The 57,671-nt window shown below is 45.3% G+C and carries 49 protein-coding genes and 5 tRNA genes (1 of these 54 running past the window's edge); 16 read left to right on the top strand and 38 right to left on the bottom strand.

Going from position 1 to position 57,671, the window contains the following annotated elements; genetic code table 11:
- Both argB and argC read right to left on the bottom strand, forming a co-directional pair.
- Positions 1 to 260, bottom strand: the 5' portion of a protein-coding gene (gene argB, locus ACK8OT_RS15650) for an acetylglutamate kinase (RefSeq protein WP_410197450.1). 514 nt of this gene lie to the left of the window's left edge; only the first 260 of its 774 coding nucleotides appear in the window; it begins with the start codon at positions 258 to 260; the stop codon falls past the left edge of the window.
- 104 nt (positions 261 to 364) lie between these two features.
- Positions 365 to 1,375, bottom strand: coding sequence for an N-acetyl-gamma-glutamyl-phosphate reductase (gene argC, locus ACK8OT_RS15645; RefSeq protein WP_410197449.1), 1,011 nt, complete (start codon positions 1,373 to 1,375; stop codon positions 365 to 367).
- Positions 1,376 to 1,601: 226 nt separating this feature from the next.
- Here argC and argE point away from each other — a divergent pair, with 226 nt between their 5' ends.
- The 3 genes from argE to ACK8OT_RS15630 all read left to right on the top strand — a co-directional run bounded on the left by argE (position 1,602) and on the right by ACK8OT_RS15630 (position 6,780).
- Positions 1,602 to 2,765, top strand: a complete 1,164-nt coding sequence (gene argE, locus ACK8OT_RS15640) for an acetylornithine deacetylase (RefSeq protein WP_410197448.1) — start codon at positions 1,602 to 1,604, stop codon at positions 2,763 to 2,765.
- Between the two features lie 416 nt (positions 2,766 to 3,181).
- The gene (gene ppc, locus ACK8OT_RS15635; protein WP_410197447.1) at positions 3,182 to 5,818 is read left to right on the top strand and encodes a phosphoenolpyruvate carboxylase; all 2,637 of its coding nucleotides are present in this window, start codon (positions 3,182 to 3,184) and stop codon (positions 5,816 to 5,818) included.
- Positions 5,819 to 5,991: 173 nt separating this feature from the next.
- On the top strand, positions 5,992 to 6,780 hold the full coding sequence (locus ACK8OT_RS15630) for a hypothetical protein (protein ID WP_410197446.1): 789 nt from the start codon (positions 5,992 to 5,994) through the stop codon (positions 6,778 to 6,780).
- Between the two features lie 36 nt (positions 6,781 to 6,816).
- Here ACK8OT_RS15630 and ACK8OT_RS15625 read toward each other — a convergent pair whose 3' ends face one another.
- The gene (locus tag ACK8OT_RS15625) at positions 6,817 to 8,292 is read right to left on the bottom strand and encodes an alpha/beta hydrolase (protein WP_410197445.1); all 1,476 of its coding nucleotides are present in this window, start codon (positions 8,290 to 8,292) and stop codon (positions 6,817 to 6,819) included.
- Positions 8,293 to 8,460: 168 nt separating this feature from the next.
- Complete coding sequence (locus ACK8OT_RS15620; RefSeq protein WP_410197444.1) at positions 8,461 to 9,000, bottom strand: CYTH domain-containing protein; 540 nt, start codon at positions 8,998 to 9,000, stop codon at positions 8,461 to 8,463.
- Between the two features lie 59 nt (positions 9,001 to 9,059).
- Here ACK8OT_RS15620 and ACK8OT_RS15615 point away from each other — a divergent pair, with 59 nt between their 5' ends.
- Both ACK8OT_RS15615 and ACK8OT_RS15610 read left to right on the top strand, forming a co-directional pair.
- The gene (locus ACK8OT_RS15615; RefSeq protein WP_410197443.1) at positions 9,060 to 9,953 is read left to right on the top strand and encodes an AraC family transcriptional regulator; all 894 of its coding nucleotides are present in this window, start codon (positions 9,060 to 9,062) and stop codon (positions 9,951 to 9,953) included.
- Positions 9,954 to 10,194: 241 nt separating this feature from the next.
- The gene (locus tag ACK8OT_RS15610) at positions 10,195 to 10,989 is read left to right on the top strand and encodes a hypothetical protein (RefSeq protein ID WP_410197442.1); all 795 of its coding nucleotides are present in this window, start codon (positions 10,195 to 10,197) and stop codon (positions 10,987 to 10,989) included.
- 35 nt (positions 10,990 to 11,024) lie between these two features.
- On the opposite strand, the gene metF is transcribed toward ACK8OT_RS15610, so the two are convergent.
- The gene (gene metF, locus ACK8OT_RS15605) at positions 11,025 to 11,909 is read right to left on the bottom strand and encodes a methylenetetrahydrofolate reductase (RefSeq protein ID WP_410197441.1); all 885 of its coding nucleotides are present in this window, start codon (positions 11,907 to 11,909) and stop codon (positions 11,025 to 11,027) included.
- 244 nt (positions 11,910 to 12,153) lie between these two features.
- On the opposite strand from metF, the gene ACK8OT_RS15600 reads away from it, so the two are divergent.
- Positions 12,154 to 13,665 carry a GNAT family N-acetyltransferase gene (locus ACK8OT_RS15600; RefSeq protein ID WP_410197440.1) on the top strand — a complete coding sequence of 504 codons (1,512 nt, stop codon included), beginning with the start codon at positions 12,154 to 12,156 and terminating at the stop codon, positions 13,663 to 13,665.
- A 111-nt stretch (positions 13,666 to 13,776) separates the two neighbouring features.
- On the opposite strand, the gene ACK8OT_RS15595 is transcribed toward ACK8OT_RS15600, so the two are convergent.
- Both ACK8OT_RS15595 and ACK8OT_RS15590 read right to left on the bottom strand, forming a co-directional pair.
- Complete coding sequence (locus ACK8OT_RS15595) at positions 13,777 to 14,535, bottom strand: hypothetical protein (RefSeq protein WP_410197439.1); 759 nt, start codon at positions 14,533 to 14,535, stop codon at positions 13,777 to 13,779.
- A 162-nt stretch (positions 14,536 to 14,697) separates the two neighbouring features.
- Complete coding sequence (locus ACK8OT_RS15590; protein ID WP_410197438.1) at positions 14,698 to 15,600, bottom strand: DMT family transporter; 903 nt, start codon at positions 15,598 to 15,600, stop codon at positions 14,698 to 14,700.
- Between the two features lie 177 nt (positions 15,601 to 15,777).
- Between ACK8OT_RS15590 and ACK8OT_RS15585 the strand changes: the two genes are divergently transcribed.
- Positions 15,778 to 16,623 (top strand): helix-turn-helix domain-containing protein, encoded by an 846-nt coding sequence (locus ACK8OT_RS15585; protein WP_410197437.1) that lies wholly within the window; start codon positions 15,778 to 15,780, stop codon positions 16,621 to 16,623.
- A 123-nt stretch (positions 16,624 to 16,746) separates the two neighbouring features.
- On the opposite strand, the gene ACK8OT_RS15580 is transcribed toward ACK8OT_RS15585, so the two are convergent.
- The 5 genes from ACK8OT_RS15580 to metB all read right to left on the bottom strand — a co-directional run bounded on the left by ACK8OT_RS15580 (position 16,747) and on the right by metB (position 22,363).
- Entirely contained in the window at positions 16,747 to 16,962 is a 216-nt protein-coding gene (locus ACK8OT_RS15580) for a helix-turn-helix domain-containing protein (RefSeq protein ID WP_410197436.1), read from the bottom strand.
- Positions 16,962 to 17,528, bottom strand: coding sequence for a hypothetical protein (locus ACK8OT_RS15575; protein WP_410197435.1), 567 nt, complete (start codon positions 17,526 to 17,528; stop codon positions 16,962 to 16,964). The genes ACK8OT_RS15580 and ACK8OT_RS15575 overlap by 1 nt, the downstream gene beginning before the upstream one ends.
- Positions 17,529 to 17,699: 171 nt before the next feature.
- Entirely contained in the window at positions 17,700 to 18,647 is a 948-nt protein-coding gene (locus ACK8OT_RS15570; RefSeq protein ID WP_410197434.1) for a ChbG/HpnK family deacetylase, read from the bottom strand.
- Between the two features lie 129 nt (positions 18,648 to 18,776).
- On the bottom strand, positions 18,777 to 21,197 hold the full coding sequence (locus ACK8OT_RS15565) for a bifunctional aspartate kinase/homoserine dehydrogenase II (RefSeq protein ID WP_410197433.1): 2,421 nt from the start codon (positions 21,195 to 21,197) through the stop codon (positions 18,777 to 18,779).
- Positions 21,198 to 21,199: 2 nt separating this feature from the next.
- Positions 21,200 to 22,363, bottom strand: a complete 1,164-nt coding sequence (metB, locus tag ACK8OT_RS15560) for a cystathionine gamma-synthase (protein ID WP_410197432.1) — start codon at positions 22,361 to 22,363, stop codon at positions 21,200 to 21,202.
- Positions 22,364 to 22,666: 303 nt separating this feature from the next.
- On the opposite strand from metB, the gene metJ reads away from it, so the two are divergent.
- Positions 22,667 to 22,990 carry a met regulon transcriptional regulator MetJ gene (gene metJ / locus ACK8OT_RS15555; RefSeq protein ID WP_410197431.1) on the top strand — a complete coding sequence of 108 codons (324 nt, stop codon included), beginning with the start codon at positions 22,667 to 22,669 and terminating at the stop codon, positions 22,988 to 22,990.
- Positions 22,991 to 23,178: 188 nt separating this feature from the next.
- Entirely contained in the window at positions 23,179 to 23,595 is a 417-nt protein-coding gene (locus ACK8OT_RS15550) for a hypothetical protein (RefSeq protein WP_410197430.1), read from the top strand.
- A gap of 170 nt (positions 23,596 to 23,765) precedes the next feature.
- Here the strand turns inward: ACK8OT_RS15550 and tuf (ACK8OT_RS15545) are convergent, their stop codons facing one another.
- The 25 genes from tuf (ACK8OT_RS15545) to murB form a co-directional block, all read right to left on the bottom strand.
- Positions 23,766 to 24,950, bottom strand: coding sequence for an elongation factor Tu (gene tuf, locus ACK8OT_RS15545; protein WP_410197413.1), 1,185 nt, complete (start codon positions 24,948 to 24,950; stop codon positions 23,766 to 23,768).
- A 90-nt stretch (positions 24,951 to 25,040) separates the two neighbouring features.
- Positions 25,041 to 27,134 carry an elongation factor G gene (fusA, locus tag ACK8OT_RS15540; RefSeq protein WP_410197429.1) on the bottom strand — a complete coding sequence of 698 codons (2,094 nt, stop codon included), beginning with the start codon at positions 27,132 to 27,134 and terminating at the stop codon, positions 25,041 to 25,043.
- Positions 27,135 to 27,224: 90 nt separating this feature from the next.
- The gene (gene rpsG / locus ACK8OT_RS15535) at positions 27,225 to 27,695 is read right to left on the bottom strand and encodes a 30S ribosomal protein S7 (protein WP_410197428.1); all 471 of its coding nucleotides are present in this window, start codon (positions 27,693 to 27,695) and stop codon (positions 27,225 to 27,227) included.
- Positions 27,696 to 27,802: 107 nt separating this feature from the next.
- Positions 27,803 to 28,177 carry a 30S ribosomal protein S12 gene (rpsL, locus tag ACK8OT_RS15530; RefSeq protein ID WP_410197427.1) on the bottom strand — a complete coding sequence of 125 codons (375 nt, stop codon included), beginning with the start codon at positions 28,175 to 28,177 and terminating at the stop codon, positions 27,803 to 27,805.
- 209 nt (positions 28,178 to 28,386) lie between these two features.
- Positions 28,387 to 28,677, bottom strand: a complete 291-nt coding sequence (tusB, locus tag ACK8OT_RS15525; protein ID WP_410197426.1) for a sulfurtransferase complex subunit TusB — start codon at positions 28,675 to 28,677, stop codon at positions 28,387 to 28,389.
- A gap of 8 nt (positions 28,678 to 28,685) precedes the next feature.
- Positions 28,686 to 29,039 (bottom strand): sulfurtransferase complex subunit TusC, encoded by a 354-nt coding sequence (gene tusC, locus ACK8OT_RS15520; RefSeq protein ID WP_410197425.1) that lies wholly within the window; start codon positions 29,037 to 29,039, stop codon positions 28,686 to 28,688.
- Positions 29,040 to 29,109: 70 nt separating this feature from the next.
- Positions 29,110 to 29,496, bottom strand: coding sequence for a sulfurtransferase complex subunit TusD (gene tusD, locus ACK8OT_RS15515; RefSeq protein ID WP_410197424.1), 387 nt, complete (start codon positions 29,494 to 29,496; stop codon positions 29,110 to 29,112).
- A gap of 67 nt (positions 29,497 to 29,563) precedes the next feature.
- Complete coding sequence (locus ACK8OT_RS15510; protein WP_410197423.1) at positions 29,564 to 29,947, bottom strand: RidA family protein; 384 nt, start codon at positions 29,945 to 29,947, stop codon at positions 29,564 to 29,566.
- A gap of 62 nt (positions 29,948 to 30,009) precedes the next feature.
- The gene (locus tag ACK8OT_RS15505) at positions 30,010 to 30,804 is read right to left on the bottom strand and encodes a UDP-2,3-diacylglucosamine diphosphatase (protein ID WP_410197422.1); all 795 of its coding nucleotides are present in this window, start codon (positions 30,802 to 30,804) and stop codon (positions 30,010 to 30,012) included.
- 176 nt (positions 30,805 to 30,980) lie between these two features.
- Entirely contained in the window at positions 30,981 to 35,198 is a 4,218-nt protein-coding gene (gene rpoC, locus ACK8OT_RS15500; protein ID WP_410197421.1) for a DNA-directed RNA polymerase subunit beta', read from the bottom strand.
- Positions 35,199 to 35,276: 78 nt separating this feature from the next.
- The gene (rpoB, locus tag ACK8OT_RS15495) at positions 35,277 to 39,308 is read right to left on the bottom strand and encodes a DNA-directed RNA polymerase subunit beta (RefSeq protein ID WP_410197420.1); all 4,032 of its coding nucleotides are present in this window, start codon (positions 39,306 to 39,308) and stop codon (positions 35,277 to 35,279) included.
- A 218-nt stretch (positions 39,309 to 39,526) separates the two neighbouring features.
- Complete coding sequence (gene rplL / locus ACK8OT_RS15490; protein ID WP_410197419.1) at positions 39,527 to 39,895, bottom strand: 50S ribosomal protein L7/L12; 369 nt, start codon at positions 39,893 to 39,895, stop codon at positions 39,527 to 39,529.
- A 48-nt stretch (positions 39,896 to 39,943) separates the two neighbouring features.
- On the bottom strand, positions 39,944 to 40,447 hold the full coding sequence (gene rplJ / locus ACK8OT_RS15485; RefSeq protein WP_410197418.1) for a 50S ribosomal protein L10: 504 nt from the start codon (positions 40,445 to 40,447) through the stop codon (positions 39,944 to 39,946).
- A gap of 262 nt (positions 40,448 to 40,709) precedes the next feature.
- Positions 40,710 to 41,414, bottom strand: coding sequence for a 50S ribosomal protein L1 (gene rplA, locus ACK8OT_RS15480; protein WP_410197417.1), 705 nt, complete (start codon positions 41,412 to 41,414; stop codon positions 40,710 to 40,712).
- A gap of 3 nt (positions 41,415 to 41,417) precedes the next feature.
- Entirely contained in the window at positions 41,418 to 41,846 is a 429-nt protein-coding gene (gene rplK / locus ACK8OT_RS15475; protein ID WP_410197416.1) for a 50S ribosomal protein L11, read from the bottom strand.
- A gap of 336 nt (positions 41,847 to 42,182) precedes the next feature.
- Positions 42,183 to 42,734, bottom strand: a complete 552-nt coding sequence (gene nusG, locus ACK8OT_RS15470; RefSeq protein WP_410197415.1) for a transcription termination/antitermination protein NusG — start codon at positions 42,732 to 42,734, stop codon at positions 42,183 to 42,185.
- A 2-nt stretch (positions 42,735 to 42,736) separates the two neighbouring features.
- Positions 42,737 to 43,120 carry a preprotein translocase subunit SecE gene (gene secE, locus ACK8OT_RS15465; RefSeq protein ID WP_410197414.1) on the bottom strand — a complete coding sequence of 128 codons (384 nt, stop codon included), beginning with the start codon at positions 43,118 to 43,120 and terminating at the stop codon, positions 42,737 to 42,739.
- A gap of 112 nt (positions 43,121 to 43,232) precedes the next feature.
- Positions 43,233 to 43,308: transfer RNA gene (locus ACK8OT_RS15460), tRNA-Trp, on the bottom strand.
- A gap of 156 nt (positions 43,309 to 43,464) precedes the next feature.
- Entirely contained in the window at positions 43,465 to 44,649 is a 1,185-nt protein-coding gene (gene tuf, locus ACK8OT_RS15455) for an elongation factor Tu (protein WP_410197413.1), read from the bottom strand.
- Positions 44,650 to 44,724: 75 nt separating this feature from the next.
- A tRNA-Thr gene (locus tag ACK8OT_RS15450) sits at positions 44,725 to 44,800 on the bottom strand.
- Positions 44,801 to 44,809: 9 nt separating this feature from the next.
- A tRNA-Gly gene (locus ACK8OT_RS15445) sits at positions 44,810 to 44,884 on the bottom strand.
- A 44-nt stretch (positions 44,885 to 44,928) separates the two neighbouring features.
- Positions 44,929 to 45,012, bottom strand: a tRNA-Tyr gene (locus tag ACK8OT_RS15440).
- Positions 45,013 to 45,030: 18 nt separating this feature from the next.
- A tRNA-Thr gene (locus tag ACK8OT_RS15435) sits at positions 45,031 to 45,106 on the bottom strand.
- A 179-nt stretch (positions 45,107 to 45,285) separates the two neighbouring features.
- Positions 45,286 to 46,248, bottom strand: a complete 963-nt coding sequence (birA, locus tag ACK8OT_RS15430) for a bifunctional biotin--[acetyl-CoA-carboxylase] ligase/biotin operon repressor BirA (protein WP_410197412.1) — start codon at positions 46,246 to 46,248, stop codon at positions 45,286 to 45,288.
- Between the two features lie 42 nt (positions 46,249 to 46,290).
- Complete coding sequence (murB, locus tag ACK8OT_RS15425) at positions 46,291 to 47,355, bottom strand: UDP-N-acetylmuramate dehydrogenase (RefSeq protein ID WP_410197411.1); 1,065 nt, start codon at positions 47,353 to 47,355, stop codon at positions 46,291 to 46,293.
- 485 nt (positions 47,356 to 47,840) lie between these two features.
- On the opposite strand from murB, the gene ACK8OT_RS15420 reads away from it, so the two are divergent.
- The 7 genes from ACK8OT_RS15420 (at position 47,841) to ACK8OT_RS15390 (ending at position 56,986) form a co-directional block, all read left to right on the top strand.
- Positions 47,841 to 49,049, top strand: coding sequence for an ammonium transporter (locus tag ACK8OT_RS15420; protein ID WP_410197410.1), 1,209 nt, complete (start codon positions 47,841 to 47,843; stop codon positions 49,047 to 49,049).
- Positions 49,050 to 49,436: 387 nt separating this feature from the next.
- Positions 49,437 to 50,171, top strand: coding sequence for a TetR/AcrR family transcriptional regulator (locus tag ACK8OT_RS15415; RefSeq protein WP_410197409.1), 735 nt, complete (start codon positions 49,437 to 49,439; stop codon positions 50,169 to 50,171).
- Positions 50,172 to 50,286: 115 nt separating this feature from the next.
- Positions 50,287 to 52,650: an efflux RND transporter permease subunit gene (locus tag ACK8OT_RS15410; RefSeq protein WP_410197408.1), complete on the top strand. Its 2,364-nt coding sequence runs from the start codon at positions 50,287 to 50,289 to the stop codon at positions 52,648 to 52,650.
- Positions 52,651 to 52,670: 20 nt separating this feature from the next.
- On the top strand, positions 52,671 to 53,516 hold the full coding sequence (locus ACK8OT_RS15405; protein WP_410197407.1) for an outer membrane lipoprotein-sorting protein: 846 nt from the start codon (positions 52,671 to 52,673) through the stop codon (positions 53,514 to 53,516).
- Positions 53,517 to 53,593: 77 nt separating this feature from the next.
- Positions 53,594 to 54,769 carry a hypothetical protein gene (locus ACK8OT_RS15400; RefSeq protein ID WP_410197406.1) on the top strand — a complete coding sequence of 392 codons (1,176 nt, stop codon included), beginning with the start codon at positions 53,594 to 53,596 and terminating at the stop codon, positions 54,767 to 54,769.
- Between the two features lie 164 nt (positions 54,770 to 54,933).
- The gene (locus tag ACK8OT_RS15395) at positions 54,934 to 55,080 is read left to right on the top strand and encodes a hypothetical protein (protein ID WP_410197405.1); all 147 of its coding nucleotides are present in this window, start codon (positions 54,934 to 54,936) and stop codon (positions 55,078 to 55,080) included.
- A gap of 214 nt (positions 55,081 to 55,294) precedes the next feature.
- Positions 55,295 to 56,986, top strand: a complete 1,692-nt coding sequence (locus tag ACK8OT_RS15390) for an ExeA family protein (protein ID WP_410197404.1) — start codon at positions 55,295 to 55,297, stop codon at positions 56,984 to 56,986.
- Positions 56,987 to 57,454: 468 nt separating this feature from the next.
- On the opposite strand, the gene ACK8OT_RS15385 is transcribed toward ACK8OT_RS15390, so the two are convergent.
- Positions 57,455 to 57,671, bottom strand: a 217-nt coding sequence (locus tag ACK8OT_RS15385; RefSeq protein WP_410197403.1) for an SGNH hydrolase domain-containing protein, incomplete at its 5' end; no start/stop codon positions are given.

The following is a 57,671-nucleotide window of genomic DNA, read 5'->3' as shown; positions in this document are numbered from 1 at the left end:
AACTTGTTTGAAGTCCCCGCTAACGCACCCGCAACGTAAGGTATTTGATCAAATGGGGTAATACGCAAGCCATTTTTCTTCTCGCTTTTGATGCCCATTTTGCTTAGCACATCTTCAACCACCACACCGCCACCGTGAACTAAGATCAAGGGACGCTGATTAGTGGCTAAATATTGCGTCAGAGCGGTAAACAAATTGGCTAATGCCGTGTCATTTTCTAATACCGCACCACCGAGTTTAATTAACAGCGGTTTGTTCATGTTCGATTTACTTCCTTTCGCCAATGGCCAACAAAAACTTAATATTGTATGTATTTTTATGCATCACTGAGCCGTCATGCTTCACATAATCTAAAATGCTTGGTTTACAGCAATGACGTTGTCATCGGGAAGCCAAACTTCAAATTGATACATTGCATCGCTTGCGATGATGCACCTTTTAATAAGTTGTCGGTGGCACTAAATACAATTAAATCTTGGCCATCTTGTGCCCAAGCGATATCACAAAATGGGGTACCTTCAACATTCTTAACCGCTGGATAAGTGCCTTTTAATAAACGAACAATAGGTTGGTCTTGATAGGCTTGTTCAAATACCGCACTTACTTGCTCAGGCGTCACGCCTTGTTTTAACACCACATTGATTGAAGCCAAAATGCCACGTTTATAACTGCCTAAATGCGGAGTAAACACCACAGGCGTGCCTAAGTGGGTATCAATCTCTGGCTTATGTCTATGGGTAAACACACCATAGGGATGCAAGCTAACTTCACAGAAGCTCGAAGTCGTCGATGCCTTGCGCCCTGCGCCACTCACTCCGCTGGTAGCATTAATCGTCGGCTTAACATCTTCACGAATTAAGCCTGCTTCTTGCAATGGTTTAAGAGCCAGTAGTGCAGTGGTGGTATAACAGCCCGGCACCGCAATCAAGTCCGTTGCTTTTACTGCATCGCCGTTCCACTCAGCCAAACCATATACCGCTTTATCTAGTAGTTCAGGGTACTGATGGGTGAAACCATAGAATTTTTCATAGAAGGCTAAATCATTGACACGAAATGCGCCTGATAAATCGAAAACGGTGGTATTGGCAGCCAAAAAATGCGGCGCTAAGTCATGACTCACTTCATGAGCAGTCGCTAGCACGACAATATCAACATCCTGACAAACACTCGGGATATCCGCCACACCGAGCGGTTGTAGTGGCAAGTCAACTACTCCCAATAACTTACCGTACAGATCAGCAATCGACTTGCCTTGGTCTAAGCTGTTTTCTGAAACATACAGACCTGCCAATTCCAACTCAGGATGGCGCTCAATAAACAGAGCTAATTCAGCACCAGTATAACCACTGGCCCCCACAATAATTGTTTTTAACATGTCGAATTTCCGTTTGATTTTAGCTAGTTAATTGCGGTTAAGAGTAACAAAAAGCACGCCCAAAAGCGCCTTTATTAAAGGAGGGAGCGTCGTCGCGAACTGTGGGAAAAAATAGTCTTCATAATCGGGCATAATTTGTTATGTTAAACCAAGCTGAAATGCTAGCTGAATCTAGTTTTTTATGCAATATTTCTGCATTAATATTTAATTTTATTTTTGAGGCTCTATGTCATTACCTGGATTTATTGAAACTTACCGTGAACTGATCGCCACACCTTCTATTAGTTCAACCGACTCAGCCTGGGATCAAAGCAATCAACAGGTAATAACCAAACTTGCGAGCTGGTTCGAAACAGCGGGTTTTAGCGTTGAAGTAAGCGAAATCCCCGGCTTAACGGGCAAATACAACATGGTTGCCACCTTAGGCCAAGGTGAAGGAGGCCTGCTATTAGCGGGGCATACCGATACGGTGCCATTTGATGATGGTCGCTGGAGCAAAGATCCGTTCAAGCTGACCGAAGACGGCAATCGGCTTTATGGCCTTGGCACCATAGATATGAAAGGTTTTTTTGCTTTTATACTTGAGGCGGTAAAAGAACTCGATCTCACTAAGATAGACAAGCCGCTACGTATCTTGGCCACCGCCGATGAAGAGACCACCATGGCAGGTGCCAGAGACATTGCCAGTCGCCAACATATTAAGCCGGATTACGCCGTGATTGGCGAGCCAACGGGCTTAGTGCCCGTGTTTATGCATAAAGGTCATATGTCTGAGGCGATTCGCATTACCGGGCGCAGCGGTCACAGTTCAGATCCAAGTAAAGGTTTAAACGCCATTGAAGTCATGCACAAGGTATTGGCCGAGTTACTTAAGGTGCAGCAAGTATTTAAAGAGAAATACAATAATCCGAACTTTGAGGTCCCCTCACCCACGTTGAACTTTGGCCATATTCACGGCGGCGACAGCCCCAACCGAATTTGCGGCTGTTGTGAGCTACACATCGACATGCGCCCCATTCCTGGCGTAAGCACCGACGAATTATTTATGACATTGAAAGCAGCCTTAGCGGAAATCGACCGAGCTTACCCCGGTGCGGTAGATATTTTCCATCTTCATGAACCTATTCCTGCCTACTCATGTAGTGAAACCTCAGCATTAATCCAAACCGCTGAGCAGTTAAGCGGCAATAAAGCCGAAGCGGTGAACTACTGCACCGAAGCCCCCTTTATCCAACAATTGGGCTGCGACACTATTGTGATGGGACCGGGCCATATAGGTCAGGCGCATCAACCTGATGAGTACTTAGATTTATCCTTTGTTAAACCAACCAGCGATCTACTAAGCTCATTAATTAAGCGTTTTTGTCTAACCCCAGTAGCAACCAAATAGGTCAACTTAAACGTATATACCCCAATCAACTTGAAGATGCATGTTGATTGGGCATAAGTGTTAAGTTCATTTAGATCCTGCAGTGGCTAGTTTTGAACCTCTAACTAGCCACTTTAAACAGCAAGGCCAATAAATGACGACGCCAAGAGAGACAATAAAACGCTGGTTTACAAGTACAAAAGAGAAAAAATGTAAGAAAATTACACAAAACCTCGCGCTTAGAATGGGTAATTTTTTGTACTTATTCACGCTTAGTTTATTTGACCCAGCGCCCATTTTGCGGATAGATTAGGGGTAAGTTAACGCTAAGTTTAGTGTTATCAAATAATAAAATAGGTTTTTATTGCCTAGATTGATCATTCCTTTAGCGCAATAAAAAAGTTGTAAAAACACAACAACTGTAAGGACAACACGCGATGAACGACAAGTATGCAGCACTACGCAGTAATGTAGGCTTGCTAGGGCAGCTGTTAGGACAAACTATCTCCAATCACCTCGGCGAAGAATTTCTAGAAAAGATCGAAACCATTCGTCAGTTATCTAAATCTGCACGCTCAGGCAATCAAGCAGATGGAGATTTACTTGTTGCCATGCTAGCGGGCTTGTCAGATGATGAGTTGCTACCTGTTGCACGTGCATTTACCCACTTTTTAAACCTAGCGAATATCGCCGAACAGTTTCATACCACTTCACGCCATTGTGAAGCCCAAGTTTGCGCACCCGATCCGTTAGATGAGCTGTTTAGCAAACTGAAAGGCTCAGATGCGACGCCTGAGTCGATTAAAAATGCCATTGAAGAAATGAAAATGGATTTGGTGCTGACGGCGCATCCAACGGAAATCACCCGTCGCACCTTGATCCACAAACACGTGGCAATCAACAACTGTCTAGCCGCATTAGAGTTAAGTGACATTTCTGAACGTGAAAAAGAAAAATTACTGTATCGTTTAGAAGAGCTAATCAACCAAGCTTGGCACACCGACGAAATTCGTAAACAGCGTCCAACACCGGTCGATGAAGCGAAATGGGGCTTTGCCGTCGTTGAAAATAGCTTATGGCATGCCGTACCTGAATACATTCGTAATCTAGATGAACGTGTGCAAAAAAGCTTTGGCTTTGCCCTACCGATAGACGCAGCTCCCGTCACCTTTACTTCTTGGATGGGCGGTGACCGTGACGGTAACCCATTTGTGACCAGTAAGGTGACAGAAGAAGTATTACTTTCAAGTCGCTGGGTCGCCGTAAATCTGTTCTTGCAAGACATCAAGCAATTAGCCAGCGAGCTATCTATGATGGACTGTAACGAAGCACTGCGTGAAGCCGCAGGCGAAGACGCTCACGAACCTTATCGTAAGATATTAAAAGACTTACGCGCAGCGTTAAAAGAAACCCTGAATTACCTGTCGGCAACGTTACAAGGTGAGTACACCGAATCGCGCGATTTGATTAACCGCACCGAACAACTGACTCTACCGCTAACCCTATGTTATGAATCATTACATGACTGCGGCATGGGCATTATTGCCGATGGTTTACTACTCGATGTACTTCGCCGAGTCGCTTGTTTTGGCATCAACTTGGTTAAACTGGATATCCGCCAAGACGGTGAGCGTCACGGTGATGTGATCGCCGAGCTAACTCGTTACCTAGGCATAGGGGATTACGCCAGCTGGAATGAAGAAGAAAAACAAAACTTCTTATTACAAGAGCTAAACAGTAAGCGCCCATTGATCCCACAAGATTGGCAACCTCAACCTGATAACCAAGAAGTACTCGATACTTGTCGTGTGGTCGCTAAAACCGATCCACAAGCTTTGGGCATCTACATTATCTCGATGGCGCGCCAAGCATCGGATGTTTTAGCTGTACAATTGCTACTAAAAGAATGTGGCTGTACTTTCCGCATTCCCGTTGCACCCTTGTTTGAAACCTTAGATGACTTAAACAACGCAGAAGATGTTATCAAGCGCCTGTTTGCGGTTGATTGGTACCGAGGTTACATTAACGGCCAACAACACGTGATGATTGGCTACTCAGATTCTGCAAAAGATGCCGGTGTATTGGCTGCCAACTGGGCGCAATACCGCGCGCAAGAAGCTTTGGTCGCCTTGTGTGAAGCAAACAACGTACGCCTTACTTTATTCCACGGCCGTGGCGGTACCATAGGTCGCGGTGGTGCACCTGCGCATGCAGCATTACTATCGCAACCACCGGGCTCACTGAAAGGTGGCCTGCGCGTAACCGAGCAAGGCGAAATGATCCGCTTTAAATTTGGTTTATCAAGCATAGCGCAGCAGTCGTTAAACCTATACACGGCCGCGATCCTTGAAGCTAACTTGCTACCACCACCAGCGCCAAAACAAGAATGGCGCGACATGATGGATCAACTATCGGACGACTCTTGCACCGAATACCGCGGCATGGTGAAAGACGAGCCTGATTTTGTGCCTTACTTCCGTAGCGTCACGCCAGAATTAGAACTAGGTAAATTGCCATTAGGCAGTCGCCCAGCTAAGCGTAAACCAAACGGTGGCGTTGAAAGCTTGCGCGCTATTCCTTGGATCTTCGCTTGGTCACAAAACCGCTTTATGCTCCCAGCTTGGTTGGGGGCAGGCGATGCCATGGGCCGTGCCTTAGAGCAAGGCAAGCAAGAGCTGCTTACCGAAATGTACCAAAGCTGGCCTTTCTTCCATACTCGCTTAGAAATGTTCGAGATGGTATTTATGAAAGCCGATGAGCAACTCGCTGAGTTCTACGAATCTAAACTGGTACCCGAAGAACTACGCGGCTTAGGTAAATCATTGCGTGACAAGCTCAAACAAACTCGCGACTACGTGCTGCAAACGATTCCGAAGCACAAACTGATGGAAGATCAGCCTTGGATCAAAGAGTCGATTAACTTACGTAACCCGTATATCGACCCGCTTAACCTATTACAAGCAGAACTATTAAGCCGTTCACGCGCTAATGGCGAGGAAATTTGTCCTGATATTGACCAAGCCCTAATGGTGACCATTGCCGGTATTGCGGCAGGCCTACGTAATACAGGCTAAGTGATTATTCACCTTTAACAAAGCGGATCTCATGGTCCGCTTTTTTTATGCCTGCGCTAATGACTGCGTTAAAGACGATAGTTTGCCCTCATAACAAATTTTTCTCATCTCTGCTTTTCTCCACCCGATCCAGCACAAAAATAGCCTAATGTTGTAACTAAGGGGGAGTAAAGATGATGGATTACCGTTTCTTGATAATATGGCTGTTTAGCCCTGTATTACTTGCAGGTGAAGCGCTAGAGCTGGTGCTTCCAGCAAGTAAAGACGATAGCCATGAGTACTACCATGAAGTGCTAGTGCGCTCCTTAGCCGCACAAGGAATCGAAGTCACCGTCATCACGCCTTACAGCCATGTCCCTCAGAAACGCTCAGTTCGACTATTAGAAAGTGAAATGTTGTCGATGTTTTGGATGATAGAAACCCCCGAGCGAGATAAACAGTTCACTAAAGTCAATGTAGGCCTAACCAATGGCCTGATTGGCAAGCGCATTTTGCTCGTCCCTAAACAGGATAGGCGTAGGTATAGTAATGTAAAAAACCTAGCTGATTTTAAAGCCCTTGGCACTATTGGTGGATTTGGCGCCAACTGGTTCGACATTCAGGTGTGGCAAGCCAACGACCTTCCTTATGTGGTAAGAGATGGAGAATGGCGAGCGCTATATAGCATGCTATCAACCTCAGGAGGCATCAATTACTTTTCGCGAGGGGTTAACGAAATCATCGCCGAACAAAGACAATATCCATACCTCGCCATTGAGCCGCATTTATTGTTTATTTACCAACGCGATTTTGTATTTTACCTAAATAAACAAACCGCTCACCTAAAACCCATTTTAGAAACCGCATTACAAGAAGCTAAAGCGTCGGGTTTACTCGATCAAATTATTGATGAGTATTGGGGTGAACACTTTCGTCAACTCAATCTAGAGCAACGACTCAAACTACCATTAATTACGCCCTAGTTTGCTAGGGCGTAATTCAGTCAGATAGTTATATAACTAGAGGTATTTATTATGCTGAACTGGGTGTGGTTTAAAGCCGCCACCTTGGCTGCGTTTCATTAAACCACCGTCACACACTAGATTGTCTTGTGCCACTTGTGGATCTAATAAATACGCTGTAGTTGCATCATCGATACAGGCGCTGCCACGATAACTAAAACTATGCTCCACCACATTCTCAACACGAATGAAGCGAGTTAAGCTAGCAAAGCTTTGCGCCATTTCCTCGGCCCAAACGTAAGGGGTGCGAGTGTCATATTGACCACCAATGATCAACACTGGCGTTTGTAACTTAGCCTCTATATCGGCTAACGGGGTAACTGCATCATGTGCACCAGGCCAATCTGCACACATATATGCAACGCCATCGAAGGTATAGCGGCCATAAACAGGTGCGTTAGCACTAAAGTCATCTTGCATTGCGCTTATCTCATTAGCGCTCAAAGGCATCACTTCATCACTACACAGAACAGCTGCAAACATCGCGTTACTGCGCGCGTCATCGGTTGGATTCTGAGACTGATACCAAGGGGTGCTGGCTACTAAGCGATTGAGTAACTGGGTATTGCCGTTATCTAATAATTCAAAAACACCCGCTTTTTGGTGTTCCCAATAGCCATAAAAACCCACCTCACTCAAACCAAATAGAGCCGAGCGGGCTGTGTCTAATGTTAGCTCACCATCATTAAGCTGATATACGCCAGCATCGTAAAGGTATGATGAAGCAGCTTTTAAGGTGTCATAGCGCGCAGGACTGTTAAGACGAAAACGCGCAACTAACTCATACCCTGCGGCTCTATCTATAAATAACTCAGTATTATTATCTAATGCGGGCGACATCGGCGCATCCAACACCAAGGCTCTGACGCGCTCAGGGTAGGTATCAGCATAGACACTGCCAACGCGCGTGCCATAAGAATAGCCAATGAAGCTAATTTGCTCTTCGCCTAAATGAGCGCGAAGGGCATCCATATCTTTGACTAAGGTATTGCTACTGATATTAACGGCATCGTTAGCATAAAACTCATTACATGCGTTAAAGTTACTTGATAACTGCACCGCACATTGGGTCAGCTCTTTAGCATAGGCACTTTGCCCCGAACCTCGTGGATCAAGCGCCACTAAATCAAAACGCTCAACCAATTGAGGATCAAGCTGACCAGAATTGACCATCCAAACCAACGAAGCTTGAGCCTCTGCGCCAGGGCCTCCGAAGTTAAAAAATAACGTACCGATACGGTTAGCGGCATCGGTGGCTTTATGCATGGCGTAGAACACTTCAACTTTACTGCCATCATCATTAAGGTAATTAGTCGGTACGGCTAATTTGTTACATACAAACCCAGTTGCACATTGCGGTGCATCAACAGGGGTTTCTATAGCGGTAGATAGCTCATTACCGCCGCCACCACCGCCGCCACAACCTGCTAATAAAATGGTAGAAACCGCACTTGCTAATACTAACTTTTTCATGATATCCCTTTTCTTAACTGTTACTTCAAAACGATAAAGTCGTTACAGAATACAATCGAGACATAATGTGTCAAGACTTTGTTTTTATATTTTATTGACTTGTATAGTTTATGCACGCAGTGTCACAACAAGATATTCGTTAAGCAAACATCCTGATACTCACGATAGTTATGTAGCCCAGTTACGATAAGGATGCTGCATTAGCTGAGAGTTGTAATAGCGCTTGTCGCCCGTGACCTCTTGACCTAACCAGCTAGGTTTAGTGAATGGTTCATCTGCGTGGTTGAGCTCTATTTCAGCCACCACCAGCCCTGCGTTTTCACCATAAAATTCATCTACCTCAAAGGTGTGCTGGCCCGCGTTGACCAGATAGCGGGTTTTGTCGATAACGCCAGGCTCACATAAGACTAATAAGGCTTGCGCTTCACTGAGGGGAATTTCACGCTCCCATTCAAATCGACTTAGACCGGCTTCATCACTGATGCCCTTAATGGTTAAAAAGCCTTGCTCGCCTTTTATACGCACCCTGACACAACGCTCTGGCGCCGAGTTTAAATAACCTTGGGTAATGCGCTGCGAACTATGGGCATCTTGTTTAAACTCACCCACCAGCAAAAACTTACGCTCTATTTCTTGTAACACCTGTGTTATTTCCTTTTCCGCAACAAAACGATATTGATGGTAGCCTGCAGCGACTAAACTAAGCAAACATTATCAAATCCACCTGATTTAAGCTGGAACCGTCAACAGATGAGTAGGAACGAGTGATGAAGGAACAAACCCAAATCGGCTATCAACAGCGTCTAACCAAAGTGGTGGACTATATCTACCAAAACCTAGATGCGCCGTTAGATGTCAACACCTTAGCCGATGTGGCTTGCATGTCGCCTTATCATTTTCATCGTATCTACCGTTTAATGACAGGCGAGACGATTAACACTTCAATTCGCAGGTTACGATTGTTTGTGTCGGCATCGGATTTGATCCGCACCGACAAACCCATTGCAACCATAGCTAAGCAGTTTAACTACGCCAGTATTGAAGCCTATAGCCGAGCATTTACCCAGCTGTTTCAACAGCCGCCGAGTGCATATCGCCTGCAACATCGCGCCTCGCCAGCCACGATAGAGCAACTTGCACCACAAGCGTGGATGCAGTTTCAACCTTTTTATGATCAGGAGAGTCAGCTTATGTACCCAGTAGAAGTTACCGAAATACCTAGCATTCATCTTATTGGTGTCAAGCACCAAGGCGATTACATGAAAATCGGCCAAGCCTTTGACAAGATTTGCATGTATGCCAGTAGTCACAACTTATTCACCGATCGTAGCCGTAGTTTCGGCATTTATTATGATGACCCTAAAACCGTAGCGACCGATGAGTTGGAGTCGGTTGCGTGTATTAGCGTTGATGATCCAGATCTTGTGATTGACGATGAGAAAATCATCAAGATCACCATTCCTGCAAGTCGCGCTGCCGCGCTGATGTTTAAAGGCCCTTATGCCGAATTAGAGCAGCCCTATGCTTGGCTGTTTGGCCAATGGTTACCGCAGAGCGATTTGACCCTCAAAGATCATCCCGCATTTGAGGAATACCTCAATGCGCCACAAAATACCCCGCCTAGTGAGCTACTCACGCGCATTTATTGCCTGGTTGACTAATTACAACCCGAGCTAGAGCACGCCATGCTTGCAATATGAAATTAACCATAGCATGGCGTGCGCTCACTCAAAAACTCACATTTGTAGCCTTTCGAAATTACCTACTTTTACGCTATGCTCAAAACACGGTTCACCAAAATACATTGCTATGGCACACCTGCTGACTCACTTTTTAGTTCTGCTCCGCTGCGGAATTATTTGGCTCACGATCGGTTTCGCCATACCCGCCAATAGCGCCGCCTTGCAAGTTACCTTAGGCGTTGAGCCAAGCATTTTTGAACGCTATCAGTTATTTTTAGCAGGGCGCGATCCACTGATGATTGAAGATTATCGTGGACAATATGCCAACCGTGGCGTTGTCGAACTAGTTTTGCTGCAAAAAGCATTACACCTCGGAGGCATGGTTGGTAACGTAACCTTTAAAACAGGTCCTAACTACGGCCGATTACTCAAACAACTCCAAGCCGGTGACGTGGATATGCTGGCCAACAGCGCTTGGCTTAGTAATTTAGAGCAGCAAATTGGTGATTATTATATTAGTGACGCGGTGATCCGAGATGGTCAGTTTGAGGCTGGCTTGTATGTGCTAGCATCACGGCCTGAGCTACAAAAAGTTCGAACAAGAGAACAAATTCAAAATCTTACAGCCGTATCCAACAAGCATTGGCACAGTGATTGGCAAACCTTAAGCGCACTTAATTTAAAGCATTTATACAACGTCGCCAAATGGTCATCTATGCTCGATATGATACGCTTGCAGCGAGCTGACTTTTTTCTAGCGCCGTTTCAGGTCACTCCCGATCTCAGCTTTACCAATTCGGGAGATGTTTTTGTTCCCATTAAAGGGATAAAGCTAGGCTTACGCGGCAGCCGCCATTTTGTGGTCAGCCGTCAAAGCAAACACGCCGATAAGCTTTACCTGATATTACAAAAAGGCGTTAAGCAGCTTCATTTACAAGGCGAGTTCGAGAAAGCATATCAACAAGCCGGATTTTATAATCCGGCTGTAGCGGGTTGGGAGAAGATCGCCCCATAATTATAATTTAACCGAAATGAGGCTCAGCTGTGCAACTATGGGCGTAAACCCAGCGCATGACAAATCGCGTAGCTGAGCTCACTGCGGTTTAAGGTATAAAAGTGAAAGTCTTTCACGCCTTCTTGTGCCAACACCTTAACCATATCCATGGCGATACTCGCCCCAATTAAGTTGCGGGTGGTCGGGTCGTTATCTGTGCCTTCATACAATTTGTGCATCCAGCCCGGCACTTTTACATTACATAATTTGGAAAACTTCACTAAGGTTTTGTAGTTAGAAACCGGCAAGATCCCCGGCACAATTTCCTGAGTGATACCAATCGATGCACAGCGATCGCGAAAGCGTAAGTAGCTTTCCACGTCAAAAAAGAATTGGGTAATGGCGCGATCGGCTCCAGCGTCCATTTTATCTTTAAATGCTAACAAATCCGCTTGTGCGTTTTTCGCTTCTGGATGTACTTCTGGGTAGGCCGCGACCGAGATATCAAAGTCGGCTTGCTCTTTCAGCAAACGCACTAAATCAGCGGCGTACATATGCGGTTTATCGCTACCTTCTGGAATATCGCCGCGCAGCGCCACAATATTTTTAATGCCGCTGTTCCAGTAATCTAACGCAATTTGTTTTAATTCTTCTTTGCTGGCATCAATACAAGTTAAATGCGGTGCCGCCACCAGCCCAGTGCGATCTTTTATTTCCTTAATCACACTGTGGGTGCGATCACGGGTACCCGAATTGGCGCCATAAGTTACCGACACAAATTTGGGTTTAAGGGTGCGTAAACGATCAATGGACTGCCACAAGGTGTCTTCCATCTGCTCTGAGGTCGGCGGAAAAAATTCAAATGACACATTCAGATCGCCTTTTAGATCCGCGATGTTTTGGTTCAAAATTTCAATATTGCGTGCCGTTTGACTTCCCATGTTCTTTTCCTCTTTGCCAATAAAAAGACAACCATAAATGGACGTTTAGCCGTCTGAATGGCTTAATTTAATGAATTATGAATTAATGTCAACCACTTTGATTTAACATGAAAATTTCTAATATTCAGCGTGAGATTTGTTCATCTTTAGGCATTATCTTTATACAAGATAGGCCTCTGAACATGATGGAGGTCGTTTGTTATACTGACTAAGATTGCAGCAATAAAACCAAGGATTATCAATAATGGATCATCATGCTACCAAGCTCTCCCTGCGCACCATCGAAGCCACTGACTACGCCCAACTTGCTGAATTAATGGAGTTAGTCTTTCCTGATGTCGGAGGCGCTTGGCCTAAAACTACCATTATGGATCTGATCACTCAATTTCCCGATGGCCAAATATGTATCGTTGATGGCGACAAAATTGTCGGTGCCGCCCTCACCATTAAAGTCAGTTATAACCACTACTCCTTGCCCCACACCTACCATGACATAGTTAACCAGAATGACGTGATACAAAATAACCCCAGCGGCGACGCCATGTATGGCTTAGATGTATTTGTTCACCCCGATTACCGGGGATTACGCTTAGGGCGACGATTGTATGACGCCCGTAAAGAGCTCTGTCGCAAACATAACTTTAAGGCCATTTTAACCGGCGGACGGATCCCCAATTACCATAAACATGCCGACCAATTAAGCGTGCCGGAATACATAGACCAAGTAAAACGACGCAAAATACATGATCCTATTTTGTCGTTTCAATTAGCCAATGGCTTTAGTGTAAAACGTTTGATGCGCAATTACCTACCCGAAGATGATGCCTCCAAAGGTTATGGAACCTTGCTCGAATGGGATAACTTCTACTATGAAGAAGACATATACTCGGTTCACGATATTGAGAAAACGCTGGTTCGCATCGGCGTGATCCAATGGCAAATGCGCACCATGGAAGATCTCGATGATCTGATGGATCAAGCGGAGTTTTTTGTGTCCTCGCTATCTAACTACAAAGCCGATTTTGCGCTTTTTCCAGAATTCTTTAATGCGCCCTTGATGGGTCTTCAGCAAGATCAAAACTCGGTAGAAGCGATCCGTTTTCTGGCAAGCTTTAGTGACGAAATTAAACGTCGTTTTTCGCAAATGGCGGTGACCTACAACATCAATATCATTGCCGGCAGCGTGCCAGTGATCGAGGACGAAAAGCTTTATAACGTGTCATATTTACTGCACCGCGATGGTCAAATTGATCAGCAGCAGAAAATTCATATTACCCCTCATGAAGAAAAAGACTGGGTTATTGATGGAGGAAATAAGGTACAAGCCTTTGAAACCGATGCGGGAAAAGTGGGGATCTTAATCTGTTACGACAGTGAGTTCCCTGAGCTGGGCAGAATGCTGGCGGATCAAGGCGTACAGATCATCTTTGTGCCATTTTGGACCGACACCAAAAATGGCTATCAACGGGTGCGAATTTGCTCACAGGCACGCGCCATTGAAAACGAATGTTATGTGGCCATAGGTGGCAGTGTCGGCAACCTGCCTAAGGTAGATAACGTCGATATACAGTACGCCCAATCAGCGGTGTTTTCGCCATCGGATATTTATTTCCCACACGATGCCACCCTTACCGAAGCCAACGCTAACACCGAAATGATCATCTTTGCCGATGTCGATCTAACTAAACTCAAACTATTAAACACCGAAGGCTCGGTGACCAACCTGAAACACCGCCGTCCAGAAATTTATAATTAGTCAAAGCCAACAAGGTTGTCATTAAAGGGGAATCGCGTTTTTTAGCTAACACAAATTAACAACAGGATGTCGCTTCCCCCTGTAATTTGCTGCGATGAAAACTCCCCCGCTTCATTGCACCGTCTTTCTTCCTTCAACTTTAAAATCTCGATAACCGGGAATAGCTGAACGTTGGATACCAGAAATGTTATTGCCCCGGATCGTCATGTCTAAAATAATTGCTGGCTCATCATTCGAGTAATGGGTATCGGTGCCATAAACACGCATATTAACCTTACCATCATTATGCGTCCAACGTGCTGGGTAACTGGATTGATTATCGAAAGAATAATATGACCCCCTGCCGCCTTCAGACAGCGTTAATGTTGTCTTCTGCTCTCCGACATAAACTAGCCAAGAGCCTAGTAAGGAGAGGGCTTGAGCTTGATTTTTTGTTTGCTCAACAACCATATTTTTCCCCTGACCAGTAGCGGTACAAGTGAAATGGCCACCAGCCGTTGCCGGATGATCTATCCCCTTCGAGCCAAAGCCAATCCCACCAATGCAAGCGGCATAACGAAATGAACCTTGGCTCTTTATTGTTGTAGATGCTTGCTTATTGGCTTCGATATTTACTGAGTGGGTGTAGAATGAGTTTTTGCTTCCCTCCCCGCATTTTTTTTTACTGTATTTTAATTCACCACACCAGACGACAAAAACTTCATGATTACAATGATTTTCAAATACTAAGTTATCCATACTTTGCGCATTGGTTAACACCTTAATGCACTCCATCGCACTTTTACCTGGGTTACCAGCGTGAACAGATGCCACGGGAAAAGCCAAAGTTAGGAGTGAAAACACAACCCAAAAATATCGTTTCAATGTCATTTTTCGCACTCCCTGCTTTTAACTATATGCAATAACAAGACATCCTTAACGGACGATTAACCATATTAGCTATAGGGACTTTAATTAAGTTAATGACTCCAAAAAGTTATCTACCTCTCAAAATCAGGGTTTAATATAAGATTCATAGGCCTTTTCCTCGCTTTAAGTCCTTATTAACTTTCTGTGTCGTCGCCATAATGGTCTTGTCATTCGAGCAATTAAGTTACCTATAATCACCAAGCTCAAGCCTAAGCTGGAATACACAGTCCAGTGATAAGATTCAAACACACTCGACACCACCAAAGCGACGATAGGCGTAATCAGTAGCACATAAGAGGCGCTGTTAGCACCTATCCTATCGACCAATATCAAATACAAGGTAAAGCCCATCACAGTAGCGGGTATGGCAAGATACACTAAACTGCCTAAGTACTGCGTACTAAGGTCAATAGAAAACTCTAAGTCACGCATATAGATAATGGCAAGTAAGGCAAGACAGCCGTACACCATGCCGTAACTCGTTGCGGTATAAGGTTTAATATTATCGCGGGTGTTACGAATGCTGATCATATTGCCGATAGAAAAACACCAAGTTCCCATGAGCGCATAGACCAGCCCAGTTAATACATCCAGTGACCAGTCCGTGGCCATTAAATCGGCGCCAAACAGTAAACCTATGCCCGATAAGCCCACTACCACGCCCAGCCAAAAGTTCGCTGTGGTGGGCGTTTGGAAAAATATGCGCCCATGCAAGGCATTAAAAATCGGCGCGGTGGCCATCACCACCGCGGTTAAACCGCTGGCGATATAATGGGTTGCACTGTAGAACGCCAAGAAATTACAGCAAAATAAACACAAACCTTGCAGCGCAAAAAACTTATGCTGACTGAGTTTAGTTTGTTGTAGTTGTTTAAATAACTTACCGAATACAAACATCAACAATGCAGCAAGGGCAAAGCGATAAAAGATCGAGACTTCCGTTGCCACACTGCCCGCTTGCCACTTGATCGCAATCCAAGAAAAGCCCCATAGGCCTATCATTAACACATAAATAAACGCCGACATCTCAACCCTTCCGAGATCAATAAACTCATCCAATGTCGGTATGTTGTCAGAATTAGCGAGCCAAGAATCACTTTTTAACACGATCTTGCGGTTTTAGTTGATGATTAGCAGAGGGAAGCAATTGAGCCCAAGCCCACAAGCCATTATGCTTCTGGTATGAGTAAAAATGCGAAATACATGAATTTTTTCCAATCATCTAAGGTGTGCTATCGTCAGCAAGGTATCACGCCGAAATTGGCGTGGGCGCAATATGGCAATGCCCATGATCGCTTGTATTATCAAAACGATAAGTACCACACCTTAAGTCTGTATTTAGCCGGCGGCGAGCAAACTCAGCGTCTGGATATGAGAGCAGATCGCGGCGGGCCGGGTAAGTTTTGCTTAATGCCACAAGGCAGCGAAAGCCGCTGGCAATTAGGCGAGCCACAGCAATTTATGCATTTGTACTTTAGTGACGATCATTTAAAGCAACTAGCACTGAAAGTATTTGATATGGATCCAAGGCAAATTGCCCTGCCCGATCTAACCTTCTTTAGCCATAGCGCGCTAGAGACCATGTATCGCGAGCAAATGCTACACATTGACTGGTCCATGCCAGAAAGCCACCTTGCCATGGCTCAGCTCAGCGACACCATACTGGTTAACTTGCTGCAAAGCTCAGGGCTTACTAAACCTGTCGCCATCATCAAAGGCGGCCTAGCCCCTAAAGTTGCCAAGCAAGTTCAAGACTATATGCGGGCAAACTATCATCGCCAAATATACCTGCATGAATTGGCCGAACTGGCCCAGCTGAGCGAGTACCACTTTACCCGCATGTTTAAGGCTCACTTTGCCCGCACACCGCAAGAATACTTAATGCAGCTGCGCATAGAGCAAGTTAAACACTTATTAATCGGCCCGATGAAGCTCGCCGATATCGCCCTCGCCTGCGGCTTTGCCAACCAAAGCCACATGGGCCGCTTTTTTAAACATATCGTAGGTATGACCCCCAGCGCGTATCAGAAGTGTTTGGGGGTGAGGTGAGTTGCAATTATCTCAAATGAGCCTCAGGCCGAAGACTCAGGCGCTCAAAAAAGAGTATCGCTGTCTTTACACCTGTAGACTTGCCTTCACAGTACCTAGCGACGACAAAAGTCACTGTAGCCGTCATTTGGATTCATCATCAACATATTCCAAAATATCACCGGGCTGGCAATCGAGCGCCTGACACAGCGCGTTCAATGTGGAAAACCGAACCGCCTTGGCGTGGTTATTCTTTAAGATAGATAGGTTAGCAGGCGTAATATCCAACCGTTCGGCTAGCTCTCCTAGGCCAATATTTCGCTGCGCCATCACCACATTCAAGTTGATCTTAATGGCCATTAAACTAAGCCTTCTGAGTCTTTTTCATAGTCAATCGCCATTTTGAGTGCACCAGCGACAATAAAAGTGAGGCCACAGTTTAACAAACCGTAAAATAGATTTTCAGACACATTTCCCAACAAGGAATATTCAAACACAGCCCCTGTAATATTGGCGTGTTGTAAAATCAACTGAGCATCAAAATGGCTTATAGCGGCGCTTAGTAAAGCAAGGGGGATGTATAATATGCCCATCACCTTTAAATACTTAAAGTTTTCATCACAAAAAACATAACCTCTTTTGATACGGCTACACAAACGTCGCAATACGTCTAAATACATGATTGCTACGATGAGCCCTAACAACGCAACAAACATTCCCATTCCATTCTCAGGCTCTCCATTTAGCGGGATGCTCATTCCCTCAAAGTTCACCTCGGTTATTGAGAAAGGATTTTCTGAAAAGCCTGCCAAGCTGAAGATAAAAACACCGAGCAGGATAACAGATGAGATCACACAAACAATCAATCCTGCAATACAAACGCCATGGATAACAGTGGCGATTTTACTCATGGTCTGAAATTTCATTTTACTTTCCTTGGTTAAATCAAGATAAGTAAAAATATAGTCAAACACCAGATACAAAACAATATTTATTTATTGTTTTTCGATAAATAATTACTGTAATACATAAAAACTAGGCTCTAAACACACAAAAACCACCCGCAGGTGGTTAGCTGAAATCGGATAAGGTATCTCTTACAGGCAATCTATGTTTTCGCGTTTTAGGGCTCTCATACCCGCAAGATTGCTTGTTTTAATGTCTTCTTGCTTAATCAGCTGATGGATTTTATCCGCTCGCCAAATCGCAAAATCACTCTCTCTAAGCACCATGTCTTCCATAGCTTCAGCGGCACTGGGAGTGTTATAGGAAGGATGGATAGCTAAATGATTAATCCCGTACTGCAGCGTTTCCACCATATGGCGGTATTTTTTCTCAGCGATGTCCGGATCTGCTCGGCGCTCATCGGGATTGTATTGCATGTAGTACACATCAGGCACCACGGCACCGACTTGTTGTAACTCGGAGGTAATGCTTTTTTGCTTACTGGGGTTAAACCAAAACCCTTGATAAACCGCTGCCAGCTGATAATCGTTGGCCAAATTGTAAAATAGATTGACCAGCTCGGCATTTTGCATCAGTACCAGCATGTGCGCATCAATATGGGTGATATTAAGTCCAGCCTGAAGTGCGGTATCAATTTGCGCTCTGAGCTCTTGCTCTATCTCCTTGATATCAGCATGCTCTAACACCTCTTGAGTGGTTGCCCATAGCAAGCCTTGTGGATTGTATAAGCTAGGCACCTTAGAGGGTGGTAATACTCCGCCCCAAGGTTGCTTCTCTTGCCATTCATTGGTGAGGGTTAAATGCAGCCCAACAGGAAGGTTGCGCGCCGCTGCTATCTTGGCCGATAAGGTAAAATTAGGCGCAGGCACCATTAAAGACATAGTCTGAGCTTTATTGTGATCAATCAGCTCAAAAGCCGCCTTGTCATAATCGGGATGCATGCCTACATCATCAATATTCACTATCAATACCCGATCGGATTGCTCAAAACCAAGACACTGCGCCAATTGTGATTCTCGACCATGACTACAAGCTGTCAGTAAAACCCAAGACAGGGATAGCACCAGTTTAGCTTTCATATCAGTCCCTTATGAAAATAATCATTTTCTCACGCATAGGTCTAATGAGCAAATGGGTTTACTTTGCTGACAATAACGAAAAAACCACCCGAAGGTGGTTTTGTATCTCAGCTAAGTCACTCGCTTGGCTTACGCCAGCTTTTCACACAAGCTGATTAAGTCTGCTTGGATAGCGCCTGCGGTTACTTCGCGGCCAGCACCCGGACCTTGAATGATCAATGGGTTGGTGCGATACCAGTTGGTTTCAATGGCAAAGATGTTGTCACATGGCAACAAGTTAGCAAAGGCGTGATTGTCAGGTAGCGCTTCAAGACCGACCGTGGCTTTACCTTTGTTATCAAAACGTGCCACGTAACGCAGGACCTTGCCTTGCTTATTGGCTTTAGCTAATTTTTCCGCTAGTAGCTCATCTAATAATTGGGTCTTTTGCATAAAGTCATCGGCGCTGCCTTGTTGCAGCTCTTCAGGAACTAAAGACTGTAGTTCAATGTCTTTTTGCTCTAAGTTCAGACCGACTTCGCGAGCTAATATCAGCAATTTACGCATGACATCGTTGCCCGATAAATCTTCACGCGGATCCGGCTCGGTTAAGCCTTGCTGCCACGCTTGATCCAGTAGCTCAGAGAATGGTACCGAACCATCGTATTGCTGGAATAACCAAGATAAGGTGCCAGAGAAAATACCACTGATGCCTTGGATGGTATCACCCGAGCCTTGCAACATAGCTAAGGTAGGCTGTACCGGTAAGCCTGCACCTACGGTAGCGTTGTATAACCAATGACAACCGTGATCGGCAAAGCTTTGCTTCACTTCATTATAGAAAGCAAGATCGGCTGAGCCGGCAAATTTATTCGCGGTGATTAAATGGCAGTGGCGCGCAGCTAATTCTGGATAGTAGCGACTGACACTTTCACTGGCGGTGATGTCTAACACGATAATTTCATCATAAGGATGATGCTTGAACTTAGACAGCACTTCTTCCCAAACAAATGCTTTTGGCTCAAAACCCGCACTGATGGCCGCAGGATCTAAGCCATCAAAATCAATCTCGCCACCGAGGTGGTTAAACACGGCGCACAAGGTGAGTTTTTGGTTAAAACGTTTCTCAACTTTTTGTTTTTCGGTGGTGATTAATTTCAGCCATTGGCCGCCAATGTTACCTGTACCAAACAATACCAAGCCAATGCGCTTAGGACGTTTAAATAGGGCTTCATGTAAGGTTTTTAATAGCGGCTCAAGTAAGATTTCTTTGGTCACCGCCACTAATGACAGCTTGCGCTCACAGGCTTGAATAAATTCAAGAGGCTGGGTTGATAGCGCGCGATAGAAGCGATAGCACTGCTCGGCATTATCACTCACGCCATTACCCACTAAACCCACCATGCTGTAGCCAGAATGTAGCTCAACACTCTTTAGCTGCTGCCTTGTATTGGCAAAGGCTTTGGCCACTTCGAAAGCTGAATCAGCCACTTCTGGGGTGTAAACCAAACGCAGTAGGTTTTTCTTCTTGTCGATATGCTCTACCAGCGGGGTAACAAACTTAGCGCTCAGGGCATGGTGCAGCTCAGCTTTTAGTGCAACAAGATCGTATTCAGGATCTAACTCTACCTCAATGACGCAGGCTTGCTCTAAACCGGTCACAATCTTGGCCGCGCCGAGTTTATGCTGGCGACGTACAATTTGGGTTGAGCCTTCGTCGGGTGCGTAGCTTGAACGCAGGCTTAAACGCTGTGAACTTTCAATCACAGGTAATAGCGTGCGAGCATGTAGTACAGGTGAGCCAAGGCGTGACAATTCAGCCGCTTCATCAAGTGATAAGCGCTCCATTAGCACCGCATTTTTTACCTTACGCGGATCGGCGCTAAATACACCGGCTACATCACTCCAAATTGTAGTGGAGACGGCATTGGCGATGGCGCCCGTTACTGTTGCTGAGTAGTCACTGCCATTACGGCCTAAGGTGACGGTATGGCCTTCGCTATCAGCAGCAAAGAAACCGGTGATCACCACACGATGTTGTTCACGACCCAGTAATTGCTGAGTTAACTTTTCACGCGAGAGCGCAACATCGACCACAGGCTGAACACCAAACTCGGCGCTTAAATAAGTGCGTGAGTCTAACCAGCTGGCCTGCATACCGATTTGTTGTAAGTAAGTCGCTAATAGACGAGCCGACCAAACTTCACCAAAGCTTAAAATTTCATTACTCTGGTAACGGTCTAGCTTGTTTTCAAGAATTAAGGCAAGACGCGTTAAATCGTTATCTAAGGCTGCTAACGCCTCACTTTGCCACTCGCCGTCGAGTAATTCGGTGACAAGGTTACGCTGGAAATCAGATAAAGAAGCAAGTGAAACCGCCGCCGCACTATCGCCATCTTTCGCATACTCGGTAATTTCGATTAACCGATTGGTGGTCTTACCCGCTGCAGAAACGACAATCAGATCTGTGCTAGTCGAATACTTGTCGATAATATTCGCTACGCGACGAAAACAGTTTGGATCAGCTAGGCTGCTGCCCCCAAATTTGTGCACATGTCTTGTTTGTTTCACCTTTACTTCTCCTGCGCCATAGCCTTAAAGGCATTATCTAAATCGGCGATTAAGTCGTCAGCATCTTCGAGGCCAACGGATAAACGAATCAGGGTATTGAAAATACCCGCTTGCGCTTGTGCTTCATCACTCATGGCGCGATGAGTCATGGTTGCAGGATGAGCAACTAAACTCTCAACGCCGCCAAGGGATTCGGCTAATGAAAATAATTTCAGATTATCAAAAAATACCCGTAAACCTTGCTCATCAGCATCAAGATCAAAGCTAAACATAGAGCCAAAGTCTTTTTGCTGGCGCTTAGCTATTTCATGGCCGGGATGCTCAGGCAAGCTTGGGTGATAGATTTTACTTACCAAAGGCTGAGTTTGTAAGTAGGCAAGGATGGCGTTGGTATTTTCTTGGTGATTGCGGATGCGCGCGCCTAAGGTACGAATGCCGCGTAAGGTCAGATAAGAGTCAAACGCTGAACCCGTGAGTCCTAAGCAGTTTGCCCACCAAGCTAAATCTTCACCCAATTGTGGATCTTTGGTCACCACAGCGCCCGCCACTACATCGGAATGGCCATTAATGTATTTGGTGGTTGAATGAATAACGATATCCGCCCCGAGCTCAAGAGGCTGCTGTAATGCGGGTGACAAGAAGGTGTTATCAACGACCACTAACGCGCCCACGGCTTTTGCTTGCTGGCAAATTTTTGCGATATCAACCACACGTAATAATGGGTTACTGGGCGTTTCTAGCCAGACAATTTTCGGCTTTTTGGCAATCGCCGCCGCCATTTGCGCATCATCACCCTGATCAATAAAGCTCACATCAAAGGCTTTTTTCTTCGCGCAGCAATCAAATAAGCGATAACTGCCACCGTAACAGTCATGGGGAGCAACCAGAAGATCGCCAGGACTAAGTAATGCGGTGATCAAGTTAACCGCCGCCATGCCAGAGCAAGTCACAATACCGGTACTGCCGTTTTCTAACTTGGCAATGGCCTCACCTAAAATGGCACGAGTTGGGTTGCCAGAGCGACTGTAATCGAAGCCGCGAATTTGGTTATAACCTTCAAAGGTATAGTTAGTACTTAAATAAATAGGTGGCACCACAGAGCCATGTTGGGTATCGGATTCGATGCCGGTTCGTACGGCTTGAGTGGCCTGCTTATACTGCGCCATGATTTAAGTACTCCATAATAAATATCCCGCAACTTTAAGCCAGCAGGAGCAAGACGTCAACACTTCTGGACGTCTAAACGGCTCTAGATTGATTTTTTACAAACTTAGTCTACCTGAGTGGGGATGTGAACGACAATAGAAGTTAGCCAGCAAGCTTGTTCGCTGCCATTCAAATGAATAGGTACCTGTTGGGCATAGATGCCTGTTGAGCATTTTCAGCCATCTAAGCATCTTTACCGATGGATTGCCTCATATTGCGTGAGAGGTTAGAATAAGCCTGATATTTGATAAGGGTAAATTAGCATGACGTCAAAATGGAACGGTGAATACATCAGCCCCTACGCTGAACACGGTAAAAAAAGTGAGCAAGTAAAAAAGATCACTGTGTCCATCCCGCTCAAGGTGCTTAAAATATTAACCGACGAACGCACCCGTCGTCAGGTCAATAACCTACGCCATGCCACTAATAGTGAACTGCTCTGCGAAGCCTTTTTGCATGCTTATACGGGCCAACCCTTGCCCGAGGATAATGACTTACGTAAAGATCAAAACGATGGCCTACCCGAACAAGTGAAGAAAATCATGATTGAAAAGGGTATCAGCATTGATGAGTATGAAACCGAGTAATCCAAGCACCCTATCCTTTCTCAACTAACTAGCCAGTGCGACGCATTTGTTGAACTACGCCTAATGGATATAGTTAAACTGGCTTAAGTATCCAGCTGTCTCAATACACAATTTTTAGTCCAGTAGCTTTTCACTCCTTAGCGATCCTGCTAGATTACACTTAGGTTAAATTAAGCAGGGAGCTTATTGTGCGACTTTTCGCTGTTGTAATATGTAGTACCTTATCTTTGTCAGCCTTCGCTGCAACTGAGTGCGCCGAAGAAGCAATAAAGTCGGTGGCTGTTGCCGATGCAACCGCAGGCATTGAACGCTATCAAAACCTGACAATCGACTATTCAAACTGTGATGAATTTGACGAACAAAGTGCTCACGCCATTTACGATTTCAGTTATGACCTAACCTATAGCCAAGTCTGTCATGGAGAAGAAGGCTTTAAACTAGGCAAGGCGGGATTACCGCCCAATCAGGTATGTAAAGACTATATAAACGCGGGTTATTACCGTCATCGTCACGCTCAAGGCATAGAGCGTTATCGCCAAGATATGTATCAAAAGGCGAAAAAAGAAGCCGCCGCAAAAGCAGCTGCAGAAGCGGTCGAACAATAGTTCATCGCTACTCTCGGGTTAATGCCTATAAGCATTAACCCGAGCCTACATATTTACCCCGTCCAAATCCCTACTTAATATCTGATCCATCTAATATCATCTCTCACATTTTGTTCAGGCAATAAAAAAGGCCGCCGAAGCGACCTTTTTGTGTTTCACATCAATCGATCTTATTCGATGATTGAAGAAACAACACCAGCACCAACTGTACGGCCACCTTCGCGGATTGCGAAACGTAGACCTTCGTCCATTGCTACTGGAGCGATTAGCTCAACAACAAACTTAAGGTTGTCGCCTGGCATTACCATTTCTACACCTTCTGGAAGCTCTACAGCACCAGTGATGTCAGTTGTACGGAAGTAGAACTGTGGACGGTAACCTTTGAAGAATGGTGTGTGACGACCACCTTCATCTTTAGATAGTACGTATACTTCTGATTCGAACTTAGTGTGTGGAGTGATTGAACCAGGCTTAGCTAGTACTTGACCACGTTCAACATCTTCACGCTTAGTACCACGTAGAAGAATACCACAGTTCTCACCTGCACGACCTTCGTCTAGTAGCTTACGGAACATCTCAACACCCGTACAAGTTGTTTTAGATGTCTCGCGGATACCTACGATTTCAACTTCGTCTTGTACACGTACGATACCAGCTTCGATACGACCTGTTACTACAGTACCACGACCTTGGATTGAGAATACGTCTTCGATAGGCATGATGAATGGCTTATCGATTTCACGCTCTGGCTCTGGGATGTAAGTGTCTAGTGCTTCAGCTAGCTCTAGTACTTTCGCTTCCCATGCTTCGTCGCCTTCAAGTGCTTTAAGCGCAGAACCTTGGATTAGTGGTAGGTCATCACCTGGGAAATCGTACTCAGATAGAAGTTCACGAACTTCCATTTCTACTAGCTCTAGTAGCTCTTCGTCGTCAACCATGTCACATTTGTTCATGAATACGATGATGTAAGGTACACCAACTTGACGAGAAAGTAGGATGTGCTCACGAGTTTGTGGCATTGGGCCATCTGTCGCAGCTACTACTAGGATTGCGCCGTCCATTTGAGCAGCACCAGTGATCATGTTTTTAACATAATCGGCGTGTCCTGGACAGTCTACGTGTGCGTAGTGACGAGTAGGAGTGTCGTACTCGATGTGAGAAGTATTGATCGTAATACCGCGCTCACGCTCTTCTGGAGCATTATCGATAGATGCGAAATCTTTTGCATTACCACCGTAGTGCTTAGTTAGCACTGAAGAGATCGCTGCAGTTAGAGTTGTTTTACCATGGTCAACGTGACCGATAGTGCCCACGTTTACGTGAGGCTTACTACGTTCAAATTTTTCTTTAGACACGACGTGTACCTTCTTTATCTAAGTGTTAGCCCATTTGTTATGGGCCTTCAAAATTACATTAAACAGAGCAGGGATGATTCCCTACCCCGATTACTTCGCCTCAATGATAGCGTCAGCGATGTTTTTAGGTGCTTCATTGTACTCTTTGAATTCCATCGAGTACGAAGCGCGGCCCTGTGTGGCAGAACGCACATCGGTAGCATAACCGAACATTTCTGCTAACGGAACCTTAGCTCGGATGATTTTTAGACCAGCTGGACCTTCATCCATGCCTTCAATCATACCGCGACGACGATTCAAGTCACCAACTACATCGCCCATCCAATCTTCAGGGGTAGTCACTTCAACCTTCATCATAGGCTCAAGAATAACCGGATCCGCCTTAAGCGCACCGGCTCTAAAGCCCATTGCTCCAGCGATCTTAAACGCCATTTCATTGGAGTCAACATCGTGGAATGAACCATCAAATAGGGTGACTTTCACGTCTAGCATAGGGAACCCAGCTAATACCCCTTGGTCCATTTGTTCTTTACAACCTTTATCAACAGCCGGGATGTAATCTTTTGGAACCACACCGCCAACAATTTCGTTGACAAACTCGTAACCTGAACCCGGCTCTAATGGCTCTAGCTTCAACCAAACATGACCATATTGACCACGGCCACCCGATTGACGCACGAACTTACCTTCCACTTCAACCGCCTTGCGGATAGCTTCACGGTAAGCTACTTGAGGTTTACCTACGTTACAATCAACGCTGAATTCACGCTTCATGCGATCAACTATGATATCTAGGTGTAGTTCACCCATACCAGAAATCAAGGTTTGTGCTGATTCTGCGTCGGTTTCAACGCGGAATGAAGGATCTTCAGCAGCCAATTTTTGTAACGCAATGGCCATCTTCTCTTGGTCAGCCTTAGTTCTAGGCTCTACCGCAATTTGAATAACCGGCTCAGGGAATTCCATACGTTCAAGGACAACCTTGTTATCCATATCACATAGCGTGTCACCCGTGGTGACATCTTTTAGGCCGATAGCAGCCGCTATGTCGCCCGCACGGATTTCTTTTAATTCTTTACGATCGTTAGCGTGCATTTGCACGATACGACCAAAACGCTCACGCTTTTGCTTCACTGAGTTGTAAACAGCATCACCTGTATTTACCACACCTGAATAGACACGTAAGAAAGTCAAGGTTCCCACAAACGGGTCCGTTGCTATCTTAAATGCTAACGCTGCAAAAGGTTCGTCGTCAGAAGAAATACGACATACCTCGTTTTCAAGCTCATCAACACCTGTGATGGCTTTAACTTGGTTTGGTGCAGGTAGATATTCTACTACTGCATCCAGTACGGCTTGCACACCTTTGTTTTTAAAGGCACTACCACAACAAGCTAAAACGATTTCGTTATTAATGGTACGTTTACGCAGGCCTGCTTTGATGTCTTGTTCTGAAAGCTCACCTTCTTCAAGGTATTTTTCCATCAATTCATCGGATGCTTCAGCGGCACTCTCCACCATGAATTCACGCATTTCTTCTGCTTTGTCTTGTAACTCAGCAGGAATGTCCGTGTATTCAAAGGTCATACCTTGATCGGCTTCGTTCCAGTTAATCGCCTTCATTTTAATCAGGTCGATAACGCCACGAAACTCTTCTTCTGCACCGATATTTAATTGAATCGGTACACAATTAGCACCTAAGCGGTCACGAATTTGATCAACAACACGCTCAAAGTTCGCGCCTGCACGGTCCATCTTGTTAACAAATACCATGCGAGGCACTTCGTATTTGTCAGCTTGACGCCATACAGTTTCTGATTGAGGTTCTACACCTGAGGAACCACAAAACACAACCACCGCCCCATCGAGCACACGCAAAGAACGCTCAACTTCGATTGTGAAGTCAACGTGTCCTGGGGTATCGATGATGTTAATGCGATGTTCGTCGAATTGCGCTTCCATGCCACGCCAGAAGGTAGTAGTAGCAGCAGAAGTGATAGTGATACCACGCTCTTGCTCTTGCTCCATCCAATCCATGGTCGCAGCACCGTCATGTACCTCACCAATTTTGTGAGATAGACCAGTATAAAAAAGCACGCGTTCAGTAGTGGTAGTTTTGCCTGCGTCAACATGAGCACAAATACCAATATTCCGGTAACGCTCTAAGGGAGTTGTACGAGCCACAATATTTCCTCTTAACTAAAGAAACGCTTAATAATTAAGCGTTTCTTCAGATAATAACTAACGGCGTGACCAACTAGCCACGCCATAATATTACCAGCGGTAATGTGCAAACGCTTTGTTTGCTTCAGCCATACGGTGAACGTCTTCACGTTTCTTAACCGCAGTGCCTTTGTTGTCAGCAGCATCAACTAGCTCACCAGCTAGACGTGCAGCCATAGATTTTTCACCACGTTTACGTGCTGCTTCAACTAACCAACGCATAGCCAGTGCATTACGACGACTAGGACGTACTTCAACTGGAACTTGGTAAGTAGAACCACCCACACGGCGAGATTTAACCTCAACAGTTGGGCGCACGTTATCAAGAGCTACTTCAAAAATGTCTAGGTGCTCTTTACCGCTCTTTGCAGCAGCAGCTTCTAATGCACCGTATACGATTTTTTCTGAAATAGATTTTTTACCATCAACCATTACTACGTTGATGAATTTGGCCAGAATCTCTGATCCGAACTTAGGATCCGGTAGGATTTTACGCTGACCGACGACGCGTCTTCTTGGCATCTTATATTCTCCGTTTGCTTCAGGTGTTACCCAAAACGATTAATTAAAATTGTTTATAAACGATTAATTAAAATTGTTTATGCTTGGCCTTACTTTACGAAGAACCATTAACCCTTAGGACGTTTAGCACCGTACTTAGAACGACCTTGACGGCGTGCAGTAACACCAGAAGTATCTAGTGCACCACGTACTGTGTGGTAACGTACACCCGGTAAGTCTTTTACACGACCACCGCGAATTAGGATTACGCTGTGCTCTTGTAGGTTGTGACCTTCACCACCGATGTAAGAAGTTACTTCGTAGCCGTTAGTTAAACGAACACGAGCAACTTTACGTAGTGCCGAGTTAGGTTTTTTAGGAGTAGTTGTATATACGCGAGTACATACACCACGTCTTTGTGGGCACGCTTGCAGCGCAGGCACGTTGGTTTTTTTAACCGGTGCTTTACGTGGTTTGCGAACCAGCTGTGAAATTGTTGCCATTAAAAATAGCTCCTGATACTTATATAACGTGAAAAATCGGCCCCCAAAACTGGGGACGCGAAATTTTATTACCCTTGACCAAGCGTGTCAAGGACAACGCTGCGCATAAAGTAAACCAATTACACCTGAGTCAACCCCAAAAGAGAGTAATAACGATGACCTGCGAAGTGAAGCATGCAGCCAATTTTAGATTTTCTAAGCCATTATGGCTACCAAGCCAAACTCGATTGAGCGCGAGTGACAAGCTCAACAAAACCTTTGTAATCAATTTCTTTACCGAACTGAGCAGTCACGCCACGGGCGTTTAGATCCGCGCTAACAAGATACAAGCGACCTTGCTCAGCCAACTCGGACAGCTGGGCTAAGTAAGCATGTTGCGTCGCACTGCCAAGCACGCCATTTTCAAGTAGCAATAATAAATCATCTGGCCCCATGCTGGCTAAGGCTTGGCTTAATGTCAGATCGGTAAAGGGAGACTGCTTCACGGTGTGTAGTATCATGGTGATCCCTAAAATTTAATCAGATATTGCTGCTGTTGTAACACTTGATTGAATTCTGCAGTAGGTAGAGCCCTAACCGTAATAGCTAGTTGCTGAGGATCAATTTGGCGAACCTCACAGTCTTGCTGATTAACGTAGATTTCTTCTACATCATATAAATCAAGCAACTTAAACATAGGTTCAATGTGGCGCTGCATAATCGCTTGCGGATCTTGATTTGGCATCAACTGGTAAATGCCATCACCACTGAACAGTAAGGTTAGCTGCTCGGTAAAGGCAGAAAGAGCCAACGCTGCATCAAGGGCTTCTCTGGCATTAGCATTGCCGTGGGGCGCTAAGGTATTAAGGATGGCTAATTTCATTGGTTAACTCTATGGCAGATAATCAGATAACAAACGGCTTTCGGATTAAGGCAACTAAACGAAAGCCGAGCTAAAACTGGACAAGGCGATCAGAGCGAGCGATCAGTTCGGCAAGCTGCCCGAGCCCTGTCATTGCAAAAGGTGCGGCCAAATTACTGCATGCCATTTGTTGCTCTTGGGCACTGCTCTCATCGACAACACCACGACGCAGCGCGGCCGAAATACAGACATCAAGGCGAATATTGTGTTGATTAGCTAGGTCAGACCAAAGTTTGACCAAGTTTTGCTCATCTGAAGCTGGCAAGGTTAACGCATTGGCATTGCTAACTCCCTGCTGATAGAAAAACACACCAACAACCTCATGCCCCATAGACAGCGCGGCTTCAACAAAGCGATATGCAGAAGCAGAGCCTTGGCTACCGTATGCTGGAGAGTTCACCAAAATGGCCAATTGCATGGTACCTCCCAAATAGTATTGACCTATGATAGTCAAACCCAAGTAGAATTGGGTCTGACTAATCAGACTATTTTACGTATGCAATCGCTTCAACTTCGACCAATACATCTTTAGGTAAGCGTGATACTTCAACACAGCTACGCGCAGGCGCATTAGTTGGAAAATAACGGCCGTAAACTTCATTAAAAGCAACAAAGTTATTCATATCACTTAAGAAGCAGGTGGTTTTCACTACCGTTGTCGCATCCGCTCCCGCCTCGGTCAACACGGCCATCAGGTTTTTCATCACCAACTCAGCTTGTGCTGTGATGTCACCCTGCAACACTTCCATGGTGTCAGGTACCAGTGGAATTTGCCCAGAAGTGAATACCAAATCGCCAAGTTTGTTTGCTTGTGAATAAGGACCGATAGCTTGTGGAGCGTCGTTAGTGGCAATGATTTGCTTAGTCATTTAGTTAGACTCGTTTAGTTAAACAGAGTGTTATCTTAACCTAATCGAGACGAAAACACAGCTTATGCCACACCAGACCACGGCGCCTCTTGCAATAGTTCAAGTGACTCCGTTTGTTCCGTGCTTCGCACTAAATGCAATCGCCCATCCAACTCTTCAACTAATGCACTGCAATTTTCAACCCAGTCACCTAAGTTAGCATAAATGACCCCTTGTTGAGTCACAACCTCGGGATGATGGATATGGCCACATACTAACATGTCCACTTGTTGACGCTTAGCGTAGGTAATGGCGGCTTGCCTATATCGTGCTATGGCGATGTTGGCTTTGGGAATTCGCTCTTTAATATAACCCGCTAAAGACCAGTAATTTAGCCCAAAGCGCTTGCGCCAGCGGTATACAAAGCGGTTTAAAAACAATAATAAATCATACGATAAGTCGCCAATCAGAGCGGTTAGTTTGGAGTAACACACCATGGCATCAAACTCATCACCGTGTAATACCAATACCTTCAAGCCGGAGCTGGTCGTGTGCTGATATTGGTGATGGATTTCGGCGAGGTTTAATTCAGGTTGGCCCAGCTGTCGGATAGCGGCATCGTGGTTGCCAGGCACATAAATAATTTGGGTACCTTGGCGAGCTTTTTCAAACAAAATTTGTACGACTTGCATATGAGCAGCGGGCCAATATGCTTGGCGCTTTAAGGCCCAAAAATCCACAATATCGCCGGCCAATATCAATTTGTCACAGCGCATATTCTGCAAGAACTCGATTAAATACTCAGCTTTACAATCCTTAAAGCCTAAATGAACATCAGAAAGCCAAACGGTGCGATAGGTATGAATAACCTTTGCCATGCCACTTCTCTCTATTGCCAATTTCTTTATCAAAGCTAGCAATACCAGATGAATAAATCGTGACAAGGCAATAACACTATCATGATCATCACGGTGCAGTGATGTTGCCAATAGTATAAACAGGCACAAAAAAAGGCACCCTAAGGTGCCTTATTAGACTTTACTGAAGTAACTGATTAGTTATCAGATGAATCAGCAAGATTTAGTAGGTTAGCTAAGCTTTGTTCGGCTTCGTCAGCAGTAACCGGTGCTGGCTTATCAGCATCAGGATTATTGCGACGCTCATTACGCTCTTTGTGGTAAGCGTAACCCGTACCAGCTGGGATCAGACGACCCACGATAACGTTTTCTTTCAAGCCACGTAGCTCATCTACTTTACCGCCTACCGCTGCTTCAGTCAGTACGCGCGTCGTTTCTTGGAACGATGCCGCAGAGATGAAGGATTCAGTAGCAAGTGACGCTTTAGTAATACCCAGTAGTTCGTGTACGAACGTAGCTGGCGCTTTACCTTCAGCAATCAATTTACGGTTTGCGATGTTAACGCGTGCCACTTCAACTTGCTCACCAGGTAAGAAGTCTGTGTCACCAGCAGTCTTGATCATTACCTTACGTAGCATTTGACGAACGATAACCTCAATGTGCTTATCATTGATTTTTACGCCTTGTAGACGGTAAACGTCTTGTACTTCGTTAGCGATGTAGTTAGCAACTGGGCTAATACCACGCAGGCGTAAAATATCATGTGGTGATTCAGGGCCATCGGCGATAACTTCACCTTTTTGCACCTTCTCACCTTCGAACACGTTAAGGTGACGCCACTTAGGAATCATCTCTTCGTAATGCTCACCATCAGGCTGAGTGATGATCAGACGACGCTTACCTTTGGTCTCTTTACCGTAAGAAATAGTACCCGTTACTTCTGCAAGGATAGCTGCATCTTTTGGTGTACGCGCTTCGAACAAGTCAGCAACGCGTGGTAGACCACCCGTGATATCACGAGTCTTCGAGCTTTCTTGTGGAATACGCGCTAGCGCATCACCCACGTTTACTTGCGCGCCATCTTCTAGGTTAACGATCGCGTTACCAGGTAAGAAGTATTGCGCCGCAATATCAGTACCCGGAATGTTAATATCGTTACCAGCTGCATCAACCAGCTTAACCATTGGGCGCATTTCTTTACCCGCACTTGGACGCTGACCTGGATCAAGAACAACCGTACTTGATAGACCCGTTAGCTCATCGGTTTGACGCGTAACAGTGACGCTTTCAATCAGATCAGCAAACTTGATGATACCCGCCACTTCAGTGATGATTGGGTGAGTATGTGGGTCCCAGTTAGCAACCACTTCGCCGGCATTGATCGATTCACCGTCTTTCTTCTCAAGGATCGCACCGTAAGGCACTTTGTGCGCTTCTTTGGTTTGGCCTAGTTCGTCAAGTACCATTAACTCGGTCGAACGAGAAGTTACAACTGGCTTACCGTCAGAGTTAACAACGAACTTAGCATTGTGAAGTTTCACACTACCTGTGTTCTTAACTTGAACGTTGTTTTCTGCAGATGCTCGTGATGCCGCACCACCGATGTGGAACGTACGCATGGTTAGCTGTGTACCCGGCTCACCGATTGATTGTGCCGCGATTACCCCCACAGCCTCACCTTGACCAACTAAGTGGCCACGAGCAAGGTCACGACCGTAACAGTGTGCACACACACCGTAGTCGTTTTCACAGGTGATAACCGAACGTACTTTAACTGTGTCTACTGAGTTTTCTTCAAGTAGGTCACACAGTTTCTCGTCAAGCATAACGTTACGCTCAACCAGTACTTCATCTTCGGTGCCAGGCTTGATGATGTCTTCAGCAACAACACGACCTAGTACGCGCTCACGTAGTGGCTCAACAACGTCACCGCCTTCGATCAATGGCATCACAATTAGACCTTCGTGAGTACCACAATCTTCTTCGGTAACCACTAAATCTTGTGCAACGTCAACCAGACGACGAGTTAGGTAACCCGAGTTAGCCGTCTTAAGTGCCGTATCGGCAAGACCCTTACGCGCACCGTGAGTAGAGATAAAGTACTGAAGTACGTTTAGACCTTCACGGAAGTTCGCCACGATTGGGGTTTCGATGATAGAGCCATCTGGCTTAGCCATCAGACCACGCATACCCGCTAGCTGACGAATCTGTGCCGCACTACCACGCGCACCTGAGTCAGCCATCATGTAGATACTGTTAAATGACTTCTGAGTTTCCTCTTCGCCGTCACGGTTGATTACCGTTTCGGTTGAAAGGTTTTCCATCATGGCTTTAGAAACTTGTTCGTTAGCCGATGCCCAGATATCGATTACCTTGTTGTAACGCTCACCCGCGGTTACTAGACCTGATTGGAACTGCTCAGAAATTTCTTGAACTTCTTCTTCAGCGGCTTCAATGATGCCTTTCTTCTCGTCAGGAATAACCATGTCGTTGATACCTACAGAGGCACCAGACAGAGTTGCGTAGTGGAAACCGGTGTACATTAGTTGGTCAGCAAAGATAACCGTTGGTTTTAGACCCAGTTTACGGTAACAAGCGTTAATTAAGCTTGATACTTGCTTTTTACCAATCGCTTGGTTGAAAAGCTCAAAGTCCATACCAGCTGGCGCAATTAACCAAAGAATAGAACGACCTACTGTGGTGTCTTTCAATGTGGTTACTTGGCTACGGTTGCCTTCTTCGTTAATCACCGTTTCTGTAATACGTACTTTAACGCGAGCATGTAAATCAGCTACGCCAGCACGGTAAGCTTTTTCAGCTTCTTTCGGGCTCTTGAACCACATGGCTTCGCCTTTCGCATTAATGCGATCACGCGTCATGTAGTACAGACCCAATACAACGTCTTGTGAAGGAACGATAATTGGCTCACCGTTCGCAGGAGAAAGTACGTTGTTAGTAGACATCATTAGGGTACGTGCTTCTAACTGTGCTTCGATAGTTAGAGGTACGTGTACCGCCATTTGGTCACCGTCGAAGTCAGCGTTATAGGCCGCACACACTAACGGGTGCAGTTGGATCGCTTTACCTTCGATTAATACCGGTTCAAATGCTTGAATACCTAATCTGTGAAGTGTTGGTGCACGGTTAAGCATAACCGGATGTTCACGGATAACTTCTTCTAAGATATCCCAAACTTCGCCGCCTTCACGCTCAACTAATTTCTTAGCCGCTTTGATAGTTGTCGCTAGACCACGCGCTTCAAGTTTGCCGTAAACAAATGGCTTGAATAGCTCAAGTGCCATTTTCTTAGGCAGACCACATTGATGTAGACGTAGTGTAGGACCTACGGTAATTACCGAACGACCTGAATAGTCAACACGCTTACCTAGTAGGTTCTGACGGAAACGACCTTGCTTACCCTTGATCATATCAGCAAGAGATTTAAGCGGACGCTTGTTTGAACCTGTGATAGCACGACCACGACGACCATTATCTAATAGCGCATCAACTGACTCTTGTAACATACGTTTTTCGTTACGTACGATGATGTCAGGTGCCGCTAAATCAAGTAGTCGCTTAAGGCGGTTGTTACGGTTGATCACACGACGGTATAGATCGTTTAGATCTGAAGTCGCGAAACGGCCGCCGTCTAGCGGTACTAATGGGCGAAGATCAGGTGGCAATACCGGAAGAACCGTTAGGATCATCCATTCTGGTTTGTTACCTGATTGGTCAAATGCTTCCATTAGCTTAAGACGCTTAGTTAGCTTCTTACGCTTAGTTTCAGAGTTAGTTGAGCCCAACTCTTCACGCATGATTTCAATTTCACCTTGTAGATCGATCGCTTTAAGCAGCTGAAGTACGGCTTCCGCACCCATCTTAGCTTCAAACTCATCGCCCCACTCTTCTAACGCATCTAGGTAGTTTTCTTCGGTCAGCATTTGACCGCGCTCCAGGTTAGTCATACCTGGCTCGATTACTACGAAAGATTCAAAATATAGAATGCGCTCAATATCACGTAACGTCATGTCTAGTAATAGACCGATACGAGATGGTAATGATTTTAAGAACCAAATGTGCGCAACAGGAGAAGCTAGCTCGATATGACCCATGCGGTCACGACGAACTTTAGTTTGGGTAACTTCTACGCCACACTTCTCACAAATAACACCACGGTGCTTCAAACGCTTGTATTTACCACACAAACATTCGTAGTCTTTAACTGGACCAAAAATACGCGCACAGAATAAGCCATCACGCTCAGGCTTAAAGGTACGGTAGTTAATGGTTTCTGGCTTTTTAACTTCACCGAAAGACCAAGAACGTACTTGATCAGGTGAAGCAAGACCGATCTTGATGCCATCAAATTCTTCGGTCTTATTTTGCTGTTTTAAAAACTTTAATAAGTCTTTCACGTTTTTCTCCCACTGGGAACGACGCTAAAAGCGCTTTCGCGATGAAAGCGCTTTACTCACTTCAGGCTAAAGCCCTGCTTAACTCTCGTCTAGCTCGATGTTGATGCTTAGAGAACGGATTTCTTTCAACAATACGTTGAACGACTCAGGCATGCCTGGCTCCATTCTGTGGTCACCGTCAACGATGTTCTTATACATCTTAGTACGACCATTCACATCATCTGACTTAACCGTCAGCATTTCTTGAAGCGTATAAGCGGCACCGTATGCTTCTAGTGCCCATACTTCCATCTCACCGAAACGTTGACCACCGAACTGAGCTTTACCACCCAGCGGTTGTTGAGTTACTAGGCTGTAAGAGCCTGTAGAACGCGCATGCATCTTGTCATCAACCAAGTGGTTAAGTTTCAGCATGTACATGTAACCAACAGTAACTGGACGCTCAAATGCATTACCAGTACGGCCATCGAACAACTGTAGCTGGCCTGTATCAGGTAAATCAGCTAAGCGCAGTAGCTCTTTAATTTCTGCTTCTTTGGCACCATCAAACGCAGGAGTCGCAATTGGCAGACCTTTACGTAGGTGGTGCGCTAAGCGTAATACTTCATCATCAGTAAAGGTGGTTAGATCCACTTCCTGACGGGTATTACCTAAATCATAAACCTGTTGGATAAACTCACGTAACTTAGCGATTTCAATTTCACGCTGCTCTTTAAGCATGCGATCAATCTTTTCACCCACACCTTTAGCCGCTAGACCTAAGTGTGTTTCAAGTACCTGACCTATGTTCATCCGTGACGGTACACCCAATGGGTTTAGTACGATATCAACTGGCTCGCCATGCTCATCATGAGGCATGTCTTCGATAGGTACGATAGTCGAGATAACACCTTTGTTACCGTGACGACCGGCCATCTTATCACCAGGTTGAATACGACGTTTAACCGCTAGGTAAACTTTAACGATCTTCAATACGCCTGGCGCTAGGTCATCACCTTGGATGATCTTGCGACGCTTGATATCGAATTTCTTATCGAATTCTGCTTTCAATTCATCGTACTGTTCGCCAATTTGTTCTAATTGGTTTTGTACTTCTTCGTCAGCTAGGGCAATTTCAAACCACTTATCACGCGAGGTTTTAACCAGAGTTTCTTCTGATTTACCAGCACCGATAAGCAAGTTCTTAGCACGAGAGAAAATGCCATCTTCAAGGATCTTAAACTCTTCGGTTAAGTCCTTTTTCGCTTCTTTAAGCTGCATCTCTTCGATTTCGATTGCACGCTTATCTTTTTCAACGCCATCACGAGTGAAGACTTGAACGTCGATAACCGTACCGTAAACCGAGTTAGATACGCGTAGTGAGCTGTCTTTAACGTCAGACGCTTTCTCACCAAAGATAGCGCGTAGTAGCTTCTCTTCTGGCGTTAGTTGAGTTTCACCCTTAGGCGTTACTTTACCAACTAGGATGTCACCTGGCTTCACTTCGGCACCCACGTAAACAACACCAGATTCATCTAGCTTGCTTAGTGCAGATTCACCCACGTTAGGGATGTCGGCCGTGATCTCTTCTGGACCTAACTTAGTATCACGAGAGATACAAGAAAGCTCTTGAATGTGGATCGTAGTAAAGCGGTCTTCTTTAACAACACGCTCAGAAACTGTGATCGAGTCCTCGAAGTTATAACCGTTCCAAGGCATGAAGGCGATCTTCATGTTTTGGCCTAGGGCAAGTTCACCCAAGTCGGTAGAAGGACCATCAGCGAGTACGTCACCTTTAACAATCGGCTCACCCAACTTACAAGTTGGACGTTGGTTGATACAGGTGTTCTGGTTCGAACGGGTGTATTTGTTTAGGTTGTAAATGTCGATACCCGCTTCGCCCGGTACCATTTCTTCTTCATTTACTTTGATTACGATACGTGAAGCATCAACGTAATCAACCACACCGCCGCGTTTCGCAACAACGGTTACACCTGAGTCAACTGCGATACGTTTTTCAATACCGGTACCGACTAATGGCTTATCAGCGATCAGCGTTGGTACAGCTTGACGTTGCATGTTCGAGCCCATCAATGCACGGTTCGCGTCATCGTGTTCTAGGAACGGGATAAGCGATGCCGCAACAGAGATGATCTGCTGTGGAGAAACGTCCATATATTGAATTTGATCTGCAGTCATAAAGGTAGATTCACCTTTGTGACGACATGGAATCAATTCATCAGTTAAGTTAGCTTCTTCGTCAACCGCAGCATTGGCCTGTGCGATAACGTAGTTACCTTCTTCAATAGCTGATAGGTACTCAACGTCATCCGTTACCACGCCGTCAACGACTTTACGATATGGTGTTTCTAGGAAACCATACGAGTTAGTGCGTGAGAAGGTTGATAATGAGTTAATCAGACCGATGTTTGGACCTTCAGGTGTTTCGATTGGACATAGACGACCATAGTGAGTCGGATGTACGTCGCGCACCTCAAAGCCTGCACGTTCACGTGTTAGACCACCCGGACCTAATGCAGAAATACGACGCTTGTGCGTCACTTCTGATAGCGGGTTGTTTTGGTCCATAAATTGTGACAACTGAGAAGAACCAAAGAATTCTTTAACAGCTGCTGAAATCGGCTTAGCGTTGATTAGATCTTGTGGCATTACCGCATCTAAGTCACCCAGTGACAGACGCTCGCGTACAGCACGCTCTACACGTACTAGACCTACGCGGAATTGGTTTTCCGCCATTTCACCAACACAACGAATACGACGGTTACCTAAGTGGTCGATATCGTCCACTTCGCCTTTACCATCGCGGATATTGATCAGGGTTTTCATTACCGCGACAATATCTTCTTTGCTTAGTGTGCCTGCGCCTTGCTCATCTTCAAAATCAACACGACGGTTGAACTTCATACGACCTACTTTAGATAGATCATAACGGTCTTCATTGAAGAATAAGTTATCAAATAGGGCTTCGGCTGCATCACGCGTTGGTGGCTCACCAGGACGCATCATGCGATAAATTTCTACTAGCGCTTCTAAACGGTTAGTTGAAGCGTCAATACGTAGGGTGTTTGAAATGTAAGCGCCGCTGTCTAATTCACTGGTGTACAGTGTTTCGAATTCTTTAATGCCAGCAAGTGACATTTCAGCAACCATTTCAAGCGTCAATTCAGTATTGGCAGGTACAATGATCTCGCCGGTTTCAGCATTGATGTAATCTTTTGCTGCTACTTTACCTACGATGTACTCTGCTGGTACTTCTAAACGCTTAACGTCTTTGTTTTGCAGTTCACGAATGTGACGTGCAGTAATACGACGACCGGTTTCTACCAGTACTTCACCGTCAACCACAATATCAAACGATGCAACTTCACCACGTAGACGATCGGCGATTAGATCTAACGTTAATTTACCGTCTTTAATTTCGAAATGTACTTTTTCGAAGAACATATCCAAGATTTCTTCGGTGCTGAACTCTAGCGCACGAAGAATAATAGTACTTGGCAGTTTACGACGACGGTCAATACGGACAAATAAATTGTCTTTTGGATCGAATTCAAAATCCAACCAAGATCCACGGTAAGGAATAACTCGAGCATTATAAAGAACTTTACCAGAGCTATGGGTTTTACCCTTGTCGTGATCGAAGAATACACCTGGAGAACGATGTAACTGAGATACTATTACGCGCTCAGTACCGTTGATAACAAAAGTACCGTTCTCAGTCATGAGTGGCATTTCACCCATGTAAACTTCTTGCTCTTTAATATCCTTTACAGTGCCCGCTGGTGCGTCTCTATCATAAAGCACTAGACGTAGCTTGACTCGAAGGGGGGCGGAATATGTAACACCACGGATTTGACATTCTTTCACGTCAAACACAGGTTCGCCTAAGCGGAAACTCACATATTGTAATTCCGATGTACCAGAATAGCTCTTGATCGGAAATACGCTACGAAATGCAGCTTCTAGTCCAACTTCGCCTTCAGGATCAACGTTGATGAAACGTTTAAACGAATCAAGCTGGATAGACAATAGGTAAGGAGTCTCAATAACCTGCGGACGCTTACCAAAGTCCTTACGAATACGTTTTTTCTCTGTATAAGAGTAAACCATATGGTTCCTCAGCTCGCTGATAAGTGACCCACTCTGTCCAACCGTGGGACAGATCTTAGTTGTATCGTTTTGTAGTGCTAAATGTTAAAAAACACATTTAGGCTTTAGCATAGTCGAACAAACGAGACGAAATTTCAACTATTCCTATAGCGCAAAAAGGCCGGTGCCATAAAGCACCAGCCTCTAGCCGACTAATCGACTAGTAATCTAATAATAGATTACTTAAGTTCAACTTCAGCACCAGCTTCTTCTAGAGCCGCTTTTAGGGCTTCTGCTTCAGCTTTGTCAACGCCTTCTTTGATTGGTGCTGGAGCACCATCAACTACAGCTTTAGCTTCTTTCAGGCCTAGACCTGTAGCGCCACGTACTGCTTTGATAGCTGCAACTTTGTTAGCACCAGCAGACTTAAGAATTACTGTGAATTCTGTTTGCTCTTCAGCTGCTGCACCAGCGTCGCCGCCGCCAGCTACTACTGCTGCTGCAGCAGATACGCCGAATTTCTCTTCCATTGCTTCAACTAGTTCAACAACTTCCATTACAGTCATCGCTGCAACTGCTTCTAAGATTTGGTCTTTAGTGATAGACATGACTCAAATTTCCTAAATTTTTGAAATTTTTAAAAATAAGCAAGCTAATTAAGCTGCTTCTTGCTCTTTCTGTTCGCGAAGTGCAGCCAGAGTACGTACAAGTTTGCCAGCAGACGCTTCTTTCATCGTCATCATTAGCTGTGCAATAGCTTCGTCGTAAGTTGGTAGCTTCGCTAAGCGGTCAATTTGCTCTGCAGGGATGAATTCACCCTCGTAGGCTAACCCTTTAACTTCGAATTTCTTCTCTTCTTTAGCGAAGTCTTTTAGAAGACGCGCTGCAGCACCTGGGTGCTCTAGAGAGAATGCAATCAAAGTAGGACCAGTAAACACTTGTTGTAGACACTCAAAAGAAGTACCTTCAACAGCGCGGCGAGCAAGTGTATTACGTACAACACGTAGTGTTACACCAGCAGCACGCGCTTGCGCACGTAAACTAGTCATCTTACCTACTGTAACGCCACGTGAGTCAGCAACTACAGCAGATAGGGCAGCCTGGGCAGCTTCGTTGACTTCAGCAACAATTGCTTTTTTGTCTTCGAGTCTGATTGCCATTGGCTTTACTCCTGGATTCCATACCAGACATATGTCTGGAAAAATAACCTCTTTGCAGAGGGACTAAATACGGTAAATCGGAACCAGCAGAATAATTCTATCTGGGGTCCGGTACACCATCTACGTTGGAAATTAAGCTATCAATGCAGTCAATTTAACGAATTAAGTTGCTCACAAAGATATCACCAACGGTCTTGGAGGGGACCAATGGCCCTTTCCAAATCAAGGCGCAAAATTATACAACAATTTCACGCCTTGTCAATTATGCTACTACGGTTACTAGAGTTGACTGATCAACAGCCACGCCTGCGCCCATAGTAGTAGAAATTGTTACTTTCTTGATGAACTGACCTTTTGCAGAAGAAGGCTTAGCTTTCTTCAGTGCAACAAGTAGTGACTCAAGGTTCTCTTTGATTTGCTCAGGAGAGAAAGTAGCCTTACCGATAGTAGTATGGATGATACCATTCTTGTCGTTACGGTAACGTACTTGACCCGCTTTCGCGTTTTTAACTGCGTTAGCAACGTCAGGAGTTACAGTACCTACTTTCGGGTTTGGCATTAGGCCACGTGGACCTAAGATTTGGCCTAATTGACCAACAACACGCATTGCATCTGGAGAAGCAATAACAACGTCGAAGTTCATTTCGCCAGCTTTAACTTGTGCAGCTAGATCATCCATACCTACGATGTCAGCGCCAGCAGCAAGAGCTGCTTCAGCGTTAGCACCTTGAGTGAATACTGCTACGCGTACTTCACGACCAGTACCGTGCGGTAGTACAGTTGCACCACGAACGTTTTGGTCAGATTTACGAGCATCAATACCTAGGTTTACAGATGCGTCAACGCTTTCTACGAATTTAGCAGTTGCTAATTCTTGTAGTAGAGCAATAGCTTCGTTGATTTCGTACTCTTTAGTACCGTCAACTTTTTCTTTGATAGCGCGCATGCGCTTAGATAATTTAGCCATGTCTTAGCCCTCTACTACCAAGCCCATTGAACGGGCAGATCCAGCGATACAACGAACCATCGCTTCTAAGTCAGCACCAGTTAGGTCAGCTTCTTTAGTTTTTGCGATTTCTTCTAGTTGTGCTTGAGTTACTGTACCAACTTTGTTTTTGTTAGGTACTGCTGAACCAGACTTGATACCAGCCGCTTTCTTAAGTAGGAAAGATGCAGGTGGAGTCTTAGTTTCGAACGTGAAAGAACGGTCAGCATATACAGTAATTACTACTGGTACTGGAGCACCTTTCTCAAGAGAATCTGTTTTTGCGTTAAACGCTTTACAGAATTCCATGATGTTCACACCGTGTTGACCTAGCGCAGGACCAACTGGTGGACTTGGGTTAGCAGCGCCCGCTGCTACTTGTAGCTTGATATAAGCCGTGACTTTTTTAGCCATTTTAAATACCTCGTGGGTGGGTAATAACGCCAGTGTGTTAACACTCGCTTCCCTATTACAAAAACAAATAACACATTGTTTATTTGCTACTTTGTCTGTCGTTACTGCAGATGCAACAACGCCAGATATAAAAGAGCGCGTATTCTAGGTTAAAAATGGAGCAATTACAAACAAAAAGATGGGCTTTTTTAGTACTCGCTATACGGTATGATCGCGATTTCCAGAGGTTCAGTCGTTCACTCCTTCTCCCGACGGCTAGCGCAGCAGATACGAAAAAGGCCTCTAAAATAGAGGCCTTTGAATTTGTTTCGTTATTTAGTTGCCTAACAGCACTAGTTACGATTTTTCGATTTGACCAAACTCTAGATCAACAGGCGTTGAACGGCCAAAAATCAGTACCGATACTTTAACACGGCTCTTCTCGTAATCCACTTCTTCAACAACACCGTTAAAGTCAGCAAACGGGCCGTCGGTAACGCGTACCACTTCACCCGGCTCAAACAGGGTTTTAGGCCTTGGTTTATCAATCGCATCTTGCAGACGGTTTAAGATAGCATCCGCTTCTTTTTGTGAAATAGGTGCTGGACGCTCAGTAGTACCACCGATAAAGCCCATAACACGAGGAATACTGCGCACTAAGTGCCAAGTATCATCGTTCATCACCATTTTCACCAATACATAACCTGGGAAAAACTTACGCTCGCTTTTACGCTTTTGACCTGAACGCATTTCAACCACTTCTTCGGTCGGTACAAGTACCTCTTCGAAGTAGTCTTCCATTTCATGCATCTTGATATATTCTTTCAGAGTTTTGCTTACGCGTGCTTCATAGCCAGAAAAAGCTTGCACTACGTACCATCTCATTTTTTGTTCTGCAATCTCAGTCATGATTAAAGACTAGCTCCAGTTATCCACGCCACTAAACGAACAAAGATGCCATCTAGGCCCCACAAAATCAGTGCTGTGATAGCAGATACGGCGAGTACAATAAAAGTGGTTTGCATCGCTTCTTGACGCGTCGGCCATACCACTTTGCGCACTTCAATTTGTGCCTCTTTGGCAAAGCTAATAAAGGTTTTACCTTTAGTTGTAGTTGCTGCCACACCCAGTGCAGCGACGACAAGGAAAATAACCCCAACTACACGTGCTAAAAAGTGAGTATCAGCCTCACCTGCGAAATAGTTACCTACTACAGCACCGACTAAAAGTAGTGCTACTGTACACCACTTTAGTCCATCCATTGAACTACTGGTACTTTCATTGCTCGTTGTCATACAACCAAATCCACTTTTCGTAAATGCAAAAGCCCCGCATTGCGAGGTATCAGACCTGTGAATCTAGTAAATATCACAGGTAACCTTATTGATCTGCTGAGATCAAAAAAATTGGCAGGGGTGGAGAGATTCGAACTCCCAACATTCGGATTTGGAATCCGACGTTCTGCCGTTGGAACTACACCCCTTTAATTTGGCCCTAGTATAGGGTTTTTTCATGCAAATGTAACCAAGAAAACTTGGCCGAGATCTGAGTAAAGCATCTCGTCACTAAACCTTTTACAGGTCTATCTACCACAAAAGGCCGCCGAAGCGACCTTTTTTATGTTTCACATCAATCGAACTTATTCGATGATTGAAGAAACAACACCAGCACCAACTGTACGGCCACCTTCGCGGATTGCGAAACGTAGACCTTCGTCCATTGCTACTGGAGCGATTAGCTCAACAACAAACTTAAGGTTGTCGCCTGGCATTACCATTTCTACACCTTCTGGAAGCTCTACAGCACCAGTGATGTCAGTTGTACGGAAGTAGAACTGTGGACGGTAACCTTTGAAGAATGGTGTGTGACGACCACCTTCATCTTTAGATAGTACGTATACTTCTGATTCGAACTTAGTGTGTGGAGTGATTGAACCAGGCTTAGCTAGTACTTGACCACGTTCAACATCTTCACGCTTAGTACCACGTAGAAGAATACCACAGTTCTCACCTGCACGACCTTCGTCTAGTAGCTTACGGAACATCTCAACACCTGTACAAGTTGTTTTAGATGTCTCGCGGATACCTACGATTTCAACTTCGTCTTGTACACGTACGATACCAGCTTCGATACGACCTGTTACTACAGTACCACGACCTTGGATTGAGAATACGTCTTCGATAGGCATGATGAATGGCTTATCGATTTCACGCTCTGGCTCTGGGATGTAAGTGTCTAGTGCTTCAGCTAGCTCTAGTACTTTCGCTTCCCATGCTTCGTCGCCTTCAAGTGCTTTAAGCGCAGAACCTTGGATTAGTGGTAGGTCATCACCTGGGAAATCGTACTCAGATAGAAGTTCACGAACTTCCATTTCTACTAGCTCTAGTAGCTCTTCGTCGTCAACCATGTCACATTTGTTCATGAATACGATGATGTAAGGTACACCAACTTGACGAGAAAGTAGGATGTGCTCACGAGTTTGTGGCATTGGGCCATCTGTCGCAGCTACTACTAGGATTGCGCCGTCCATTTGAGCAGCACCAGTGATCATGTTTTTAACATAATCGGCGTGTCCTGGACAGTCTACGTGTGCGTAGTGACGAGTAGGAGTGTCGTACTCGATGTGAGAAGTATTGATCGTAATACCGCGCTCACGCTCTTCTGGAGCATTATCGATAGATGCGAAATCTTTTGCATTACCACCGTAGTGCTTAGTTAGCACTGAAGAGATCGCTGCAGTTAGAGTTGTTTTACCATGGTCAACGTGACCAATAGTGCCCACGTTTACGTGAGGCTTACTACGTTCAAATTTTTCTTTAGACATGATCGCCCCTCAGAGACAGATACGGTGAAAGATTTCACACTAGCAAATAATTAAAAGGATTAAAGTACTAGAAAGTGGTGCTGATAGGCAGAGTTGAACTGCCGACCTCACCCTTACCAAGGGTGTGCTCTACCAACTGAGCTATATCAGCATTTTGTATTGGAGCGGGCAGCGGGAATCGAACCCGCATCATCAGCTTGGAAGGCTGAGGTAATAGCCATTATACGATGCCCGCATCATGTTTCTAGCTGTTCAATTAGAACGACTTCAAACCATAGATGGTGGGGGGGGACGGATTCGAACCATCGAAGCTTTCGCGGCAGATTTACAATCTGCTCCCTTTGGCCACTCGGGAACCCCCCCATTACTTAAATGATTAAATGGTGCCGACTACCGGAATCGAACTGGTGACCTACTGATTACAAGTCAGTTGCTCTACCTACTGAGCTAAGTCGGCGTCATTTAAGTGAGGCGCATTCTATGTAATAGTTTTCGCGGTTGCAACACTAAAACACGAAAAAATGCGAGAAAATGCCTGAATGGGTAAAGTTCATACAAAAATCGCTGTCCAGATTGAGTCAACACCTTTATTTTGTTCATCAATTGCACATAGGGTTGGCGCATTAGCTGCAACAATTAAGTTGCTAGGCGCAGTGAAATCTCGCCACCGATAAATGGCTTTATTATGCCGTGCTGCTCGACCAGTAAGGCACCTTGTTGATCAACCCCTCGCGCAATCCCACTGATGGTTTTTGGCCCCATGATAAGATTCACCGGTTGGTTGATAAAAGCATCCAGCTCTTGCCATCTTGCTAGAAATGGCTTGAACCCGTGTTGTTGATACAACTCTAATGTCACACGAAGAGCCGTAAGGATATGAGCAGCTAAAGTATTACGGCTGATATCTTGCGCCCCGATTTGTTTTAAGTCGAACCAAGGCTGATCAATTTCAGTCGCCATCTGCGCTGGCATATTGATATTTAAACCTAGCCCTATCACTAATTGACATGGCCCTGCAGCCTGGGCTGACATCTCGACTAAAATACCCGCCAGCTTCTTATTGTTAACGTAAATATCATTGGGCCATTTCAGCTTAGCGCCCGTGATACCTAAGGCGGTCAAGGCATTAACCGTTGCAATACCGGCGGCTAAACTTAACCCCATAGCCGCTTCGATGCCTTGTTCTAACTGCCAAAACATCGACAAATATAAATGTGAACCAAATGGCGAAACCCACTTACGGCCACGTCTTCCACGACCGGCGGTTTGACACTCCGCCAAGCAAGCCGCCCCCGATGACAGCTGATCCAACCTATCCATCAAATACTGATTGGTTGAATCAATCACTGAAAACACCACTATTTCATCTTGCCCAGATTGCTGCTGCAGTTTTGCAACATCGAGCAACTCGATGGCGTGGGCCATTTTGTAGCCCTTGCCTTTAACGCTGTGAATATCCAAACCCAGCTGTTGAGCTTGTTTAATATAGTTACTCACCGAAGTGCGGCTGACGCCAAGCTGCTCTCCGAGCCATTCACCTGAATAAAAATGACCGTCGGCTAACAATTGAATGATCCGATTTACCTGCTCCCTTGCCATCACCCTTGCTTCCTTATTTGGTTATTCATATTCAATCTAGCGTTAAGCTTCGCTCGCCAAAGCTTGCTGTTCAAATTGCAGCATCATTTCATCGAGATTCGTTTCACCCTGCGCACCAATAAAACGCACTTCATGCTCTAATAACACCCCAAAGCGCTCGGCGACACTTGTGCGAACTAACCAAGCCAGCTCCACGACATCTTTTGCGCTCGCGGTTCCCGTATTGACTAACACTAGGGCTTGTTGTTGATGCACCTGTGCCCCGCCCACCTTACGCCCTTTAAGACCGCATTGGTCAATCAGCCAGCCCGCTGCAAGCTTTTTCTGGCCTGCAATTGCGGTGTCGTAAATCGGCATATCGGGATAAGCGATGGCCAATGCTTGGGCTTGAGCTTCGGGCACTTGCGGATTCTTAAAGAAACTACCTGCATTACCTAATTCGTTTGGATCGGGCAATTTTTGGCTACGAACCTGGCAAACCAGATTGAAAATATCGTCCGCCGTGGCGGAATCAGGTAAGGATTTCAAGTCACCATAGCTAGTCACTGGCTGCCATTGTTTGGGTAATCGAAAAGTCACCTCAACAATTAAATGGGAATCTTTTAGCGCATGCTTAAAAATGCTATCACGGTAACCAAACTCACACTCGTCACGCGACATTTGGCGCCACTGCTTGTTAATCAGATCGTAAGCATTCACCTGTTCAACGAAATCTTTAATCTCAACTCCATAAGCACCAATATTTTGCACTGGCGTTGCGCCAACACAACCTGGGATCAGCGCAAGGTTTTCCAGCCCCGGATAGCCTTGGGCTAAGCACCAAGTAACAAATTGATGCCAGTTTTCTCCCGCCCCAACGGTGATCAACCAGGCATCTCCAGCGTCAACCACCGTTTTACCAGTAAACTCAGGTTTGAGTAGCACGCCCTTAAAATCTTCACAAAATAATAGATTGCTGCCCCCTGCGATAATGAAATAGGGAACTCCCTCGGTTAAAGAGAATTCGCTTAATTGTGCTTGCGAAGAAAATGTCACCAACTGCTGAGCCTTGACATCAAGTGCAAAAGAATTGAAATGAAGCAATGATTGCTGCTGAGAAATATTCATGAAAGAAGGCCTAAATCGAATGTCAGCGAATGATTATACTGAAAATAATCACGTAAAGCGCGGCCGAAAGCAAACTTGGCCTTGCTCCGCCACCTACGCCTAAGCACCAAAAAAGAGCAATAACGCGCCCCAATCGCCCCAGATTGGTGCACTCAGGCCATTCACAGCCTAGTATTTAGATTGCTTCGCCCCACCAAGGCGCCCCACAATGCAACAAGCGCACTAACAAGGCGCTTTCAAAGTGCTTCACATCTAAATTGGCATGATACCTGCTAACGCTTAGCCGCTTTATTATAAAAACACATCGCAAATAGACAGGAATGATTTGTGATGCAGCCAGTGAACCGAACGTCACAACAAGCCAACACAATTACGGTTAGTGAGACGTAGCACTCGGCGCCATTAAGTACCTTATTAACTATATCGCTTAAATAACTGCTGAAATGACATTGACAAGATCATAGGCAGCGAGCAAGGGAGAGAACGTGGACAACATCAATAGCGCAGTCGAAACTTTAGTACAAAGTTCGAATACTCTTTTTATCCTACTGGGTGCCATCATGGTTTTAGCCATGCATGCTGGTTTTGCTTTTCTTGAAGTGGGCACGGTTCGCAAGAAAAACCAAGTCAACGCCCTAGTCAAAATCATTGCTGACTTTGGTTTCTCAGCGGTGATTTACTTCTTTATTGGTTACTGGATTGCTTACGACACCACTTTCTTAGCTCCAGCGAGCGAGCTAGCTCAAAACAACGGTTACGACTTAGTTAAGTTCTTTTTCTTACTGACGTTTGCCGCAGCTATCCCTGCCATTATTTCTGGAGGCATTGCCGAGCGAGCTAAGTTTTACCCTATGTTAGCGGCATCGGGGTTAATTGTCGGTTTTGTCTATCCCTTTTTTGAAGGCATTATCTGGAATGGCAATTACGGCTTCCAAGCTTGGCTTGAAGCTAGCTTTGGCGCGGGCTTCCATGATTTTGCAGGCTCGGTAGTGGTGCATGGCGTGGGCGGCTGGTTAGCCCTAGTAGCCGTGTTATTTTTAGGCATACGTAACGGTCGCTACCGTAATGGCAAACTGGTTGCGTTTGCGCCATCTAACATCCCATTTCTTGCTCTTGGCGCGTGGATCTTAACCGTCGGCTGGTTTGGTTTTAACGTCATGTCGGCCCAAACCATGGATGGCATTTCAGGGCTAGTCGCAGTGAATTCATTGATGGCCATGGTCGGTGGTATTATCGTGTCGCTATTAATGGGTAAGAACGACCCCGGCTTCATTCACAATGGTCCTTTAGCAGGCTTAGTCGCAGTGTGTGCCGGCTCAGATTTAATGCACCCAATTGGCGCATTAATCACAGGCGGCGTAGCCGGTGGTTTATTTGTGGTGCTATTTACCTACCTGCAAAACCGCATGAAACTGGATGATGTATTAGGTGTTTGGCCACTGCACGGTGTGTGTGGCGCATGGGGTGGTATTGCGGCTGGTATCTTTGGTAGCGAAGCCCTAGGTGGTCTTGGCGGCGTTAGCATGGCAGCTCAACTGATTGGCACCTTAGCGGGTATTTTAGTCGCCGTATTAGGTGGCATCATAGTCTACGGCGTGTTAGCAAAAACCGTAGGGTTACGCATGGATCAAGAAGATGAATTCCATGGTGCAGACTTAAGTATTCACAAAATAGGCTCTATTAACGAAGACTGAGCCAACTTAGTCTGACTGCAAACTTGAAACGGGCATTGATGACGATGCCCGTTTTTTTTCGCCTCCCAAAACCACTTCAACATGCTTGTTGAGCAAAATTTGTAGGCTGTTAGGTGCGACGCGGATGCGAGGCATAGTTATCCCACTATCAAAAACAGTACCAAAGCAGACTAGTTTACCAATCTCACCCTTTGATTTAGTAACTCAGTAGAATTTTTTACTATATAAATTGAAAATAAAAATTGACACCAAGATTAACTAAAACTAAATTAATGACGATTCGTCAATAAATGTCTTTTGGTCATATCTTGGGAATTTGTTACTGATCGTGGTTCACCTGAATCAAACAGGTATAATAAGGTCATGATCATTACAGCGTAGTAAATTATGACAACACAAACCCGAAAAGCCCGTGAAGTGGCCGAGCGCGAAGAGTTACTGCTTGATTTAGCTATCGAGATCATTGAGCAACATGGTTTTGCTCAACTGACGATGGATAAGTTAACAGCGCGTTCAGAATACTCTAAGGGGACAGTGTATAACCATTTTTCGAGTAAAGAAGATTTATGGTGTGCCCTGTGCGCGAGAGGGTTGCGGGTACAACGCAGTATGTTTGGTAAGCTGGCTCAATTTCAAGGCAATAGCCGAGAAGCTATCTTAGCTCTTAGCTTTGGTTATGAGCTGTTCACCTTGTGCTACCCAACCCTGACGATGGTGTCATTGCGCGCGATGAGTCCTGCGGTGTTTGAAAAAGCATCGCCAGCGCGGATAAAAGTGCTGTCGGAAACCGAAGACGAAATGGTGCAAATGTTGAAAGGCATGATAGAAGTTGCAATGGACAAAGGTGAACTCAGTCGCCGTTACCAGGACAACCTATATCAGATCACCTTTGCAATTTGGGCAATGAGCTTTGGCTCGGTAACCATATTGCGAAATTCAACACCTACTCCTTGTCTGGAGCGCATTGATATTGACTCGGCGGTGTTGACCAATGCTTCTATCGTACTCGATGGCTTGCAGTGGCAACCCTACTCTTGGGACTTTGATTATCGGGCCAGTTGGCAACGGATAGCCAAAGAGATATTTGCAGATGAATTAGCACAGCTGTCTAAACACAGCTAACATCAAACGCCAGTAAAGGGTGCGAGTCACTTGTTGCTGGTTTTTTTAGTACTACACATGACGATTCGTCATTTATTGCCGAAATGTCACATATAGCAAACATCTTTGCGAGGGAATGATGCAAAAATTAGGCTCAGTCACCCCCAGTAGCTGGCAGTATTGGGTAGTTCAGCGCCCGATAGTCAGTTTACTTATGGCCATGCTAGTCGTTGTTAGCCTTGGTTATGGTACCAGTAAACTTTTCTTTGATGGAGACTATCGGGTCTTTTTTGGCGCCGATAACCCACAGCTACAAGCATTTGAACAAATGCAAAATGTCTACAGTAAATCTGACTCGGTTAGTTTTATCATTGCGCCCAAATCGGGCAATGTTTTTAGCCCTGACACGCTAAATCAAATCCATCAGATGACCGAAGCGGCGTGGCAAACGCCATATTCAACTCGAGTGGATTCCATTACAAACTATCAACACACCCAAGCCGATAGCGATGATCTACTTGTCGAAGACTTGTTACTAGATCCTGAATCCCTAGATCAAGCCAAGATCAACCAGATCCGTCATGTCGCCCTAACCGAACCGAATTTAGTGGACAAACTGGTAGGTAAAGCTGGCGATGTCAGCATTATCAACGTGACCGTACAGTTGCCAGAAATTGATCCCTTAACCGAGGGCCCTGCCGTGGCTAACTTTGCCAAGCAGCTGCAAGCTCAGTTTCACCAATTATATCCTGATACTGAAATTCGTTTATCTGGCTTGGTCATGCTCAATGATGCCTTTGCAACCTACGCGCAACAAGACTCCAGCACCTTAGTACCAGCTATGTTCTTGCTGATTTTAATTATGCTAGCCGTATTACTGCGCTCGGTTTTAAGCACCCTTGCTTCCCTCGCCGTGATTATTGCAACCATAGCGGCAACCTTGGGTATCTCGGGTTGGCTTGGTATTGCACTCACCACCCCCACAGTCAACGTGCCTACTATAGTGATGACCTTAGCGGTGGCAGACTGCGTACATATTATTAGCAGCATGTTATTAGCCATGCGCAATGGCCAAACTAAACAACAAGCTATCTATACGAGTTTGGAGCTTAACTTTAAGCCGGTGTTTATCACCAGCGCAACTACCGCCATCGGTTTCTTGTCACTTAACTTTTCTGATTCACCACCATTGCGCGACCTAGGTAACTTGGTGGCCGTGGGTATGCTGTTCGCCTTTTTATTCTCGGTTACCCTATTACCTGCCTTGCTCAGCCTGATGCCTATCAAGGTAGGCAATACACACGCACCGTCTAACGCCATGACACGATTTGCCAACTGGGTGATCGCAAAACAAAAGCCTATCTTGGTTTGCGGCTTATTATTGGTTGCGGGGCTGGCCTCTCAAGTACCTAATAATCAAGTTAATGATGATTCATTAAAATACTTCAGCACCGACACCACCTTTCGCCAAGACTCGGATTTTATGGCGCAGCATATCTCTGGCATGACCACGTTAGAATTCAGCCTAGATAGTGGCCAGAGTAATGGCATTAATCATCCTGAGTTTTTAGCCGATTTAGCCGCATTCACCACTTGGTTACGTGAACAACCCGAAACGGATCATGTCAGCTCTCTCAGTGACACCGTAGCAAGGTTAAATAAAAACATGCATGGTGATGATCCCGCTCAGTATCGGTTACCACTGCAACAAGAATTGGCTGCACAATATCTATTGATGTATGAGATGAGCTTGCCATATGGACTTGATCTCAATAACCAAATCAACATAGACAAATCAGCCACTCGGGTTGTAGCAACATTTCAAAACCTAGGTAGTAATGAAATTCTTGCTCTCGAGCAACGCGTCAGCGACTGGTTTAGTGCTCAAGCACCCAATATCAAGGTAGCCATTTCGAGTACCAGCTCGATGTTTGCCCATGTGGGAGAGCGCAACATGTCGAGTATGTTGATGGGAACCGCGTTTGCCTTAGTACTAATTTCAGCCCTGTTGGGATTTGCACTGCGCTCTTGGCAATTAGGTTTTATTAGTTTGTTACCTAATATTTTGCCGGGATTAGCGGGCTTTGGTTTGTGGTCGCTAGTCAGTGGAGAAATCAATCTCGCCCTATCCATCGTCTCTAGCCTGACCCTAGGCATAGTGGTTGATGATACGGTGCACTTTTTAAGCAAGTACCAGCATGCCCGCAAGCGTGGCCAATCAAGTGAGCAAGCCGTTATCTACGCCTTTAACAATGTGGGCCGAGCATTATTGATCACGACCTTAGTTATCTGTGTCGGTTTTGCCGTACTCACGCAATCAAACTTTGCCTTGAATGCTGATATGGGCTTATTAACCAGTATTGTCGTGTTTATTGCACTGGTGATTGATCTACTCATACTGCCCGCCTTTTTACTGGTGTTTGACCGTGCACCCGCAGTGGTTAACACCACCTCGACCCAATCCGAGCCAATCAACACCACGGTGGCTCCCCAAGCTTAATTGACGACCAAGGAATGACAATGAAACCAACCATGACAACCTTATTTTACGGCGCTACTTTATTTTATGGTGCGAGTTTGCTGGGCTTTGCAACGCTAGCGAACGCTGAACAAGCAGCCTCGGCAGATGAAAGCCGTGGCCTAACCATTATGCAAGAGCGTAAAGCAAGGGATACGGGATGGCAAAACAGCGAAGCCAGCCTTGAAATGCAATTAACCAATGGTCAAGGGCAAACTAGTTCGCGCGAACTAAGAATGAAAAACCTTGAAGTGGCAGGTGATGGCGACAAGTCATTGAGTATTTTTGACACCCCACTGGATGTGAAAGGCACTGCATTTTTAAGCTTTTCTCACGTCAACAGCGCCGATGACCAATGGTTATATTTACCGGCGCTAAAACGAGTCAAACGCATCTCATCACGCAACAAATCAGGCCCGTTTATGGGCAGCGAATTTGCTTATGAAGATTTAAGCTCGTTTGAAGTGCCAAAGTACCGCTATCGCTACCTAAAAGATGAAGACTTGGCAGGGCAAAAAACCTGGGTGATAGAAAATATTCCTAATGATGAGTACTCAGGCTATAGCAAACTGGTGAGCTGGATCGATCAACAAGAGTATCGCGTCCTGAAAACTCAGTACTATGATCGCAAGTCAGCACTGCTTAAAACCTTAGTGTTCAGTGACTACCAAGCCTATCAAGTCGATACCCCAACGGGTGAAAGCAAAACCTTTTGGCGTGCCAACAAAATGGTTGTGGACAACCATCAAACAGGTAAGTCAACCCAGCTGATTTTCAAGGAGTATCGCTTCAACACAGGGTTAACCGATGCCGACTTTAATCAAAGCAAGCTAAAGCGCGCACGTTAATCATTCATCTCAGCCAAGGCGTTGGTAACGGATTGACGCCAGCCCTTGGCTCTCGAATTATGGCACAAGGAGCCCATATGAAAGCCCTGTTATTAATTGCGCTTGCTTTTGGCGGCCTAGTCACATCCAGTCACGCGATGGAAATACAAGGCTCAATTAGTGTTGAGCAGCGCAGCTTTGTATCAAATGCCCAATATCCAGCTCAAGGCGATCATCAAACCTCGCTAACCTTTGAGCCCGAGCTCTATTGGTCTTGGAATGACCAGCAAGATGCGTTTATCTTCACCCCCTATGCACGGCTAGACAGCTTAGATAGTGAACGTAGCCACTGGGATATTCAGCAAGCTAAGTGGGTTCACTTGCAAGATAGCTGGGAATTTGAGTTAGGCCTAGGCATCATCTACTGGGGCGTCACCGAGTCACAACATTTGGTCGATGTGATTAACCAAACCGACCAAGTAGAAACCGTTAACGGCGATCGAAAACTCGGTCAACCCATGGCCCATTTAAGTTTGATCCAAGATTGGGGGGTCATTGACGCGTTTATCCTACCCGGCTTCCGTGAGCGAACATTCGCGGGTAAAAAAGGGCGCTTACGCACGCCTTGGGTGGTTGATGCCGATGCAGCGAGTTATCAATCCTCCGCGGAGCAAAAACATATCGATTGGGCGCTGCGCTGGAGTCACTCGCTGGATGAATGGGATCTGGGGATCGCCACCTTTAAAGGTACAGATCGCACCCCTATTTTACAACCGGCCCCCAATGCGACCTTGCAACCGTATTATCAACAAATCTGGCAAGTGAGCGCGGATGTGCAAGCCACCTTTAATGAATGGCTGTGGAAACTGGAAGCCTTACATAAAAACGAGCAACAGCAAAGCTATCGCGCTTTAGTCGCCGGCTTTGAATACACCCTAGTTGGGCTTGCGCAGACCCGCTATGATCTTGGCTTACTGCTCGAATATAACTGGGATCAGCGTCGCTTAGATGCCCCCACGCCTTATCAAAATGACATATTTATCGGCTCAAGGCTCGCCTTTAACGATGAAGACGGCTCCAGTGTACTGATAGGCCTAGCTCGGGATCTCGAACAAATGAGTTATTCGGGGCGTCTGCAAGGCAGCACGCGCTTTGGTCAACACTGGCGGCTAAATATTGAGGCTTGGTTATTTCATAGTGATATCAGCACGGATCCTCTTTATGCCTTAGATAAAGACGATCATATCGGCGTTGAACTGGTTTATTATTTCTAACCAGTTAAATCGATATTTTGTTATAACAAATTGTTTCAAATGTGATTAAATTATGGTCTACAGTTAGAGAGTGACTGAGTGCTCTCGATCTAATCCTAAAGTCGAATATACACAGAAACGAAAAAACTGCATAACATAGTCGTAACATATAGGGAGATATAAAGATGCATGCATATTTACCTGCCATCGACGTTTTGATGTGTCATTGTGGTGTAAGCTTTGAAGAAGCGTGTGAGCAATTAGGCGTTAGAGCCGAAGATATCACGGAATCAGATACTCGTGAAAAATACCTTCAGGTACCTGAAAACTAATCTAAGCTGCTACTCAGCTTATTGCAAAAAGCGATAAAAATGCCCAGCTAAGTCTGGGCGTTTTCTTTTTTCGTTTGGACAAATTTAAGTCAATTCAACGCTAATGATTCCAATGTCACTAGTAACTCAGTAAAATCCTCACCATAACACTCCGTTTTGATTGAACTTAGTTTGCGCAAGGATCCGCGTATCACTTCAAGGATGTAGGTCTAGGATGTATTTTGACTTTTTTGGGCTCAGTGAAAATCCGTTTTCTATTGTACCCGCGCCAGATTATTTCTATCTCAGCGAACGCCATCAGCAAGCGCTCACGCACTTGATGTACAGCTTGCCCGGCGGTACTGGAGGCTTTGTACTGCTAACGGGTGAAGTGGGCACGGGTAAAACCACCGTATGCCGAACTTGGCTTAGTCAACTCAGCGAACAAACTGCATTGGCTTACATTCTTAATCCGTCGGTCAATGAAATTGAGTTGCTCGAAACCATTTGCGATGAGTTTGCCATCCCCTATCAAGCCGGCCAAGATGATCTAAAGCGCTTATATCAACTACTTACCGAATATTTAAATCACAATCATCAACATGGCAGGCATTCTGTCTTGCTGATCGATGAGGCTCAATTACTGACCCCACTGTCGCTGGAACTGTTAAAACTACTGACTCAAATAGAGTATCAAGGGCAAAAATTGCTAAAAGTGGTTTTAATCGGCCAGCCCGAACTTTTGGCACTCCTACGTCAAGAATCATTACTGACTTTAGCGCAGGGCATCAATACTCGTTATCATTTACTGCCGCTAAATTATCAGGATGTTTGCCAATACGTAAAACACCGCTTAGGGGTTGCTGGTTGTCGACTCAAGGTTTTTAGTCGTATGGCCTTGAAGGAGCTGCAATTACACAGTAATGGCGTGCCGCGGCTCATCAACCTAATTTGTGATCAGTCAATGTTAGCCGCCTTTGCTCAAGGCAAACATCAGGTTTCTGCCCGCATGGTGCGCCAAGTCGCCAATGAACTACAAGGCATTCAACATCAAAGCGCTTGGCGCCAGTTATTGGAGCCCTACCGAGAAGCCTTTGCCGCCGTAGCCTTTGGCTTGGTGATAGGCGCTGCCGTTATTGGTTTAACTCCCAATGTAAACCATCAGCCAGCATTGGCCCAACTCAGCCACAATTCTTGGTTTTTACCACCATGGCATACCCAATCCTCATTCAAGGCCAGAGCTGTGAGCGGTGAAGCCGATGTGCAAGCCGAGGGGAACTCAATCAATTTACACTCAAAGCAATACCATCAGGGCCAACAGCATGACTTTCTTAACAAGCTGATTAGCCAAAGTCGTAATATGGCCCCCGCGATGCAAAGCCTTTACCAAATCTGGGGCTATTCGTTACCTGCGGAACGAGCCGATTGCCACACAGGTAGTATTGTCGGATTGCATTGTATTAAAGCCAATAATGCTGACATGGGACAACTCAAAAAAATGAACCATCCCGTGGTGGTGAAAATGCTTGATGGCGATCAGCAGGAATATTACGTCACCCTCGCTAAAATATATCGTGGTGTGGAGCTGCTAATTGCAGGCCAGCATATTCGAGTGAGTGAAGAGTGGTTTATGCGCCATTGGCAGGGTGAATTAACCTTACTCTGGAAAGCCCCTTTACACTTTGATGGTCCGTTGAAGCGTGGCGATCAGGGCCCTGCTGTTGCTTGGTTAAGTGAAAGCTTGGCGATGCTAGACCCCGAGCAAACTCATGTCACGGATACCTTTGACGCTCAACTTGAGCAAAGTTTAAAACGGTTCCAACAGCAACAAACCCTCACCGACGATGGCATCGCGGGAGCGCAGACATTATTGCAATTGAATTTACAGGTGCGCACTAACCAACCTAAGTTGGTGTTTAAGAGTTAACCTCAGCCAAACTGAGCCCAAAAAAAAGCTTGCCTTGGCACTAACCTTAGCAAGCTCGATGTATCTTAATAAGCAATTGGATTAGAACGGTAGTAAAGGTAAAATTCTCACTGGGTGAGTGATAGGTAAGTTAACCGCCAAACCATTGATAAACCTACTTCCATAAAGAAAACCAACACTAACCACCGCACCTTATTTTTACAGTTTTAAAAAATTGTAAAAATAGAGGCAACTAACCTCAAAGAAAGCCTTTTATTCTTACACTTTACCCAATAATCACTTTACGTTCAACTGCAGGGATATCCTTTGGGATGCGATTAATGCATGGAAAATACTGCGTGTTTACGGCTCTGATGTAGTTACTTATTGATGACACGCTTCTTCCCTAAAGCTTCTTAGAACAAATCAAGAGAGGCTGGTATGCCTGCCTCTCTTTATTGCTCATTGTCCATGTGCGTACAACGAGTTTTATGTTCGATTGATATTATGGAAAATTTTACCCAATATAACTCGAGCTCCAGCATATGATAAGTGACCCCCTCCATTATAGAGACCTCCATATTGTTCATCGATAATCTTACATCGCCCTTCTTCACAAAGAATATCTTGGGGCATTACTTTATGTAGATTTGGATGATTAGGTAAATACGAATCTAATTTTTTTGACATTTCAACAGTGTTGCTG

The organism is Motilimonas thetidivivens (genome assembly GCF_046452435.1).
Lineage (GTDB): Bacteria > Pseudomonadota > Gammaproteobacteria > Enterobacterales > CBDFNC01 > Motilimonas.
The sequence above is the reverse complement of the archived record's forward strand: the minus strand, read 5'-3'. Positions and strand labels throughout refer to the sequence as shown.

Excerpts from the sequence above, each read along its gene's own strand:
- ACK8OT_RS15570 (WP_410197434.1), bottom strand. The coding sequence starts at position 18,647 with ATGAAAGCTAAACTGGTGCTATCCCTGTCTTGGGTTTTACTGACAGCT.
- rplJ (WP_410197418.1), bottom strand. The coding sequence starts at position 40,447 with ATGGCAATCAGACTCGAAGACAAAAAAGCAATTGTTGCTGAAGTCAAC.
- argE (WP_410197448.1), top strand. The coding sequence starts at position 1,602 with ATGTCATTACCTGGATTTATTGAAACTTACCGTGAACTGATCGCCACA.
- ACK8OT_RS15400 (WP_410197406.1), top strand. The coding sequence starts at position 53,594 with ATGAAAGCCCTGTTATTAATTGCGCTTGCTTTTGGCGGCCTAGTCACA.
- ACK8OT_RS15510 (WP_410197423.1), bottom strand. The coding sequence starts at position 29,947 with ATGACTAAGCAAATCATTGCCACTAACGACGCTCCACAAGCTATCGGT.
- nusG (WP_410197415.1), bottom strand. The coding sequence starts at position 42,734 with ATGACTGAGATTGCAGAACAAAAAATGAGATGGTACGTAGTGCAAGCT.
- ACK8OT_RS15575 (WP_410197435.1), bottom strand. The coding sequence starts at position 17,528 with ATGAAATTTCAGACCATGAGTAAAATCGCCACTGTTATCCATGGCGTT.
- ACK8OT_RS15410 (WP_410197408.1), top strand. The coding sequence starts at position 50,287 with ATGATGCAAAAATTAGGCTCAGTCACCCCCAGTAGCTGGCAGTATTGG.
- ACK8OT_RS15630 (WP_410197446.1), top strand. The coding sequence starts at position 5,992 with ATGATGGATTACCGTTTCTTGATAATATGGCTGTTTAGCCCTGTATTA.
- ACK8OT_RS15625 (WP_410197445.1), bottom strand. The coding sequence starts at position 8,292 with ATGAAAAAGTTAGTATTAGCAAGTGCGGTTTCTACCATTTTATTAGCA.
- tuf (WP_410197413.1), bottom strand. The coding sequence starts at position 44,649 with ATGTCTAAAGAAAAATTTGAACGTAGTAAGCCTCACGTAAACGTGGGC.
- tusC (WP_410197425.1), bottom strand. The coding sequence starts at position 29,039 with ATGAAATTAGCCATCCTTAATACCTTAGCGCCCCACGGCAATGCTAAT.
- rpsG (WP_410197428.1), bottom strand. The coding sequence starts at position 27,695 with ATGCCAAGAAGACGCGTCGTCGGTCAGCGTAAAATCCTACCGGATCCT.
- tusB (WP_410197426.1), bottom strand. The coding sequence starts at position 28,677 with ATGATACTACACACCGTGAAGCAGTCTCCCTTTACCGATCTGACATTA.
- ACK8OT_RS15415 (WP_410197409.1), top strand. The coding sequence starts at position 49,437 with ATGACAACACAAACCCGAAAAGCCCGTGAAGTGGCCGAGCGCGAAGAG.
- ACK8OT_RS15600 (WP_410197440.1), top strand. The coding sequence starts at position 12,154 with ATGGATCATCATGCTACCAAGCTCTCCCTGCGCACCATCGAAGCCACT.
- argC (WP_410197449.1), bottom strand. The coding sequence starts at position 1,375 with ATGTTAAAAACAATTATTGTGGGGGCCAGTGGTTATACTGGTGCTGAA.
- rplA (WP_410197417.1), bottom strand. The coding sequence starts at position 41,414 with ATGGCTAAATTATCTAAGCGCATGCGCGCTATCAAAGAAAAAGTTGAC.
- ACK8OT_RS15585 (WP_410197437.1), top strand. The coding sequence starts at position 15,778 with ATGAATTTTTTCCAATCATCTAAGGTGTGCTATCGTCAGCAAGGTATC.
- metF (WP_410197441.1), bottom strand. The coding sequence starts at position 11,909 with ATGGGAAGTCAAACGGCACGCAATATTGAAATTTTGAACCAAAACATC.
- birA (WP_410197412.1), bottom strand. The coding sequence starts at position 46,248 with ATGGCAAGGGAGCAGGTAAATCGGATCATTCAATTGTTAGCCGACGGT.
- ACK8OT_RS15590 (WP_410197438.1), bottom strand. The coding sequence starts at position 15,600 with ATGTCGGCGTTTATTTATGTGTTAATGATAGGCCTATGGGGCTTTTCT.
- ppc (WP_410197447.1), top strand. The coding sequence starts at position 3,182 with ATGAACGACAAGTATGCAGCACTACGCAGTAATGTAGGCTTGCTAGGG.
- secE (WP_410197414.1), bottom strand. The coding sequence starts at position 43,120 with ATGACAACGAGCAATGAAAGTACCAGTAGTTCAATGGATGGACTAAAG.
- ACK8OT_RS15390 (WP_410197404.1), top strand. The coding sequence starts at position 55,295 with ATGTATTTTGACTTTTTTGGGCTCAGTGAAAATCCGTTTTCTATTGTA.
- ACK8OT_RS15395 (WP_410197405.1), top strand. The coding sequence starts at position 54,934 with ATGCATGCATATTTACCTGCCATCGACGTTTTGATGTGTCATTGTGGT.
- metB (WP_410197432.1), bottom strand. The coding sequence starts at position 22,363 with ATGGCGCAGTATAAGCAGGCCACTCAAGCCGTACGAACCGGCATCGAA.
- ACK8OT_RS15595 (WP_410197439.1), bottom strand. The coding sequence starts at position 14,535 with ATGACATTGAAACGATATTTTTGGGTTGTGTTTTCACTCCTAACTTTG.
- ACK8OT_RS15505 (WP_410197422.1), bottom strand. The coding sequence starts at position 30,804 with ATGGCAAAGGTTATTCATACCTATCGCACCGTTTGGCTTTCTGATGTT.
- tusD (WP_410197424.1), bottom strand. The coding sequence starts at position 29,496 with ATGCAATTGGCCATTTTGGTGAACTCTCCAGCATACGGTAGCCAAGGC.
- metJ (WP_410197431.1), top strand. The coding sequence starts at position 22,667 with ATGACGTCAAAATGGAACGGTGAATACATCAGCCCCTACGCTGAACAC.
- rpoB (WP_410197420.1), bottom strand. The coding sequence starts at position 39,308 with ATGGTTTACTCTTATACAGAGAAAAAACGTATTCGTAAGGACTTTGGT.
- ACK8OT_RS15405 (WP_410197407.1), top strand. The coding sequence starts at position 52,671 with ATGAAACCAACCATGACAACCTTATTTTACGGCGCTACTTTATTTTAT.
- rplL (WP_410197419.1), bottom strand. The coding sequence starts at position 39,895 with ATGTCTATCACTAAAGACCAAATCTTAGAAGCAGTTGCAGCGATGACT.
- murB (WP_410197411.1), bottom strand. The coding sequence starts at position 47,355 with ATGAATATTTCTCAGCAGCAATCATTGCTTCATTTCAATTCTTTTGCA.
- ACK8OT_RS15615 (WP_410197443.1), top strand. The coding sequence starts at position 9,060 with ATGAAGGAACAAACCCAAATCGGCTATCAACAGCGTCTAACCAAAGTG.
- rplK (WP_410197416.1), bottom strand. The coding sequence starts at position 41,846 with ATGGCTAAAAAAGTCACGGCTTATATCAAGCTACAAGTAGCAGCGGGC.
- ACK8OT_RS15580 (WP_410197436.1), bottom strand. The coding sequence starts at position 16,962 with ATGGCCATTAAGATCAACTTGAATGTGGTGATGGCGCAGCGAAATATT.
- rpsL (WP_410197427.1), bottom strand. The coding sequence starts at position 28,177 with ATGGCAACAATTTCACAGCTGGTTCGCAAACCACGTAAAGCACCGGTT.